The sequence below is a fragment of the Ignavibacteriota bacterium genome (assembly GCA_016212665.1).
Classification (GTDB): Bacteria; Bacteroidota; Ignavibacteria; order UBA10030; family SZUA-254; genus FW602-bin19.
This window is the reverse complement of record JACREZ010000023.1, coordinates 57,672-115,342: the sequence shown is the minus strand read 5'-3', so window position 1 is coordinate 115,342 and position 57,671 is coordinate 57,672. Positions and strand designations below refer to the sequence as shown.

Sequence of the window (57,671 nt, the reverse complement as noted above, 5' to 3'; positions counted from 1 at the left end):
GTTGGGGTGGAACTCTGGTGAAACCAAAACGATATGTTCCCGATGCAGGCGACATCGTTTGGCTGACATTCAATCCACAATCGGGACATGAACAAACCGGGAGAAGACCTGCTTTAGTAATTTCACCCTTGATCTACAACAACAAAACTGACTTGGCAATCTTTTGTCCAATAACAAGTCAGGAAAAAGGTTATCCGTTTGAGGTGCGGCTTTCTGATGATTTGGAAATCAGCGGTGTTATTTTATCCGACCAAATCAAAAGTCTTGATTGGAAGTCGAGAGAAGCCGAGTTTATTTGTAAACTGCCAAACCATCTTTTTCGAGAGACGTTAAATAAAATCAGTGCGTTGTTAAATTTCTGATAGACTTTCTTTTCGCTTACCATTCTTCTCTTGTAAATACCGGAAGTTTTCTCTATCCCTAAAGAGAACTATGAACATTCAACTCAGTAACTGCACCCTCCGCCCCTGGCAAGAAGGCGATGAACAATCGCTCTCCTATCACGCAAATAATCTCAACATCTGGAACAACATGCGTGATGTATTTCCGCATCCGTACACAATGGAAAAAGCAACGTGGTGGATTCAGGAGGGAAGTACAATACAAGGGACGTTCAATCTTGCAATCGAAGTGGAGGGGAAAGCGGTTGGTGGAATCGGGTTGATCTTCAAAGAAGATGTGTACCGACGTACAGCAGAAATTGGTTATTGGCTCGGCGAGGAATATCGCGGGAGAGGAATTATGACAGAAGCAGTAAAAGGATTGACCGAATATGCGTTCACCAACTTTGACCTTGCGAGAATTTATGCAAGCGTGTTCGAGACAAACATCGCTTCGATGCGTGTTCTTGAAAAAGCAGGGTATCGGTTTGAAGCCCGCCTCCGGAAGAACATCACTAAAAACGGACAGACATTCGACGACTTGATTTACGCTCTCGTCCGTGAATGAATTGCAAAGTTGATTTCTACCCGCTTTTTTCCGTTCTTTGATGTAAATCTATCATTCATTCTTGTTCTTCATTGCAGATACCTATGCGCGCACAAACACTTGGTCAATTAACAACATCCGGCTATACCGTTGTCTCCGTCAAAGATGAGATGCGGAACAATCTCATCAGGAAACTCCGGCAGAAAGAGAAACTTTTTCCGGGAATTATCGGATTCGATGAGACGGTAATTCCGTCGCTCGTCAACGCGATTCTTGCGAAGCATGATATTATGCTGTTGGGATTGCGAGGACAAGCAAAGTCGCGCCTCGTGCGTCAACTTCCTTCGTTGCTCGATGAGTACATTCCCGTCATCAAGGGATGTGAAATCAATGACAATCCGTTTCATCCTGTATGTAAGCGTTGTGTTGATTTGACAAACGACCATGGCGATGCTGTTGAGATTGACTGGCTTCACCGAGATGCACGACTGGGGGAAAAACTTGCCACGCCCGATGTCACCATCGCAGACCTCATCGGCGACATTGACCCCATTAAAGCCGCATCGCAACGACTTCATTACTCGCACGAGGGAGTGATTCATTTCGGAATTATTCCAAGAACGAACCGCGGTATTTTTGCCATCAACGAACTTCCCGATTTACAGCCGCGCATTCAGGTCGGTTTGTTCAACATCCTCGAAGAAAAAGATATTCAGATTCGCGGGTTCAGCATCCGCATTCCGCTCGACATCATTCTTGTCTTCACCGCAAACCCGGAAGATTACACCAATCGAGGAAACATCATCACGCCGTTGAAAGACAGAATTGATTCTCAAATTCTCACTCATTACCCGCGCACGATTGAAGAAGCAATCTCCATTACAGAACAAGAAGCCTCTGTTCAACGGGACGGACGAGAGATTCACATTCCGCATTTCTTCAAACAGATAATCGAACAGATTGCATTTGAAGCGCGTAAGAGCGAATATGTTGACCAGAAATCCGGCGTCAGCGCGCGGCTAACAATCTCCGCGATGGAAAATCTTATCAGCAATGCCGAGCGGCGCGCCATCATCAATCACGAAGAAGTTATCGTGCCGCGTATTTGCGATTTACAACACGTACTTCCGGCAATGACAGGAAAAGTCGAGTTGGTGTTCGAGGGTGAGCAGGAAGGTTCGGCAAAAGTCAGCAAGGCGTTAATAGGAAAAGCCGTCCGGGAGATATTCAAACAATATTTTCCCGACCCGCTTGCACGAAAACCGGTGCGCGGACAAACGCCCGAACAAAAGAATCGAATGGAAGATTCTGAGTACACTCCCATCATTCGCTGGTTTGAATCGGGCAACAATATTCAGATTGCCGATGATATGAAGTTTGATGTCTATGCAAACGAGTTGAGCAAAGTACGCGGGCTTCGCGAAACGACACTCAAATTTATGAAAGCAGTCGAGATGAACAAGCACCTCCTTGCATCATCCATGGAGTTCTTGTTAGATGGCTTGCATCAATTCTCCAAAATCGCGAAGGACGAAGTTGACAATCAAACATTGTACAAAGACATGGTGGGAAGTATCTTTCCTCCGCGTGGCGTGTTTGAGGAAGAAGATTAAAACCCTTTGAAGCAGGATTCCTGACCGTTTCTTCTACAATTTGTTGGAATTCTACATGGTGCATGTTGCACGTTCCTCTCCAAACTAACCGCCGTTTCCGTTTTCCAATCCGGTAAACGTGACGCGTCCTTCCGTTATCAAAAACGGGATTCGGATGTGGTCAATATTCAAGGCAATCCATTTATCTTTCACTTTCCAATCGGTAAACGTATCGTTAGAAATGATAAAACACTTATCTAATCGCGCATGTTCGATAAGAAAATCGTCTGCAGAAGTATGCGAGGGAACTTCATAATAATTCACAGACTGTTTTACGCTTTCCAATATCTCCTTATCGTGAAAGCGATAACGAAGCGAAGCATCGGCGATGATTGTTATATCCTTGAAGCCGCGCCCCTTCAAAGCATCAATAACTTTTCGGAGATTTTCTGCACGCGCCGATTCGCTCTTTTCCTCTTTGCCATGCATTGCCACATTACTTCCGTCAATATACACCTTGCTTTTGGAAAGCCGGAAGATTTCAAACATCTCCGTCTCTTTGTCATAGAAACCATTCTTCTTCGCTTCCGCGTGATTCAGAAAAAAATTTTGCAACTGTTCCTGTGTTTCCAACTGCCGCGAATACCAGAGCGGAAGTACTTTCATATCGTTGCCGATGAATGCGCGTTTATATTTTTCCTGCTCGTTACTAAGAAGTTCACGTATCTGCGCGAGACTGAGCCGGCTCCCGTTTTCCTGCGCTTTGAGCAATTCAATTACTTGAAAAACATCCATCGCGTATTGTCCGATATTGGCATTCTTCAATTTGCGGAAATCTTCATATTCTTTTTTTGTTGCAATGGCGAGTCGCTTCGCATCCTCATATTCTTTCACCTCGGAAAAGCCTGCTTTCAGAGCGGAATAAAAATCATGCGAGTGAGCAAATCCCTTGGTGTTCGCCTCGGTAAACATCATCACATCCGGGTAACCGGCATCGTACACTTTTGCAAATTCCTGATACGTTTTCAATCCTTTGCTCATCGCGTATTTCATCAGTTTCGTTGCATTATCAATACTATCGGGAATGATTGCTGTATTTTTATTGCTCTTGTACTGTTCAAACTTCTTCTTGAATTCATCGAACCCTTTTACAAAACCACCCTTCTGCGCCTGAAGAAAATCCTCCTTGCTTTCCACCCCGGTTTTCTTCAGTTCCTCGAACTCTGTAAATGATTCACAACCGCTTTTCTTTGCTTCGTAAAATAGCGCCGCGTTGGGAAAACCGTTTTTCATACTTTCACAGTAATCTTCAACCTCGCGGTAACCCTGCCCGTCAATTTTATACATCGCTCCGTCATGAGGGAAGACAAAAGAAGGATACTCATTTTCATGTACACGGAAAATGAACTTCACATTATGAAATTCGGCAAACCGGGTGAAACCGAAAATATCGCTCACCACGATAACCGGGAAATCGAGATACTCTTTAGTCTCGATATATTCGAACTTTATTTTTGATGCCATACGCGCCTTTCATGTTATGATTCGTACGATTGAAGATACAGAAACAAGCCGCAATTCTGCAAGTTTACGTGCTGTTCTGTTTCTTCCAGAATGTAGAGCGTTTCCTGTTCATTGATAATACCCAGCAACCGATATATTGAAAGGAGATTTCTGAACGAAGTAATTCCGAGATGCACACAATATTGTTTGACCTCTCCTTCCTTACTCTTTAATAAATGGATAAAAGGATGAGCATCGATGAGCGTCTGTATTGATTCACATACCTGCTGAAACTGGTGAAGTGTCTTGTTGAGATAAGGAATTTGTTCAGATGTAAATTCAACCGTAGAAAGCTCCTTAGCTTTTGCTAATACAAGATCATGCCACGTTATCATTTCCGCGAAGAAATCGTTTCGGAAGATAAGTATCTGGGATTCTTCCAGTTTTCCTACAAGCGGAAGAAAAAATAATGGCTCGCTGAGGAAAACTATCTCATCCTGATGTTGCAAAGGGAGTCCATCCTGATTACTCGCCGTAAATTTACATGCTACCGTTTCCATTACTGAGGGAAAGAATGGTAGTTCTTCCAGGTGATACAATGTAGTGGCAACACAATGAAGATAATAATCCGGATGGTCAGAATCAGGATTATATCCGTTCAGGGTCCACGTCTGTATTATGTTCGATTCGTCATCATTAGTAAACTTCACAATATTCATTAAATGAAAATGTGTAAGAAAGTTCTCAAACGTTTGTTGAACATGCTCTTCCATTGACTTAATAAATTTTTCAGAAGCTCGAATCAGTTTTATTTCCTCAATTATTTTTCCCCGTTGTTTCCTCAACGCTTTCAACCGGGTATAGACTTCATCAATTCTCTCCTCTGTTATAGAAGTATTCTTTCCAGGGACGATTGTTTTAATCAGACCGCGTTTAAGGTTTTCAGGTAACGTAGGAAAATCCCTGTATAACGATATGAAAGTAGCGCCAACTGCCGCGAAATGAACATGAGTCGCAAAACAAAATCCCGTCGTAAGTAATGCTGCGTCGTCTTCATCGGAAATCTTCGTATCTTTTCTATTGATAATTGTTAATTCCATGTCCCAAAAAAGAAAATATTTCTGATTTAATCAAATTGTTCAACTCAATTCTTCTCTATTCCGTTCCACCCACCACGCCCAGAGAACCAACAGCCACAGACTCAATCCCGCCCACGGAATTGCTTCAACATTTGGCGGAGGCGGTCCGAAAAGATTCATGCAATAAATGAGGAGAAGAAATGCGATGAGACTCCAGAATCCAATTATTCCTTTTTTGTTCTTTACCTTCGTTGCGATGGTGTAAAAATAAATTCCCAGAGCAAACAGACCTCCTTCAATGATGACTGTTGCCGCAACAGAGTTCCACAACCCGAAACCGAAGAATGAAGAACTGCCCGGTGTCAACGGCAAATCAGGACGGTGCGTGATGACATCCAATATCCAATGACTTAACACAGCGAACCATAACACCATTGCTTCTCTCTTTTCTTTTCGAACAAGAAAATATACGCCTGCAACAAGTGTTGCCCATAAGGCAGTCATCAACAAACTGTGAGAGTACGGATATGAAATAAAGTTGAGCGGAGTAACTGCGGTATTCCCCGGCTCAATCGCGACTCGTTCTACGCCGAGCAACAGGAGTGGGGGCCAGAGCAAATCAAGAAATTGTACGGCGATAAAATTAGTTGCAAGATTAGATTTTGGCGCAAGTTTCTTTACGGCAAAACCAACGGCGAAGTGTCCGATGAACATGGTTGGTGAGAGGTTAACTGGTTGACGATTTTTGGTTTAATAGTTTTCAAGCAAGATACGAAGAGTTTGGGAAATGGTTGGTGGTAATGATTGAGTATTCAAGATTTATGATGTGATGTTATGTAAGGAACACCATTGAATGAAAAATTCTGTAAGGATATCATAATTGTAGAAAAATTTCAAAACAAAATTATAAACCCCGATAGGGGTGAAATAGGAATTTCTATATCACTCCTACGGAGTTTTAGCTTGATTGTTATTCATTTCTATAATTATTTCACCCCGTTGGGGTTAGAAAGTATGCGTAACGTCAGTTATGATTTTCTTCTTTGGCTGATAATCAACCACCACATGGATGATTATCAGCCGCATTGACTTCATCCTGTTTTGATTTAATCGTAACATTAGAAAGGTATCCATAAGCGAACAACCCAGAACGACAAACGCGAAACTGAAAACCGGAAACTGTAAACTTGAAACTCTGCGCGCTTCTTATTATTTTCATCACCAAAATTAGCTATAGGAATTTTAACATGTTCAAACATTTTTCAGCAACCGTACTCCTTTTCTTATTTCTTTCGTTCCAACTCCTCGCCGATGAAGGAATGTACCCGCTCAGTGAAATCGGGAAACTCAATCTCAAAGCGAAGGGATTGAATCTCACCGCAAAAGACATTTATGAGTCGGGGGACGTCGGGTTGATTGACGCAATCGTTCAACTGAGCGGCTGTAGCGGTTCGTTTGTTTCGCCGGAGGGATTGATGATTACCAATCATCATTGCGCTTTCGGCGCTGTGCAGCAGGCAAGCACCGCCGAGCATGATTACATCACCGACGGATTTCTGGCAAAGACACGCGGCGAGGAACTTCCTGCAAAAGGAATTACTGTTCGCATTACCGATTCGTACAAAGATGTTTCAGGCGATGTTCTCAGCGCCATCAGCGATACGATGGACTTTGCTTCACGCTCAAAAGCAATTGACAAACGCATCAAAGAGATTGTCGCAGAAACGGAAAAACAAAATGCAGGCAAGCGTGCGGAGGTTTCAGAAATGTTCGCGGGCAAATCATACATCCTGTTCATCTATACATATTTGAAAGATGTTCGCATGGTGTATATTCCGCCAAGGGGCATCGGTGAATTTGGCGGCGAAGATGACAACTGGATGTGGCCCCGTCACACAGGTGATTTTTCGTTCCTGCGTGCGTATGTCGGGAAAGATGGTTCGCCTGCTGAGTATTCAACAGAGAATGTTCCTTATCATCCGAAAAAGTTTCTCAAAGTAAATCCCGACGGCGTAGAAGAAAATGATGCAGTGTTTATTCTTGGCTATCCGGGGCGAACGTTCCGGCATCGCACGTCGCATTATCTTTCGTTCGAGCAGGAACTACGGATGCCCTACATTGCCGATTTGTTTGAATGGCAAATCGAAACGATGCAAACGATGAGCGAAAACGATCGCGCTGTCGGAATCAAACTTGATGGCAGAATTAAAGGACTTGCCAACACGATGAAAAATTACCGCGGCAAACTTAAAGGAATGAAACGGATTGACCTTGTCTCGAAGAAAGAGGAAGAAGAGAAACGATTGCAATCATTTATAGATGAAGATACACAACGAAAGACACAATGCGGCACAATTCTTCAGGAAATCGGAACTGTCTTTCAGGAAATGCGTGCACGCTTCGACTACGAAATGACGCTGGATTATCTCCGGTCTGCATCAACATTGTTTTCTCTTGGCTACACGTTGTTTGAAGGGACACGGGAATTACAAAAGCCCGACCTCGAACGCGAGTCTGCATATATGGAACGGAACATTGTCCGAATGAAAGAATCACTGCAACTCAGCGTGAAGAATTACCACGAACCGGTGGACAAAATCTTTTTCAAAGAATTGCTCACACGCGCCGGCAAACTTCCTGTCGGGCAGAGGATATTCCAACTCGATAGTCTTCTCACAAATGATTATTCTGAGCAGTCAATTTCACGATTCATCGAACAAATATATTCATCATCAACATTAAAAGATGAAAATTTTGTGTTAACATCTTTGATGAAAAAGCCGGAAGAACTTGAACAGTCCAATGAACCGTTCGTTAATCTTGCGCGAGCGTTGTATCCCGCGTATCAACAACTCAAGCAAACCCGGCAAAAGCGGGATGGGGCGCTTTCAAAATTGTACGCGCTGCTTGTTGACATAAAACAGCAATTCATGAAGAAAGATTTTATTCCTGATGCAAACAGCACATTGCGACTGACGTTCGGGAAAATTCAGGGCTACTCTCCTGCCGATGCGTTGTATGCTTCTCCCTTTACAACCATACGCGGTGTGTTGGATAAAACAACGGGAGTCGAGCCGTACAACACTCCACTGAAACTCATCGAGCAGTACAAAGCGAAAAACCTCGGACGATTCAAGAACAAAAAATTGAATGACGTTCCGGTTGCGATGCTCTACAATCTCGATACAACAGGTGGTAACTCCGGAAGCGCAGTCTTGAATGCGGACGGAGAACTCATTGGCGTGAACTTCGACCGCGCGTTTGAAGCAACGATTAACGATTACGCATGGAGTCAGGATTACAGCCGCTCGATTGCTGTGGACATTCGGTACGTTCTGTGGGTAACGGAAATGGTCGGCGGCGCGGGATTTTTATTGGAAGAGATGGGAGTCGGAACTTCTGATTAACTTTGTGTCGGTTTTTCCCGAAACGTTGTTGAGTTCTGTGGACAACTGCCAATGAGGTTTCTTCTCATGTAATGAATTTGAATTGATTTCTTCGATTTCATTTCGATATAAAAAGAAGAAAATGGCACTGTAGTTGTCCATAGCCGAACGACTAAAATTCAGGAGAAATCAATGAAACACGTTTTACTTTCGTTTACGGTTTTACTTTCGGCTCTACTTGTCATCGCTTCGACAGTACAAAGCCAAACTTCATTTGAAGAACAACGCCTTCTGACACTCCTTCGCGGAGAGTGGGAATATCCGACGTTCGAGGAAGTGCATACGTTTCGCTTTCTTTCAGATACAAAGATTGAAGTGGATGGGCTCCCGCAATCATATTCACTTTCTCAAAACTCGATTCGTATTTCTGATGAAGGTGAGAATAACGATTTCCTTTGTTCCATAGAGAGAAACAGGTTACTTGTAACCTACCCGGATGGAGTTCAGAGAAAATTCAACAGAAAAAAGTTCGGAGAGGTTGAACAACTATGCGTTGGAGCGTTTTATCCGTCTGAAGATACATCTTGGTTTGCGTCGTGTCTTCAATTTTATGATGATATGAAATTTACATTGACCGAGCCGACGGAAAATTCGACGAGTAACTTTTCAAGAAGAGACGGCTACTTTCGGGCTGAAGACAAATCAGTCATTCTTGCATTTGATGATGGAGAGATTGAACAGGCATTCATTCGGTTCCATTCATCCGATGGATTAGTTGACGGATTACTTTTTAGAGAAAAATTATTTGACCGGGAATTAATTTTTACTCAAGAACCCAAGGATGATACAAGTGATGAACCGACGCCACTACCATCACCGGGACCACCACCACAACCCAGACCAGAACCACACCCGCCATGTCCCCCTCCTCTTCCTATCGCAATACCGGTTTATTATCCTGTTAATCCTGCACCGCCAATCGAAAACAAGAGAAGAGATTTCGGTACAACACGTCACGAATCAACTGAGAATGCTTCAAATTCAGGTCGTCGAGAACCACAGACTTCCCGGCACGGAAAACCATAAAATATACATTCGAAAATATTTTGTTTCACAGAGACGCAGAGAGCGCAGAGTTTACAGAACAAGAGTTTGCACTCCGTCACTCCACAACTCCATCACTCCATCATTCCATTTCTCTATTACTCACGTGCTCACCACTTAGGAGTAAATCCCATATTGTACCATGTAAACGCGAACATATCCGCGTTCTCTTCGATAATCTTGGATGTCGGTTTGCCGCCGCCGTGCCCGGCTTTTGTTTCGATGCGGATGAGAACGGGATTATTGCCTTTATATTTCTCCTGCAACGTCGCAATATATTTGAAGGAATGTGCCGGCACAACGCGGTCATCGTGGTCTGCGGTTGTGACGAGTGTAGCGGGATAATCAACCTTTGAACGAACATTATGGAGCGGAGAATATTTGTAGAGATATTTGAACTGTGCTTCATCATCGCTCGAACCGTAATCGTTTGTCCATGCCCAACCGATAGTGAATTTGTGGAATCGAAGCATATCCATCACGCCCACAGCCGGAAGTGCAACGCGAAATAAATCAGGACGCTGATTCATCACGGCGCCGATAAGCAAGCCGCCGTTCGAGCGACCGTAGATTCCCAACTTTTCCGATGATGTATATTTTTGTTTGATAAGATATTCCGCCGCGGCAATGAAATCATCGAACACATTTTGCTTGTTCAATTTCGTTCCGGCTTCGTGCCATTTTTCTCCGTATTCGCTTCCGCCGCGCAAATTGGCAATTGCATACACACCACCTTGTTCAAGCCACACTAATCGTGCGGGGTCAAACGACGGATTCATACTTGCATTGAAGCCGCCGTAGCCGTACAACATCGTCGGATTCTTTCCGTTCAACTTCACATTTTTCTTATGGATGATAAACATTGGAATGCGAGTGCCGTCTTTGCTATTGAAAAACACTTGCTTCGTTTCATACTCATCATCATTAAAATCTAATTCCGTTTTTCTGAACAGAGTTATTTGCCGCGTCGCTAAATCATACTTGTAAATTGCAGACGGAGTCGTGAACGAAGTCATCGTGAAGAACACAAAAGCATCTTCCTTTTTCCCACCGAAACCGCCGACCGAACCGACCATCGGAAGCGGTATTTCATTTTCCATCACTCCTGAAATATTGTACACGTACACGCGCGGCATAACATCTTTCATGTACGTTACAAAAATTTTCTCTCCGGCAGTTGTAACGCTGCTGAGTGGCTCTTTCGCTTCGGGAAGTAATTCCGCCCAATTCTGCTCGCGCGGGTCTCTTGTATCAACAAGGAGAAGTTTTCCATTCGGCGCGTTCTTGTTTGTACGAATGAGGATTTTGTCTCCGAAATTATTCACAGCGGAGAATTGGTCATCAAATGTTTGAGAAATAGGAACAAACATGTCACGACCGGATTTCAAATCACGATAGTACAGCGAGTTGCCGCGGGTTCCTCCCTGCGACGAACTAAGAAACAGAAATCGCTCATCCTCCGAAACGCCGCATCCGTGAAGTCGCTGCGGATTTGCTTTGTCTTCATAGACAAGAATATCACTGCTTTGTTTTGCTCCGAGAACATGATAATAAACCTTATGATTCTCATTCTTGTTCGACATTGCCGTTGCTTCGTCCGTCGGTGCATCGTAGCGGCTGTAATAAAATCCGTCCCGGTACCATGCGATGCCGGAAAACTTACTCCACTGCAATTCCTCATCCAATTTTCTTTTTGATTCTACTTCCATGACATAGAACGTTCTCCAATCGGAACCGCTCTTGGAAATTCCGTATGCACAATACTTTCCGTCTTTCGAAAATGCGAGTCCGCCGAGCGAAGCAGTTCCATCGCTCGAAAATCTGTTCGGGTCGAGAAACACTTCCGGCACTCCGTCTAATCCTTTTTGAATGTACAACACGCTTTGATTTTGCAACCCGTCGTTTTTGAAAAAGAAATAATTGCTCCCCGCGCGAAACGGCGTCGAGTATTTCGGATAGTCCCATAACTTTGTCATCCGTTCTTTCACTTGATTGCGAAACGGGATTTGTTCAAGATACGAGAACGTCACTTCGTTCTGTGCCCTCACCCATTCTCCGACATTTTTTGCTGTGTCAAATTCAAGCCAACGATACGGGTCGGCGACCTGCGTTCCAAAGTACGTATCAACTTGTTCGACTTTTGTTGTTGGAGGATAGTGTAACGATTGAGCGGTGAGTGTCGAAGCAATAACTCCGACGATGAGAAGAAGGCGTAGCATTGTTTTCATAAATTTTCCTTTGAGTTTTTGACTGTGAGACAGAGGTACAATTGAGCCGCCCCATGATACCAATCTCTCTTTGAATTTGCAATCCTCAAAAGAACCTGTTACTATGAGACGTTAAATTCTTTGCCCTATGTCACCGAAACGCACATCAAAACAGCATCAAACGGAAAGAAAAAAGCCACACCGGAAATCTATTTACATAATGGGTGGAACTTTCTCTGTTCTGTTCCTGCTCTTCTATTTCTTTTTTCTCAACCAAAAAGACCAATCACAATTCACTAATCACACAATCCCCCAAACTACAAACCCGAAACCGCAAACCGATATATGGCTTGAGCGTGCAAAGTTAGTGTCCGTTCGTTTCCATCAAGTCTATACTCCGTGTTGGGAAGGCGCGTACGGCGCTATCGGCGACGCGTACTTATTCAAAGCAACAAATGATTCTTCGCTCCTTCGATTTCATTTGTATGAGCATGACATGCGAAAGATGTGTGTCGGTACGTGGGTTGATGACCGCGCGTGGGTAGCTCTCGCGGAATTGATTTGGTGGAACTTCACGGGCAAACAATATGGATGGCTTGTCGCAGATGCAAAGCAGAGATACCTCGAAGCAAAAGCGGAAGGGCGACTCTCGAATCATGAAGGATTCTGGAGTTGGTACAACTGGGCACCGCAACATCGTGTGAACGAACGCATCTTCACCAACAGCAACATGAACCAGATGGCGACAGTTGCATGTTATTTATTTGAAGCAACCGGAGAAAAACAATTCCTTGACGATGCGCTTCTTGTCTGGAACGGCGATAAAAAATTTCCCGGCATCGAAAAGACATTGTACAAAGGAAATGGCAAATGGGAAGGTGCGCCGGGGCTTGCCGCGTTCGGAAAACAAATTCCGTGGAATGGAACGGAGTTTTGTTCGATTGCAGGCGCGCTCTACCGCGTAACAAATGATGAAAAGTACAAACATATTGTCATTGAAACAGCACGGAGAATTATGGACCCAACAACAGGTTGGGTAGATGGAGGCGATTTCTATCAAATCCACATGGACGGAAACGGAGCGTTTGTCAATTTCCTGCTTGATGGTTATTCCATCGCTCCGGATAGTTTACACGACCTCCTTCCGAAAATCGAAACGATGCTTGAACATGTTTGGACGAACAATCAGGGCAACGCATCGCTTACACTTCACCGAGAAGCCGACCATGCAATCCGCAACGGTTGGAACCCGCACGGCGGAGAAGACGGCTACAACGTTGGTGCTGTCGGAACCGTTCATGCACAAGGCGAAGCGGCGCGGGCGTTCGGAGTGTTCTCTTATTACAGAATGAAGGATGTAGGTCATCGGTGATAAGTGATTCCCCATTGCTGAATGTTGAATTCTGATTTCTGATTCAAGATTGAAGATTATTACTCACTACTCACAAATCACCAATAACAAATGACCAATGACTAAGACAGTTTGGTATTGAGGAAAGATATGTGTATGTTTGTGCGTCAAATAACAGTACACCGTTATGTCCAACTGACGTTTTGTTAAATTTTCAGCATTTAAACGCTTTTTGAACCCTGCTCAAGTTACCTCTAACACCTTTCACGGTACAAGTCGGTCACCAGCACTTTCAATCGTCAATGATTGATATTTACTACTAACACAGAACTGCGGCGTACACTTTTACAATACAATTAAGAAAGGTCGTTCCATGGAAACAGGAACAGTCAAATGGTTTAACACAGTTAAAGGCTTCGGCTTTATCGCACGTCCCAATGGCGAAGATGTCTTTGTTCATTACAAAGCTCTCTCCGGCGGACTTAAAACTCTCAACGAGGGTGATAAGGTAGAGTTCGATGTCGAGAAAGGTCCGAAAGGATTTCAGGCTGCGAACGTTTCAGTTCTCTAAACGAGATTCTGTACTATAACCAAAACCCCGCACACGTGCGGGGTTTTTTGTTTATAGATTTTAGAAAATTGTCAATTGTGAACGGTCAATTGATAACTATGAATGTGATAAAACGAGCATCCAGCATCAAGTATCGCACATCAAGTCTTACTCCACCCACCTTAGCATCTCCATCGCCGATGCATTGAACGCGTCGAGTTCCAATGCCTTCTTGTAATTTTCTTTTGCTAACGTTTTGTTCCCGTCCTTTTGATACGCGTAGCCCAAACGGAAATATTGCTGAGTATCATTCGGATATGCCTCAACACCTACCTTGCCGATTTCAATTGCATCTTTTGTTTTTCCCTTTTCGGCAAATCGCATGGTGAGAATTCCGAGTTGATTCGGACCTGAATCGTACGTCGTGTCCGCTTTCAATGTTTGATATTGTTCGATTGCCTCCTTCACACTTTTCGTATTCATTGTTTCGAGCATCGCCTGAGCGATGGATTTCTTTTTTCCGAATGACATTCTCGCGCTGTCAGGATTTTGTCGGACAGCAAGGATGTTGAGATTGACATTCACCTCGTCATCCACCGTCATGCTTGAACCGCTCACTCCGTATTCCGAACGTTTCAATTTCGATTTCGATTCAAAGCCGACGCGAACATTCCCGCGCGGGTCAACCATCGTTCCGAGATAGGTAAACGGCAATGCGATTTCTTTCGTTACGCCTCGCATGGTATAGGAACCGATAGCAACATACCCGTCCCCTTGTTTTTCAACTCTCTTGCTCTGAAATGTTATTGCCGGATGTTTTGCAACATCGAAGAAATCTTCGCCCCGTAAATCTTCATCCCGACCTTCGCTTGCCGTGTTGATGCTTTCTGTTTTGATAATTGCCGTAAACGATGTTTTCGTGATGTCACTTGTATCAACCATGAACGCGCCGCGAACAACATCAAAACGTCCATCAAAATTGACAAACTTCAAATACTTGAGTGAAAACGTAACGCTTGAGTGTGAGTCGTCCATACGGTAGAGAACAGGTTCTCCGCCGAAGACAGAAAAAGAAAGTGATAACATGAAAAGTGTGAATAATACAAAAGAACGCATGTGCATTTCCTTAATAATTGATGAAAAAGATAGAACTGTAAATTGATGGTGCAAAATGTAGGGATTCTTATCGTGAAATTCAATTTCACCGATAAACCTCATTTTTGTATATTGTTCACACATTTTTATTTCAGACTTAGAAACTAACCTTATTGAAAGAACAGTATGACTATCAATCAAATCGAACAACTCCTTGGCGCAGATGCCAAGAAACTTCTCAAACATAAATGTAAAACGATTCCGAAAGAGATGCTTCATCTCCCCGGACCGAACTATGTAGATGACGTATATGCACTATCTGACCGACCAACTCCGGTTCTGCAAAGTCTTGCATGGATGATTCATCACGGGCGACTTGCACACACCGGTTATGTTTCGATTCTTCCCGTCGACCAAGGGATTGAACATTCAGCCGGCGCATCGTTCGCACCGAACCCGATTTACTTCGACCCGGAGAACATTGTTAAGTTAGCAATCGAGGGCGGATGCAACGCGGTTGCTTCGACACTCGGAGTGCTTGGGGCTGTTGCCCGAAAATATTCACACAAAATCCCGTTTGTCCTCAAGTTCAACCACAACGAATTTCTCTCGTACCCGAACACATACGACCAAATTATTTTCGGGCGAATCAAACAAGCGTACGATATGGGTGCAGTTGCAGTCGGTGCGACAATTTATTTCGGCTCCGCAGAATCGAAGCGGCAAATTCAGGAAGTCAGTTTGATGTTCCAACAAGCGCACGAACTCGGCATGGCGACAATTCTCTGGTGCTACATTCGAAATAATGCGTTCAAAACAGCAGAAAAAGATTTTCACGTCTCTGCCGATTTAACCGGGCAGGCAAATCATCTCGGCGTCACCATCGAAGCGGACATCATCAAACAAAAACTACCGGAAAACAACGGCGGCTACGAAGCATTAAAGTATGGGAAATTCCACAAGAAAATGTACACAGAATTATCAAGCGAAAATCCAATTGACCTCTGTCGTTATCAAGTTGCCAATTGTTACATGGGTCGCGCAGGATTGATTAACTCCGGCGGCGAAAGTAAAGGTGCATCCGATATGGCAGAAGCAGTTCGCACAGCAGTCATCAACAAACGCGCAGGCGGCATGGGATTGATTTCCGGTCGCAAAGCGTTCCAAAAACCGATGGATGAAGGAGTGAAAATTCTGAATGCGATTCAGGATGTGTATCTGTGTAAAGAAGTAACGGTGGCTTAACCACTATTATATCTAGGAAAAGACGTCTCACCGATGAGACGTCTTTTCTTTTTGTCCCAATGAACAAACTCATCACTCTCAAAAAAAACGAACACCATCGCATCGCCGCGGGACATCTCTGGGCATTCAGCAATGAGATTGAAAAAATCGAAGGCGAACCTCTCATTGGCGAAGTGGTGGAAGTAAAAAATTCTTCTAATGAATTTCTCGGCATTGGGTTTTACAATCCACATTCACTTATTGCTGTCCGATTACTTTCGCGACAGCAGGAAGAAATTAATTCGGAATTTTTCAGAAAGCGAATTGAATCGGCTTTTCAACTCAGGAAAAAAATCTATCCCGAAGAAACAAGTTACCGTGTCGTTCATGGCGAAGCGGATTTTCTTCCCGGCTTAATTGTTGATAAGTACAACGATTTTCTTTCCGTTCAAACATTTTCTGCCGGAATGGACCAACGGCTGCCGATGATTTGCGATGTACTTGAATCACTTCTCCAACCAAAAGGAATTGTCGAACGAAACGAAGCAGTCATCCGAACATACGAAGGACTCGCTCAACGTGCGGGAGTACTTCGCGGCGCTGTCGAACCGACAATCATCTCGGAATACGGAATTCAATTCTCCGTTGATTTGCTTCAGGGACAAAAGACGGCTTTCTTCCTCGACCAACGGGAAAACAGGAAGGCGTTCCGACGATACGTTCGCGAAAGTTCCGTGCTGGATTGCTTTTGTAATGCCGGCGGCTTCGCGCTTCACGCCGCATCTGCGGGCGCAAAAGAAGTTGTCGGCGTTGATATTTCATCGGATGTCATCGAACATGCAAAAGCGAACGCGAAATTGAATCAACTTGAATCAACGACACAATTCATCGTTGCTGATGCGTTTAATTATCTCAACGCAATGATTGAGCAGAAAAAAACATTCGATGTCATTAATCTTGACCCGCCATCGTTTGCCAAAAGTAAAAAGACCGTCAACAAAGCAATAAAAGGATACCGGCAACTTCACTCGCTCGCATACGAGTTACTCTCTCCCGGCGGAATTCTTGCAACTGCTTCCTGCTCGCATCATGTCTATGAAGACAAATATTTAGAAATCATTCAGTCAACCGCAAAGAAAGCAGGAAGGCAAATCAGCCTGCTCGAGTGGCACGGCGCCTCGCCTGACCATCCCGTACTTCCTTCTCTGCCTGAAACAAAATATCTGAAGTTTGGAATTTTTCGGGTGATCTAAACGTGGATGTTCATGGTCCACCTGATAAACTCATTCTGTTATGAATAACAAACCAAATCGCCCCATGATGCCTCATATCTCACATCTCAAAACTCACATCATTCTCCTTCTTCTCACATCCCTTACACTCTTTGCCCAATCATCCGATGAAGCAAAACTCAGAGAAATCGAATCATACATTAAGCAAGCGCAGAAGGATTGGAACGTTCCCGGCTGTGCTGTTTCGATAGTGAAGAACGATTCAATCTGGTTAGAAAAAGGATACGGCGTTCGTGAGATGGGAAGAGAAACTCCCGTTGATGAACACACACTGTTTGCCATTGCTTCGCTCAGCAAAGCATTTACTTCCGCTTCGCTCGCCATGTTAGTTGATGAAGGAAAAATAAAATGGGACGATGCAGCCATCAAACATCTTCCTGATTTTCAAATGTATGACTCGTGGGTGACAAGAGAAATGCAGGTGCGTGATTTGCTCAGTCACCGGAGCGGACTTGCAACATTCGGCGGCGACCTTGTTTGGTACTGGACGAAGTATGACAGGAAAGAAGTGCTTCGTCGCGTGAAGTATTTGAAACCGACTTCGAGTTTCAGAACAACATACGGGTATCAAAACATCATGTTCGTGGCGGCGGGAGAAATTATTCCTTCGGTGACAGGAAAAAGTTGGGAAGCGTTTGTGCGTGAACGGATTTTTCAACCGCTGGGAATGTCACGAACCAATACTTCGCTTGCCGAACTGATGGCGGCAGAGAACATTGCAACGCCACACAATGAATATCAAAACGCATTACGAGTCGTCAAGCATTTTCCGAACGAAGAACTCGGACCCGCAGGCGCAATCAATTCATCAGCGCATGATATGGCTCAGTGGATGCGACTTCAACTTGGACGCGGCACATTCAACGGCAAGGAACTATTCAGCAAGCAAACATCCCGCACAATGTGGACTGTTCATACGCCGGTCGGCGTAAGCGAGCAATCCGAAAAATTGTTTCCTTCAATTCATTTTCAGGGCTACGGACTCGGCTGGGGCATGAGCGATTATGAAGGACGAAAACTTCTCAGTCACAGCGGCGCAATTGATGGGATGATTTCGCGTATTATTCTTTGTCCCGAAGAAAGTCTGGGCGTGGTCGTTCTGACGAACAGCGAGACGTCGCTTTCTTCAATCATCACACGGAAAGTTGTTGATGTGTTTCTCGGAGTTTCAAAGATTGATTGGAACGCGCGTAATCTCAAAGATAAACACGATAACGACTCACTCAAAATTGAAGAAGAGAAAAAGCTGGACTCTTCTCGTGTGAAAGGAACCAAGCCATCACTGGCATTGGAGAGATATGCAGGAACATATTCGGGTGAGTTGTACGGCGATGTTACCGTTTCGGTCGAGAATAAGAAACTCGTCGTAACGTTCAACCCGACGGAAAATCTCGTCGCCGACCTTGAACATTGGCACTTCGATACTTTTCGCGCAACTGTCCGCCCAATGAATTATCCTTTCGGCAAAGGATTCGCTCAGTTTCTCCTCGATGCAAAAGGAAACGTCACCGAGTTGAAGATTGACATTCCCAACTTCGATTTCGATTTCAAGGAGTTGGACTTGAAACGAGTCGAGAAAAAATAACCTCTGCGTCCTATGCGTCTCCTTTGTGAACTTTGCGGTAAAAAATATACCGCTGAGGACGCAAAGCAGACGCTAAGAAATCACATCAGATGTTTCCACCAAAACCAACATCAACCAAAGGAAACCAAACAAGACTAACCATCGAATTAGTGTTCTACAGTTTTCTTGTTTACGTCCTCATCCTTTCCATCATCTCCTTTCAGGATGTTGCGCACTTTACCAGACTGCCGACACTCATCTTCGTCATTCGCTCTGTCTTTCTTTTCATTCACGAAGGTGGACATTTTCTTTTCAGTTTTTTCGGGAGGACATTGCATTTGCTCGGCGGTTCGTTTTGGCAGATTATGTTCCCGCTTCTCTCGTTCATCATCGCGGTGAAAGAGAAGAGCAAACTCGCTCCGCTCCCGCTGTTTCTCACCGGCTTCAACATGATGGATGTCAGTGTGTATATGCGTGATGCGCCGTACCGGCATCTTCCGCTCATCACACGGGATATTTCTACGCATGATTGGTGGAATCTTTTCCGTTCATGGAACATGCTCGACTCGGCTGAAACATTTGCCGACATCACCTTCGTTCTTGGAATTGTTCTTGGCATCGGTGCAATCGGCGCGGGGCTCTTTATTGCCATCGAATCGTATCGGCATCCATCTCCCGCCACTCCATTCACACTGGAGGAATAACCTCTGCGAACTTTGCGTCTCTGCGGTTGAAATTAACCGCGAAGACGCAAAGCGCGCTGAGAACTGCTTTGCAAGTTGATTTTGCAAAAAAACCAAAGTATATTAACTCAACAATCAACCACGAATGAGTTTCTTTATGCAAACGAAAACTATCCTTCTCCTTTTTTCTTTCTTGATGGTTCTCAATCAACCATCTTTCACGCAAGATAAAAACGACAGTAACCTCGTTCCCACTCTACTCACTGGCGAGGAAGTTGAGCAACCAACTCTTCCATTCAATAATTCATGGGGAACCGACATTCTCGTTTCCACAAACGGTTTCGGTCTCGGATTTTTCTACCGACACGAATACACGCCCGAACTTGCCGGCTTTGTTGACTTCTCAATTTCCGAATCGAAAGATGAGCGGGAAGTTGAACGGTACGATTACTGGACAGGGCAATCGTACGTATTGGGAAAAGAAAATCGTTTTCTCGTGATGCCGTTGTTTGTCGGAGTGCAGTATCGTCTGTTCCGGGAAGATATTATGGATAATTTTCGTCCGTATGTAAACGCCGCCGCCGGACCGACGATGGTGTATGTGTTTCCGTACCGTGAAGAATATTTTACAGCGCTTGGCAAAGGACAGCCTCGCTATACCGTTGGCGGCTATCTCGGTTTCGGTGCGTTCTTCGGCTCGGAACGTTCTACGCTGTTCGGAATGAACGTTCGCTACTACTTTGTTCCTTACTCAGGCGGAATTGAAAGCATGAAACAAGGAAATAACGTCGAATACAAAAACGAGTTCGGCGGTTTGTTTATTTCGCTGAGTGTGGGAAGCGCGTGGTAGGTTGTCAACGTGCATTAGTTTATTTTTTTATGTTTGACATGTATGATAAAGATAAGACTAAAAAATATTGACGTTCTAAATCAATTAAGAATTCGCAAACAAAACAGAATTGATTTAGCCTTTTTATTGTTTAGCATTTTCATTGTGCTTCCATTGTTGTCGGTAAATTGTAACAGAAAGAATGGAAACTTTAATAAAGTGCAAGTCATAAATATTTGCCGTACGTATCTGCAAAGCATTTCTCCATTCAATGATGTTAATGAAATTATAAAATTAGAGCCGGAACACCCGATTACACTCGACTCTATAAAACAGAAAAAGGTAATTACTTCGTATAGAGAAACAGATTTAGAACTTATTGAAGCGAGCCATGGAAAGTTGTTAAATAAAAGTTTTTGGAGATGTACTGTTAGTTCTCGGGAACTTGTATTAGATTCAGATAAAGAGGTTTTTATTGACGCAGTTTCAGGAGAAATCCTTTATATTTTCCCGTTGGGAACACCGGAAGAAATTCAGAAACGTCAACAAAATAGATAACCATTGTTTGGGATGGCAATCGGCACTCGTTCCTTCAGACATTTTCCTCAAACAGAATTATCCCAATCCTTTCAACCCTTCAACAAAAATCAGTTTTACTTTACCATCACAATCATTCGTATCACTCAAAGTTTATGATTTACTTGGAAGGGAAATTGCAATATTGTTAAACAGCAAGATGGAAACGGGAGAACACATTGTCAATTGGGATGCTTCAAACAGAGAGAGCGGCGTTTATGTGTACAGAATCGTGACCGAGAACTATGTCGAGACGAGAAAAATGTTGTTAGCAAAATAACACGCGGGAAGAACGTGCGACTCACTTCTCCTTCAAAAGTAATATAAAAGGTCAAGATTTGTAAAATCTTTCAAGGGAAAGTGAGTCGCACATACTGCACATACACTATGCTCATTCACGATGTCACACTTCTATCGTTCTATTCTGTATTTCCTCCATTCCTCCTCCAACTTTTTAGGAGAAATATATTCAAGAACAAATTTTTTGTACTCTTCCGCCGTTCTAAAATTATCATTGACAAATTCTTTATCCCATAACATCCCTTTTCGTTTTCCAATCCATTCCAAATAATTTGTGTATTCCCAATCTTCGATGTTTGCAACTAATCCCGCCTCGAGAGGGTTACGATGAATATAACGACAGAGGTGTATCAAGTACTCCTGCTTGTCAACATGAATTGCTTTGAATGGACCCTCAAACAATGTTCCGGTTCGTTTATGCATTGCATTAAATGCCTTCGTGTATTTGTTGAAGAGAAACTGAATGAGTTTACCCGAGTTTTTCTCACCATCTTGTCTGAGCAGAAAGTGATAATGATTGGGCATGAGACAGTATGCTATTACACAAACATTATATTCTTCAACCAACGATTTAAGGTTTCTCAGAAGAAAACGGTAATTTTCATCCGACAGAAATATATTTTCCCGGTTGCAACCACGATTATAGATGTGGTAATATTCGTCTTGTGCGAAGATAACTTTACGAAGCATAGAAAGTACAACTCGTTATTTGAAGGATAGACAAATGTTGTTTATTTCAAAAAGTTTTGAAGTGAGACGGAAGGTGCGACTCACTTCTCTTTCAAATGCAAACAAAATGTCGGGATTTGTCAAACAATTCATGGGCAAGTGAGTCGCACATATGCTCATCATAAATACTTCCTCAAAAACACACCCGTAAACGACTTCTCACACTTCGCCACGGTCTCTGGCGTTCCGGCAACAACAACTTCTCCACCGCGGTCTCCTGCTTCGGGACCTAAATCAAGTATCCAATCCGCGCATTTAATCACTTCCATGTTATGCTCGATGATGAGAAGCGAGTTTCCTTTTTCGAGCAGTGCGTTGAAGCATCTCAACAGTTTTACAATGTCGTCGAAGTGCAAGCCGGTGGTCGGCTCATCAAAAATGTAGAGCGTGTGCTTTCCTTGTTGTTGCTCGGCAAGATGCGCGGCTAACTTTACGCGCTGTGCTTCGCCGCCCGAAAGAGTCGTCGCCGATTGACCGAGACGAATGTAACCCATGCCGACATCTTCAAGCACTTGCAATCTCTGCACAATTTTCCTTCCCGTCTGTTGCTGACGAAAAAACAGAATCGCATCGGAGACAGTCATGTTCAGCACGTCGTCAATGTTTTTGTCGTGATAGTGAACGGCGAGAATTTCTTTCTTGAATCGCTTGCCGTTGCAACTCTCGCACGTCAGTTCCAAATCGGCAAGGAACTGCATCTCGATTGTTTGTATGCCGCTTCCTTCGCACGTATCGCACCGCCCGCCGGGGACGTTGAACGAAAACGAGCCCGGCTTGAACCCGCGAATCTTCGAGGCTTGCGTGTTGGCGAACACTTCGCGAATCACATCGTACGCGCCGATGTAGGTTGCCGGATTCGAGCGGGGAGTTTTTCCAATCGGCGATTGGTCAACAAGTTCGACTGCATCCACATGATGCGCGCCTTCCACCGTTCCTTTTACTCCCGCAAGTTCGCTCCCCGATTCTTTCATCGCCTTTATTGAAGGGAATACAATCTCATGCACGAGCGTACTTTTACCCGAACCGCTCACACCTGTTACACAAACAAACTTCTTCAACGGGATTTCAATATCAATGGATTTGAGATTATGCGCCATTGCGTTTCGCACCTTGATTGACTCTGCCTTCTTCGTTCTCCGTTCAGTTGGAACGGAAATGTTCAGTTCGCCGCGAAGATACTTTGCCGTCAGCGTTTTGCTTGAAGATAACTTGTCGGGACTTCCTTCAAACACAATTTCGCCGCCCAACTCGCCCGCCGCCGGTCCCATATCAACAATGTAATCAGCGCTGTTCATGATATCCGAATCATGCTCAACGACCAGCACCGTGTTACCGACATCTCTCAGCGATTTCATAATATTGACAAGTCGTTGCGTATCGCGCGGATGCAGTCCGATGCTCGGCTCATCAAGAACATAGAGCGAACCGACAAGCGAAGAACCAAGCGCAGTGGATAAATTGATTCGCTGAGACTCGCCTCCGGAAAGCGTGTTGGAAAGCCGGTCGAGTGTCAAATATCCGATTCCGATTTCATCGAGATAGGTAAGCCGTCGTTTCAGTTCATCCAAAATTCGTTTTGCTACTTCCGTTTCATATTCCGAAAGTTGAATCTGCTCGAAGAACTTTCGTGCTTCTTCAATCGGCAAACGAACAATCTCACCGATGGATTTCTCACCAACAAATACATTCAGCGCGGCAGGGCGAAGCCGCGAACCACCGCACGTATCGCATGTCGTGTAACGACGGAAGCGACTGAGAAACACACGGTAATGCACTTTGTATAATTTCGACTCGATGAATTTGAAGAAGCGAAAAATTCCATCGAATCCTTTACAACCGTTAAACACAACATCCAATTCTTTTTTTGATAACTCCCTGAAGGGAACATCAGTTCGAACACCGACATCGCCTGCAATCTTCAGCAAGTCGTTGAGGTTCTCTTTCCACTTGGGCATCGTCCATGGATGGATGGCTCCTTCTTCAAGCGAGAGGTTTTTGTTGGGAATGACTAAATCCAAATCAAGACTGATGGAACGACCAAACCCTTCGCACTTGGGACACGCACCAAACGGATTGTTGAACGAAAACAATCGCGGATCGGGCTCTTCGTATTTAACTCCGCAGTCGGCACACGCGAATTGCTGATTGAACGGAATATTGTTTCCCGTCCCGACATCATGAATTATCAGTGAACCTTCTCCCGCCCGAAAAGCCGTTTCCACGGAATCGGCAAAACGCGAGTCGTTCGTTCCGGGTTTGAAGGTGAGCCGGTCAACAACGACAGTAACTTTTTCCTTCGATGTCGTTTCTGTGAAATCCGTTTCCGAGACGTCAATCAGTTCATTCTTGAAAAGTATTCTGACAAATCCTTGTTGCTTTAAGCGGGCAAGTTCATCCGTCATTTTCGTTTTGGGATGTTCAGCCACAGGAAACATCACATAAATTTTTGTTGATGGCTTCCCTGCGTACGTTTCATTCAATCGTTCAACAACAGTTCGCACGGAATCGCGCTGAACAACCTTCCCGCAGTTCGAGCAGAATACTTTCCCGATTCTTCCGTACAGCAAACGAAGATAATCATACACCTCCGTGCTTGTGCCAACGGTTGAACGTGGATTGCGCGTCGAAGTCTTTTGTTCAATCGCAATCGCCGGACTGATTCCCTGAATGAAATCCACTTCCGGTTTCTCCATCCGTTCAAGGAACTGCCGCGCATATGAGGAGAGACTTTCAACAAAGCGGCGTTGCCCTTCAGCATAGATCGTATCAAACGCGAGCGATGACTTCCCCGAGCCACTCACTCCTGTAAAGACAATCAGTTTGTTTCTCGGAAGTTCAAGCGAGATGTTTTTGAGGTTATGGACGCGCGCGCCGCGTATGACAATGTTCTTGCCGTCAGGTTGATTGTTTTTTGTTTTTCGTTTCTTGTCTTTGGTTTGTTTGATCTCAGATTTCATGTTCGGGTTTGAGTTTTGTGTTTTGTGTTTCAGACCAACATCACTAATTACTACTAACTATTCACTACTCACCAATCATGTGCGAGAGAAAATCTTCATTTCGGAACAAAAAACAAAATCCCGCCCTGAGTACTTTCAAGACGGGATTTCTTCAACCAACTAATCCAGTTGCTACATTACTTTCTTTTGACTTTCACGCTACCAAGTCCGGCTTCGATATGAATGTTCATTTTGCCTTCGGCAGATTTGTAGTTCGCCGTGTAATAGGTGTCATCTTCACGCTCTTTGAAGTCATCATCAATATTCAAATGCGAAATCCAATTCTTCTCGCAATAGACTTTCGCACCGGCATTCTTCGGGACAATGATTGTCACCGAACCCAAACCGATTTCCACTTCGACATCAACTTCGTGGTCTAACTTTCCGCTGAAATCAAGCGAGTAACTTCCGACTCCGCCTTCGAATTTGAAGTGATTGAAATTTGCATTGCCCAAACCTACTGCCGTGAATTTACTCAAGCCCGCTTCGATGGACATATCTTCAATGACTGAAGTATTCGGTTCATCAAACCGCAACCTCACAGAACTTGCGCCGGCGGAAAGATTCAAATCTTTCACTGCCAAACCGGTCAGATTCAAATCGGCTTTTCCCAATCCAAGTTCAAGGTCGAACGAAACCGGGATATCGTCGGTAATATCCAACCACCAATCGGACGATTCCAGATCGTTCATGTGGACATTGCTTTTCTTCTGTTTCTTTCGACCGCCTTCCTCGCAATCGGTAACAAAATTCAGGAAACCGATTTTGTCGCGAACTTCATACTCGATACAATCATCCAGATTCAGCGAACGATCTGTTTCGACAGTCGCCTTGAGAATGATATCTCCTTTCCCCTTCACAATATTGACATCACCAAGCGCCGCTTCCATTGTTACTTTCAACTCACGCTCGTTTGTGTGTTCAATCTGTTTTTGTTTTTTCCCGGAGGATGCAAAAACAAATGCTGTCAGCGCCAACATGAGCGCGGACAGCATCGTAAAGGAGCGGTAATATGAAACATGATTCTTGTTCATGGCTATTGTTACGTACGGATGCCTGAGAAATAATGTTTCAATATTGTGTCATCTGGTGACGAAGTTTTTTATAGAGAATTTCCCGCGCACGGAAAATATGCGCTTTTACCGTTCCTATGGGAAGTTTCAGCATTTTTGCTATTTCAGCGTAATCACGTTCTTCTTTATGACGCAGTAAAATAACTTTCCGGTATTTTTCTGGGAGCGATTGAATCGCCTCTTCGATAAACTGTGAGCGTTGTTTCCCGATGATGTCCTTGTCCGGCTCGTAGGTCGAATCGGGAAGTTCAAATGTGTAATCGCTATCTTCCGATTCGAGCGGTTTATCGATGGAGAATGCATCCAATTTTTTCTTCCGGAGATAATCAATCGCATTGTTGGTGGCGATTTTAAAAAGCCATGTCGAGAAAGCATACTCTTCATTGAAATTCTTTAACGAAGCAAACGCTTTGATAAACGCCTCCTGCGTCAGGTCTTCAATTTCTTCTTTATCGTGAACAAGTTTGTAAATCAGATGCGTAAGCGAGACATAATACTTTTTCATCAGTCGCTTGTACGCTTCCTGATTACCTTTGATGGCGGCATGAATGAGTTCCGAATCTTCCGCACGGGAACTCAGTTGTGCTTTCGTCAACGTGAGTTGTCTCTGAGGCGGTTGTTTCTTTTTCGCTCGTACGGGTTTCTTCTTGCTTGATGTTGCCATTCTTGATTTCATTTTCGCTGATGAAATTACGGAAAAAAGGCAGAATGAACAAGCATTGCAAGATTGTTAATCAGACCGCGGATGCATCGGAAAAGGGTCGTTATTTACACCACGACGCTTGCGGCAAATCTCCTCACGAGAAAGAATAATTTTCGGTTTCTTGTACCGGGAAAAAAATCGGAGCGACAGTTACCCATCGCTCCGACTTTTCCGATAGCACGAATTATCGTCATGCTGAATTTATTTCAGCATCTGTTAATACAGATTACAGATTACACACGATATTCTTCACTGCTGATGGCTTGCCAACCTCTTTATCGTCTAACATATATATGAGTTCATACTCACGCATTTCCGGCACACCGGCGACAAGATTTTTCCGTGTATCTTCATACGGTGAATAATTGTCTGTACCGAGCGTAGTAAAGGTTATTTCATTTCCACGCTTGCACCTGATTTTCACTCCATCAAAGATTCCCTTCTTCCAATCAACACGAATGTGGTCTGAGAGCAAGGTGAGCCAGAACTCCGGCATCGCATCGTTGATGGATTGCATGGATGTATCTTCCGCTCCGACGATGCCTAACGCTTCACCGATGGCGGGTGTATAACTATCGTGTGCTTTAATTTTGTTGGCAAGATTTCTGAAGAATTGTTTCGCCTCGGCGACTACCTGATTCTTCAACTTCGTCAATCCTTGCAACGTTTTTTTCTGACCGTCAACTTCACTTAGTCGTAGTTTCACCCCATCTAAGTGATTTTGAATCTGCGTCTTTACCTCGCCCGTAATCCCAAGTTGTCCTTCATACGGTTCAAGGTTTTTGTTGAATGTTTCACCCCACTGGAGAAATCCCAGATCGGGTTTTGGAACGTAATCCATAAGATTTCCTCTTAATGATTAATAAAATTATGTGAATTGTATTGTTACAACGAAGAACAATTTTCCAAAGTTCCCAATTTGTTTAGATGAAGAAAATATTTTTGATGTTGTTAGATGGAGTCCACTTTCTCTGATTAAAGAGATGAAGTTTTCACATAGTTCTTTTTCAACGAAATGAAGTGGACTCCATCTTCTGCATCCGCTTAGATGTTGTTTCAAACAATAAAAAATAATTTGTCATTCCGATCCCGATGAATATCGGGAGAACCTGCTACGTTTCCACCATACGGATGCCGAAATAAATTCGGCATGACGGTATATATGGCTTGTTGAAACATCCTCTTCCTCCATCTTTTATATCTCAACTCCGTAGCATTCTATCTCAAGCCTGAATCCCTCATACTAAATTCCACAACCCTCCGTCTCAAGATAACAGACTACAGGGAAAAGCCTGAACCGCGCAGGCTGAATCCCGGACACCTCAGGCTGAAGAGAAGAGGCATCTTCCCTTGGCTGTGTCGCTCAGGACTTGGACGGAACTGTGCAGGGATGAGACGGAACAACGCAGGACACGGAGCGAGCGATACAGCCCCGCCCTGAGAAGCCCGGTCTTTGGACTGCAAGTCAAAAACATTGGACTGAATGGTTGAGGCTTCGGACTACGCACGACGAACTTTGGACTGAGTAAATCGGACTTTGTCCTGCACCGTACAGGATTTTCCCTGCGCCGCTCAGGACTGAGAATATGCTGAAATTGCTTCGTTTTTGAGGGGGAGAAGAGAATTGCCTACGTTCGGCAGGGGATAAAAAAGAGCATCGGTGGTGTACCGATGCTCTTTCTTTAATAACAAATGGTGTATTTACCGGACGAGCAACCCCGCTTTACGGGATTACTTGTACCCTGACTATCCTCATCGGACAAGCAACATCTTTTTTGTATTAATAAATGAACCAGCCGTTAGTTTGTAGAAATATACCCCGCTCGGAATACTAGATGCATCCCACTCCACCGATTTGAAACCTGCCTCCTGAACATCATTCACAAGTGTTGCAACTTCCTGTCCGAGTGTGTTGTAAATTGACAATCGTGCATGAACTAATTCTGACAATGAATATTTAATCGTCGTCATTGGATTGAATGGGTTGGGATAATTATTCATCAACTCAAATCTTGTTGGCTGTTCACGAGAGGCGATGATTCGTTTTCCGAATGGGTCATAATCAACAAACGAACTTGAAATAAGATATGGTGTAGAAAAACTTTCAGTCCAAATTGGTAGCAAACGAATACCATTAGTTATTGTTCTGAATGTTAAACTCGGATAATTTGAAAGAGCCGATGTCGATGAAAGTCTATACGGTGTAGTACCTTGACCTATCTTGTACCATATATCGAAGTTTGATGGGTCCGAGTTATCTCGATTATCAGACCACATGATGGTAAAAAACGGAACTCCACCCCAAGGAGTAGCGCGAATAATTGGATAACGGGAATTGTTTGAATTATTACTTTCATTGGTTGGTGTTTGCCATGATACCAAATTCGTTCTGGTGGTATAATAAATCTCGTTATTTCCAGGAGTATTGTCTTGCCAAACAGCATGAAGAACATATGATGATTGGTCGCTTGTGCTTATTAAACAAGGATACACAGAAGAACCAGTGTTGTTACTGATATTTGTTGTGCTGGACCAACTGCTTCCTGTGCCTGTTTTGTAATAAATCTCATTGTTGACCGACCAGATGACGTGAAGCCCGCCTGATAACACTTGTGTAAGTGAAATACCGGTAATAATGCCAGTACCGGAACTCAATGTTTTTCTGATAATTAATGTATCTGTACTATCAGCTGTATTAAAGTTTCCATAATACAAATATGTGAAAGGCACTTCCATTGCCGTTTCGCTAGTGAATACAACATGTCCTGTTCCGTTTCCATCAACTGTGAAAGAAGGATATTTTGCTGTTGGCACAGTTCGAGTTTTTCTTGGTGTCGTCCAATTCCCAGATGTTGTCTTGCTGGTGTAATACAATCCTTTCCCTTCGGAGGCAAAAAGAACATGAAGAGTTCCGTTTCCTGTTTCAAAGAGAGTGGGGTTGCTGAAGTCTTTTACTCCTCCTACTGTGCCGCTTATGCGGGAATAATCGTTCCATGAATTTCCCTCATCAGTTGAATAAACATAATAGAGATTAGCATTACTTGTAAAAACAGAATGCCAGCGATTTGAAATGGTGCTATACAATGATTTAGGTGTACTCCCATAAGCGGTAGCTGTAGAAGTATTTGTTAAAGGTTTCATTGGACCACCGGATACTTCCGCGCTATAAATATCATCACTAGTGTTCCTATAGTCTGTCCATATTGGATAAGCAAAACCATTTTTTGCTGTCATTCCAATATAATGATTTGAACTATGCTCAGTAATATTTGTTGGATAAGAAGATACTGAGGAAACACGGGTAGGCATACTAAAAGAAACTCCACCGTCTGTGGATTCTACAATATACGAGTCCATATATTTATATACTGTATCGAGTGGGTTTGGTGAGTGCATGAAAGTGATCCATACTCTTCCAGACGGTTCAGATGTTACTACAGGAAGAAATTGCCATGTACCATATGCAAAATTTCCTATATTCAATGGAGATGTCCAAGATAAACCATTGTTAGTTGAACGTACGAATTTTATTCGTTTACTTGTGTCTATTTGACTCGCCCAATCAGTATAAACAAGATAAAGAATCCCAGTCATTTGATCTACTGCAAGTGAAGAAATAGGATTCACTGCTCTATCACTTCCGAAAGTAATTTTTCGCATTGTGACATTACTAATACTTGTAGCTGAACTGAATGTTAAACCACCATTTGTTGATTTTCTAATTTTGTATGTACCCCCATTAAAATCACAATTGGCTACATCCAACCAAACAACATATACTTCCCCATTTGGACCAACTGCAGGCATAGAAGCTGACACACCTGCACAACCTCCCCGTGTGCCAATAAACGTGGATATTGTGTATCTAATATCGAAATTAATACCTCCATCAGTTGAAGAAGCGAATTTAATCATAACACTATCTACTCCTCCTTCTGCTATTTTTGTATAGCTGACATAAATCCTCCCATTAAATTGACTGTTACCATTATCAACGGTCATTACTGGTTTATCATTATAAGTGAAGAAGTCTTCACTGACTTTTTTATGGAACCAATTTTGCCCAAAATCATATGTACGTGATACATAGACAGGACCAAATGAAACGGTGTGCGCATAGCAATAATAAGCTGTCCCGGCATTATCAAATGCGGCAGAAGGATCCCAACCCGATGGACTTCCGTCATGTGCAAGTATAATTGACGGAGTCCACGTAAAGCCTGCATCGGTAGAAAACGCATAACCAGGACTTCTATTAATATTTTCAGTCCATGTAGCTAACATGACATTATTATTTGATGGATTGATAGCAATAAATGGTTCGCTTTGATTATTAGGCAGTGTTACCACAGGCCTATTAACGGGTTGTGAATTTATTGTCACGAAGAAAAAAAACTCAACAAAAAGTAAATACAAACATCTATTTAACATGACTTATTCCTTTCAATTTTTCTTTTTATTTTTTTGTGAAATAAATATTATGACCCCGTCACTCGCACACTTGACCCAATAACCTTTGCCCGATTCTATCGAATCCGACGAAACGTATGAACCTTCATATTTGTAAAAACCGGATGCAATAATACTATCGGGAACCGATGAAATGGAATTGACTGAAATTGTTTCCGATAAACCTCCAATAATATTCCAACCTTTGTTTACTGCAATGGTATCACTCAATCGCAGTTTCCCCCTCATTGTAATAGATTGATTCTCTCCGAATTTTATCCAATATCCTGTTCCATACGGCAGAGTATCTGTTTGTATATAAGTATCATTATAAATAAATGCATTCGAAGTTGCGGTTGGGTAGAGAGTGTTTTTCCTTGGATCAAAAATTTCAAGGCTCAACGATAAGAGATTCCAGCCTGTAGCAACTAACTGCACATTGGTTGTTGTCGAATCCCGTCGGAGTATGGACATTCCATTATAAAAATTAGCTGTGAAAATGGTATCACCGGTTACATCAACACTTCTTACATACCCATCAAAATATGGTGGACTATAAAAAGCAGTTTGGACAGGATTTCTTACATCCGAAATATCTATCGCCCCTAAATATGTTTCTGCCCAATAGACAAAATTTCCTGAAAGAGCCACGTCTAATTCAGTTGATGGTGCATTAGCAATTGTAACTATGCCAAGAGTGTCAGGAGAAAAAGGATTTGAAACATTAAATACAGTAAATACAGGAGGAGAAAATGCAAACATAAGTGAATCTTTTGAGCCAACACCGATTGCAAAATTTAACACAGTCCCTATTTCTTGCAGATTTGAGGAGCTATGCCAATCAATTATTTTCAATCCTCGATTGCCAATGGCAAGATAGGCAAAACTATCTAAAACACTTACATGATATGTAATAGCAGAGTTATTGTTGTCATAGACCCCCGCTCTCAATGGATGTGTGGGTTGATTAATATTTATCAACTCTAAAGTACTATAATCATTTTGAGTCGTTGCTACTTGTGTCATGAAGAGCGTTGTTCCAGATATAGCCAATGAATTAGGACCACTATTACCAGAATAACGATTGATACCGATATAATGACTTACTATATTTGGCATTTGCGGGTTTTGAATATCTATTATCCAAACACCATCCGTTGTATCATTCTCATAAAAGGGGTAATTTACTGTGTAAGCATAGTTACCGGAAACAAGAACATCTGTCATAAATCCACCTGTATTTATATTGCCAAGAGCAACCGGTCGTAATACATCAGAAATATCAATAATCCATAAACCTGCATACCCGCAAGCGAGATATGCTTTATTCCCGGAAACAGTTACTTTTTCTGCATCTCCGCTCGTTGGAAAAAAGGATAATTGTTCTAGTGAGTCCGGCAGTAAAATATCAACTATCTGCAAACCGTTTGAACGTGTAACATAGAGTTCATTTCCTACAGCGATATCCAAAGGCGCTGTGCCAAAAATTTTTCCTCCCTGTAAACTTCCGCGAACAACTAATGAATCGGGAGTTGTTATATCAATTGCATACACACTCCCCGCATCTGTGACTGCGTAAACAATTGAATCTTTCGAGGTCATTCCCGTTATAGCGCCAGAGGGTGAATCAAGTGTGTTCACCAATACCGGTGCCGATGGATTTGATATACTGTAGGTATTTATATATCCATATCCTCCAATAAAAAGAAGTGTATCTATTACATACGCGGATAATCCCAGGTCATATCCGAATGTTACAAACACACTTTCCGGATGAACAACATTAATTGCTCTGGTTCCCCACCATTCCAAGTCACTTACATAAACGTAGTCCCCTTTTGCGGCAATACACCAAAAAAGATTTGAACTTGCTCCAATCGTTTTTTTAATCTGAGGTGAAGAAGGTTCCGAAGCATCTACAACGAATAGTGTTCCTCCCCATGTAGCAACATAAACGAGTGAGTCACCAAATGCAACATTGGTTGTAAAACCGTTGATATATATTTCCGATAGCTTCGAAGGATTACTTGGAATTGAAATATCAACCAATAACAAATTATTACCTATGCAAAGGTATGCGATATTATTTTTTATTTTAAGATCTATTATTATACCATCCGTAAGATATTCTCCAATAATAGTCGGAGTTGTAGGATTAGAAACATCAAGCGCATGGAACGTCGGTCCATTACCAATAAATGCATAATTATCTTTCACATCAACCGCTTCACAAGGACCCCAAGCCCATCGCCCAAGCAATGTAAATACACTGTCGTTCGCCAACGGCTGTGCCGTTTGTTTGTGTTGCCATCTATTGTACAATTCTGAATATCGTTGTTTTATTTTTTCAATGCTATTGTCTCCCGCACTACACAAAGTCGAGGTAAGCAACATAAAACACAAAACCCGCATCAGGGCGTATATGTCCCAGAGCGGGTTTTTTGTAAACTCGTTTAACTGCGTATCATTAGGAGGATTGTATTTTCTGCCTACATTCATCATAATGCCATAGTAAATTCGGTGGCATTATACGAAATGAGAGAGCAATAATCAAGCAATTTCATAAAATATTTTGTTGAATAATTTCCCATTTTTCCCTACTTTGATTCAAACACATTTCATTCAAGAATTTTATCCATGAGCCTACTCTAACCATCGTGGATAGTTTTTTTTGTTTTAACTCAACATATATTTTTGTCATAATAGTTTTTGGATTCGGCTCATACATGTTTATTTCATTTGAAGGTCTCGACCTGTGCGGTAAGACAACACAATCGCAGTTACTTGTCGAGCGGCTCACATCGCTCGGCAAACGGGTTGTCTATTTGCGCGAACCGGGCGGCACCGAAATCTCGGAAAAAATCAGAGATATTTTGTTGGACTTACGTCATTCCGAAATGTCTGCTAAAGCGGAACTCTTTCTTTTCTCCGCCGCACGAACGCAATTGGTTTCCCAAGTCATCAAGCCCGCAATTGCAGAAGGAACGTTTGTCATCTGCGACCGCTTCTACGATTCGACAACGGCATATCAGGGATTCGGGCGCGGTATTAACCTTGAAGAGATTCATGCAATCAACCGCATTGCCGTTGACGGAACAATTCCCGACCTGACCTTGTTCATCTCTGTACCGCTCGATGAAATTCTTCGACGGCAACAAATCAAAAAAGGAATTGACCGGATGGAATCATCAGGCATTCAGTTTTACGAACGCGTTCTTCATGGCTTTGAACAATTAGCAACAGCAGAACCTTCCCGTTTTGTCGTCATCAACGGAATGCAAACGAAGGAAGAAGTTCACAACACAATTTGGAATAGTATTCAACAACGATTGAGTAACAAGATATCATCATGAAACAGCTGTTCAGACATTTTTCAAGAACGTTCACCGTTCTTTCACTTACATTCATTCTGTTGCTTGCTGGAATATTTGTCGGCTTCAAAAAGTTTGAAGGAGATTTTTTCTTCAAGATTAACAAAAGCATCGAAGTATATGGACGGGTCTATAAAGAAATCACGATGAACTATGTTGATGAACTTGACCCGGAGAAGTTCATGCACTCCGGCATTGACGGCATGTTGGCAGGACTCGACCCATATACAAATTTCATCGCCGAAGAGGAAATCGGTGAAGTTGAACTGATAACTTCCGGAAAATACGGCGGCATCGGAATCACCATCGGCATCCGCGATGAAAAAGTCACTATCACAACATTGATGGAAGGATACTCCGCGCAACGTCAGGGCTTGCAACCCGGAGACAGAATTGTAGAAGTTGACGGGAAATCTGTTTCGGGAATGAAAGCCGACCAGATTCGTCCGCTGACCCGCGGCGAACCCGGAACTGAAGTAACATTGAAAATCGAACGGGACGGAGAAAAAGAACCACTCACCTTTATCCTGATGCGTGAAGAAATCCGGTTGAAGAATGTCACGTTTGCCGATTATGTTGATAGCGGTATCGGTTACATCAAACTCGAACGTTTCGCCCGCACCGCCGGAGATGAAGTGCGCCTCGCTCTCAAAGAATTAAAATTGAAGGGAACATTGAACGGATTAATTCTCGACCTGCGCGATAATCCGGGCGGTTTGCTTGAATCGGCAACGGATATTGTTGAAAAATTTGTTCCAAAAGGGAGTTTGATTGTCACAACCCGGGGACGAAAAAAAGAAACTGAGAAAAAATATTCTGCCGAAGAAGAACCGATGCTTCCCGATGTTCCCTTGGTCGTGCTTGTGAATAAAAACAGCGCGAGCGCAAGTGAAATTGTCGCCGGCGCGTTGCAGGATTTAGACCGTGCCGTTATTATCGGAACGCGGAGTTTCGGCAAGGGCTTGGTACAGACGGTTGTTCCGCTTGCATACGGCTCCCAGTTGAAAATGACGACAGCAAAATACTACACGCCAAGCGGTCGGTGCATCCAGGAAATTGATTACATGCACAAAGATAAAGCAGGCGTGTTTGCCGTAACGCCCGAAAGTTTGCGCCACGAATTCAAAACAAAAAACGGACGCTCGGTGTTTGAAGCAGGCGGCGTTACTCCCGATTCAACAATTGCTGAGACCGAACAAAGCGCAATGATGAAAGAACTCCTTCGTCGTTCTATCTTCTACCGGTTTACCAACAAGTACATCAGCAATCACCGGGATTCATTGCTTATCAGTGATGATAACTTGTTGAAAGAATTCGACTCGTTTCTCGACAGTTTGCAATTCACGTATCAGGATGAAGGGGAAAAGAAACTCTCCGAACTTTCAGAAATAGGGACAACGGCAAAATACAGCAAGTCTGTTATGGATGAAATCGAACAACTGAAAACAAAGGTAGCATCAGAAAAAGAAAACGGCGTTCAGCGAAACAGGAAAGAAATTCTCCGTTCCGCCCGCCGCGAAATCATGTCCCGCTTTAAAGGGGAACATGGAAGAATCTCCGCTACGCTTGTTGATGATATGCAAGTCGAGACGGCGAAATCGTTCCTCAAAAATCAACCGGCGTATAGAACAATTCTCTCAATGAAAGAAGAACATTGAGTTCATTCTTTCCAGTTTGTCCTTTAACAGGAAACTGTAAACCGGAAACAGGAACCTTACTCTTTCTTCGAGTATCCTAGCTCCATCAATTTGCTCTGAATGAGAAGAAGAACCCGGTTGAAATCTCCCCGCTCATGGACAAAATCAACCTCATCGGAAGGAATAATAAGAAGAGGACCACTCTTATAATTTGAAATCCATTCCTTGTAATGTTCATCCAACTGTTCAAGATAGGAGCGGGGAATGGATTGTTCGTACTCTCTTCCGCGCCGGGAAATTTGCGTGAGGAGCGTTTCAATTCTCGCTTCAAGATAGATTAACAAATCGGGCGGCTTAAGATATTGCATCATCACCTTGAACAACTCGACATAGTTCGTGTAATCACGCTTATCCATTTTCCCGATGAGGTGAAGATTGCGCGCAAAGATTTCCGCATCTTCATAAATCGAACGGTCTTGAATCGAACTTTCGGGAGATTCGACAATCTTCTTATGGTCATTGAATCGTTTGGAGAGAAAATAAACTTGCAAGTTGAACGACCAGCGATTCATATCTCCGTAAAAATCCGAGAGGTACGGATTATCATCCACCGATTCGAAGTACGTTTTCCAATTGTAGTAATTTCCCAGCATTCTGGTAAGAGAAGATTTTCCGGAACCGATATTTCCGGCAACAGCAACAAACATTTTTGAACTCATAGCGGGGAGAATATAGAGGAAACTTCCGTGAGAGACAAAAAGAAAAGCCAATTCTCACTTATGAACCGGCTTCACATCTTTCAATTTTTTACACGACCTTTACTTTATGAGAACCATCGGTTTTGTTTTCTCAACATCGGCAGTTTGAAGTTTGTAATAGTACATTCCGCTCGGTTGAGCAGAAGCATCCCACGTGACCGAATACATACCCGGATGAAGTTCTTCGTTGACAAGCGTTGCTACTTCTCTCCCCAAAACATCAAACACCTTCATCGTCACCAATCCGAAATTGGCAATTCGAAATCCAAAATTCGTTGTCGGGTTGAATGGATTCGGATAGTTTTGAAGCAGAGAAACAGTGGAGGGAATTATACTGTTTCTGTCTTCAGTTATTGCAGTAACATTTTCTGAACTCTTGAATAATCCATTATACGTTCCGGCAAACAGATGTCCGTTTGAAAGAGACAGAGTTAATATTCCCCGAGTTGGTAATCCCGTGTTGATGCTATCCCATGTCGCGCCATTGTCTGCCGATTTGAAAATACCGTTAGCATCGGTTGCAGCATAAATTTTTCCGTTTACAAAAATAGCTCCTGACGTGTTGATTGATTGTCCGGCTAAACCATAGTGCGTCCATGTTCCGCCGTTGTCTGTTGAGCGATAAAAACCATTAGGATTAGGAGCGTTCGGGTCATATCTGCTTCCGGCATAAATGTAACCATTGTTGTCAACTGAAAGAGAATAAATACGCACCGACGTCGTCAAACTGGTTTGCGTCCACGAGTCACCGTTATCTGTTGATGTAAAGACACCGTTGCTTCCTTTCACTCCGGTAAACAGAATTCCGGAAGAAGTGACAGCAAGCGAACCGATATTCAAATTTGTTAGGCCGGAATTAACTTGTGTCCAGCTATCTCCGTTATTTGTCGAACGAAAGATTCCGTTACTGACCGAGCCGATAAATAAAGTTCCGGAAGGACTCATTGTGGGCCACCGTGCTTCAGTGCCCGAAAATCCCGTGTTAATTGCAGACCACGTTGCTCCGTCGTCGGTCGAGCGAATCATTCCCGAACCATTTGTAGCAATAAAAATATTCCCTATGGTTGTTGCCAATCCACCGTTAAAATATGTACCGCTTGGTAGAGTGAGGAGAGAATCCCACGTAGTGGCATAATCGAGAGTTCGATAAAGCGATACACCATTGGTGAAGTACAAATATCCGTCTCTGCCTGCAAATGCACCGGCGCCGGTGGTAACGGAAGTTGCTTGCCAGAAATCCTGGGCATTCAGGGAAATAAAATTTATCAAAATAAAAATGAACAAGCGATGAACTAATTTTTCCATAATAACTTTGTGATGATAAAATTTGGTAAAAAATTTTACTCACAATATAGAACGGGGGACGCTTGCTATCAATAGCATATTAGTAGTAATTTTTCTCTTATGTGATAGGCAATAGGTTCCAGGGCGACACAACGTGTCTCGTAATAAAAAACTTACCTACCCCCTATGACCGAAAACCAATCACCTATTAAGGAACTTGAGAACTGCTTCTGTGCGCGAGCGGACTTGCAACTTTTCGTAGATGTTTCTGAGATGTGTTCGAACCGTTTCGATGCTGATGAAAAGCATTTCAGCTATCTCTTTGTAACGGTAGCCTTTGGCAAGCAGAGAAAGAATTTCGTGTTCACGCGATGTAAGGTTTTCAGTTTCCTTGGAGGAAGTCCCCAATTTTTGAAATGATTGAACAACTTTACGCGCAATCTGGCTCGACATCGGCGAACCGCCGTTGTGCAAATCCTGAATTGCCTCAAGAAATTTCGTTGGCGGAGTTTTTTTTAAGATGTAACCGCTTGCCCCCGCAAGAAGCGAGTCAAAAATGCGTTCGTCATCCTCGTAAATGGTTTGCATCATAATTTGCAGTTTAGGAAGCTTCGCTTTGAGTTGTCGAACGCACTCAATCCCTGACATCCCGGGAAGTTGAATATCCATCATAACAACATCAGGGTCATCGCTCTCAATTTTCCTCAATGCTTCTTCCGCTGTCGGATATGCCGCAACGCACTCAAATCCCTCCGAGCCATTGATAAGCACGGTTAATCCCTCCCGAATTTCTTTGTTATCTTCAACGAGAGCAACTGTTATCGGCATGATTTAAGATAGATGATTTTCCGATGGTAATCAATCACACGAAAGTAGTATTTCACCTGATTGCGGATTTCGAATTGTTAATTTCGGATCGTTGATGATAAACAAAAACGGGAAACTGAAAACCAGCAACACTAACTTTCATGCACATTCAACTTAAAGTGAACCTGCACAATCGTTCCAACATGTGGAATAGATTCAATGGTAAATGTCCCTCCGATGCTTTCCATTCTTCGTTTCATGTTACTCAATCCATTGCTGAAAACGGAAATTTCTTTTATACAAAATCCCTTGCCATTATCCTGAATGACGATGGAAAACGTGTCAACTGTTGAACTGAACCGAAGATGAACTTCACCCGCTTGCGCGTGTTTCATAATATTGTTGAGCGATTCTTTCACCACAAGAAATATATTTCTTCGATGTTCACCGGAGAGAGTTACAACCGGAATCGTATCAGGAATGGAAAACAGGCAACGGGTTTCCGTTCCTTCAAATAAACCAGCCGCGTATTCGCGAATAAATGAAATGAGATTATCAAGACTGTCATTCTTCGGGTTGATTGCCCAGACAATTTCACTGATGCTATCAACGACGCCGCGGGCGGTGTTGGATATTTTCTGGAGATGGCGTTCCGACGCAGAACGGTCATCTAACTCGCGGCGCGCAATTTCACTCAGGATTGCAATCTGTGTGAGACTTGCGCCAATTTCGTCGTGCATATCCTGAGAGATGCGCGCACGCTCGCGTTCCATCTCTCGCTCTCGCTCAAGGAATTCTACCCGACGGCGGACTTTTCTCATCTCGAAAAACCGAATTGTTCCGCCGACAGAAATCAATGCTACGATTCCTGTCAAACTCAAAAACCACCACGTTCTCCAAAACGGTGGGACAACCACCACGGTGATTGCAAATCCTTCTTCATTCCAAACACCATCGTTGTTGGAACCTTTCACCCGGAACACATACTCACCCGGGTCGAGATGCGTGTAGCGGACTTCACGCCGAGTTCCGCTGTACACCCAGTTCTGTTCAAATCCTTCGAGAATGTACGCATACTGATTTTTCTCCGGGTTTGAATATTCGAGTGCGGCAAACCGAAGAGAGAATATCCCCTCTTCATACTCAAGCACGATGGAATTCATCGTTGATATTTCTCCATTCATTTCAACCGGCAAATCAAGTTTCTTGTAGCCGGTCAAAACGATATTGGGCAACGAAGGATTATCTCTCACAGAATCGGGATGAAAAACATTCATGCCGTTGATTCCGCCGAAGTACATTTCGCCGCTTCTATTTTTGAAACACGCACCGGAATTAAATTCGTTCGATTGTAGTCCGTCTTCCACACCATAGTTTCTGAATTGTTTTGTGGTCGGATTGAATTTCGAAATGCCTTTGTTCGTACTAAGCCAGAGATTTCCACTTCCGTCTTCAAGAATTCCATAGATGTAGGCGCTCGGCAATCCATCTTCCTCAAAGTAGCGCGTGAATGTGCTCGTCCCCTGTTCGAACGTATTCAATCCGTGCCCGGTTCCAATCCACAACAATCCGTCTCGTGATTCATAAATCACTTTCACTCCATTATGACTCAACGAACTGAGATTATTTTTATCATGAACAAAAGTTGTGCATTGTTCACTTGTGGGGTCGTATCTGTTCAAACCACCATCGTATGTTCCAAACCAGAGAATGCCATGCGAATCTTCAAACAAGCAAACGATAGTCGCCCCCTTCATCGAAGGGTAACGCTCTTGCGTAAACACTACAGGCGTAAGTTCGTTAGTCTCTCTCCGGTATTTGTATAAATTCGATATCACGGTTGCCCAGAGCCAACCGTGGGTCGAAGGAAGCAGATGAATAGTTTTCTTGTTTGGCATACCTTCACCATAGGAGAAAAATATTACCTCTTCTGTTCGTTCGTCGAAACGTGCCAGTCCGCGTTCCGTTCCGAAGAAAATTGTTCCGGCTGCATCCTCGGTCACAGCATACACTGTTTCCCCTTTTCCGGTTGTTGTGTTCGTTGTGTTCAAATATTGTTTGAAAGTATCATCCCTTTTGTCCCACATCGTCAATCCATATTCGTATGTTCCAATCCAGACGCGTTGCCGCCTGTCTTCATAGATTGATTTCAGAAAGTTTCCGCTGAGAGAATTTCTATTACTCGCATCAGAAAACAGATGTTTGAATTTCCTCGGACGCGGGTCATACTTATACACTCCATCGCCGTCGGTTCCAATCCAGAGTAATCCTGAACGGTCTTCCATGATGTATCGGTTATCGTAGGTTGTAAGCAATTCGGAATATCCATCAGCATCGAGAAGCCGCGAGAATTTCTCAGTTTGAATATCGTACTTCAGTACTCCGCTCTTCTTCGTTCCTATCCATAATGTATTCTTCCCATCATACAATAAGGAAGAAACAAACAGTTCGTTCGAGGGAACATCAGAATAATTGTTGATGCTGATTTGTTGAACATCCTCCGTGTTCTGTTTCATGCGGAACAAACCCTTGCCCATCGTAGCGAACCAAATATCGCCTTCCCGGGTCTCTGCTATAGCGCTAACGTAAGACTGATTTCCAAGTAGTGAGTTCAGAGTTGAGGAAAGACATCGAAGTGAACCGGATTTTTCCAGAACATCAACGCCATCAAGTTTTCCCATCCAAATATTTCCCTTTTTATCCTCGAAGAGCGATTTCACAGACTGATGTTCAATCATCTGCCGATGAGTTGTTGGAAATACATAGGGTTCAAATAACTTCTTGTCCGTATTGAATTGTAATAACCTGAGATAACTGCTCGCCCAAATTGTTCCCCTCGAATCCTGAAACAATGATTCAACATTTTTCAAATCATAAAAGGAAAATTTTCCTGTGCGGGGTTCATACTTATTCAATCCATCGTTTGTTCCAATCCACAAATTCCCGTCGTTATCTTCCATAAGAGACCGAATGGTATTATCGGAGAGGGAGTTTTTGTCAGATTGATGATGACGATACACAGTTATTTCGTATCCGTCATATTTGTTCAATCCATCACCGGTGCCGAACCAGAGAAATCCTTGCCTGTCTTGAAGAATACAATAGACGGAACTTTGTGAAAGCCCCTCCTCGACAGTTATATGTTGAAGAAACGGTTCACGGAGTTGGGCTGTTGAAACATTCAAAAGAAGGAAAGCACAGAGCAATATGTTGAACAAATATCTATCTCTGTGCTGTTGTAGCAGGTTCATTGCCGAATTCAAATTATTTTGTGTCGCTTCAACTCGTTAATGTCGGAGTCAGAATATCCAAGCAACCCCAATACTTCATTCGTGTGCTGACTTAACAACGGCGGCGGTGAAAACTTCGTGCGCTTGATGTCCTTCGTGGTTGATAATTTGATGGGATTACCAACCATCTTCAAAGTTCCGATAGCCGGGTGTTTCACTGCTACAACCATCTCACGTTCGGCTACCGTTTCCATTTGCAACGCTTCCGAAAGTGAATTGATATTTCCCACCGGAACATCTGCCTTTAATAAAATCTTCAGCCACTCACTCCTCTTTTTTGATTTCATGATGGGAACAAGAATGTTCTCTAACGCTTCGCGGTTCTCAACCCGTTTCGAGTTGGTTGCAAATTGTTCATGTTGGATTAAATCATCTCGCTTGATCGCTGTACAAAAATTCTTCCAGTGAGATTCGCTTCCCACGGCTACGTTGATGAATCCGTCTTTCGTCTCAAACGTTTCGTACGGCGTAATAGTCGGATGGCGATTTCCTTTGCGTGTCACTTTTCTGTCTGATGAAAGTGCAATTTGCGATTGATACGCGAACAGCGAAAGCAAACCATCGAGCAAACTAATATCAACTTGCTGACCTTTCCCTGTTCGTTCTCGATGAAATAATGCAAGCAGAATTCCTTCGAACGCAAGTGTTCCCGCCGTAACATCGGCGAGAGAAATTCCTGCTTTTGTCGGCGCTCCGTTAGGAAATCCCGTTACATCCATCAATCCCGATTCGCCCTGCACAATCAAATCGTAGCTCGGTTGATGGCTGCGACTGCTCGTCTGTCCGTAGCCGGAAATCGAACAATACACAAGTCTCGGATTTAACTTTTTTGCTTTTGCGTAATCAAATCCCAAACTCTCCATCACTCCCGCACGGAAATTTTCCACCAACACATCACACGACTTGATGAGCTTTGTGAGAATTTCTTTTCCTTCCTTCGCTTTCAAATCAAGTGTAACGCTTTTCTTGTTCCGGTTGACACTGAGAAAATACGCGCTCTCACCTTTCACGAACGGCGGTCCCCACGAACGAGTGTCGTCCCCTTTCCCCGGTTGTTCAATCTTGATGACTTCCGCACCCATGTCACCCAACTTCATAGTGCAGAAAGGACCGGAAAGGATTCGCGTTAAATCGAGAACCTTAATTCCTTGTAAAGGTGAGTCGTGAGTGGTGAGTCGTGAGTGGTGAGTCTTTTGTTTATTCATGATTCATGACTTGAGATGTAAGATTTAGCAATATATTTTTGAAACAAAGAAATACATACAATATGAAAGGAATGATTGAAACTAAATGATTCACGAATCACTAATCACCAATCACAAATCACGGTAGTTTCGCTCCTCGTGCGCTCATCCACGGACGCACTTCCGCTTTCAGTCTTCCTGCTTTCACAGCCGGGTCGGTCTGACAAAGCGAGTCCGCTTCTTCCTTCGAACTGCAATCCATGATGAAGATTCCGCGAACGTCTCCTTCATCTAAGAACGGTCCGGCGATGGCAATCTTTCCTAACTCTGCAAGTCGTCCGATGTTCGCAAGGTGTCCTTCCTGAATCTTCGCCGCCGTCACTGAGTCCTGGTCACGATTCGGTCCCTTTTTCAGGAAAACCATGTAGTAAGTTTTCATGTCGTACTTCTTTTCGGGAGATTTATTTTTTGATGAATCATCGTGCTGGGCTATACAGACTTGACTTGAAAATGAAATCAAAATGAGAACAAACAAAGAGAGAAATATTTTAGTCATGGTTTAGAGATATTAATAATTTGTATACAACGATAGGACACGCATTCTTGCATGTCCTCGTGAATGTAAGAAATTTACTGAGAATAATTCTCGTCTTCAATCAATCCTAACTTGACCAAGCGGGAACGGATTCCACCTTCTCTTCTTTGCAACAGTATCGAAAGTTCGGCTATGGATTTCCCATTAGAATATTCCCGAACAAGTAACTGCTCGTCTTCTTCTGTCCACTTCGTCCCCATCTTTGCATACTCACTAGTATCAGCAGAGAAATAATCACGCTCATGTTTATCAACTGTAACATTGTCATACGGTTGAATATGATTCTGAATTTCTTCAAGAAAGATATTTCCGTAGCGCCGCAATTTCACCTGCCCCATTCCTGTAATAGTGCTGAGTTCAGCTACCTCGGTCGGCTTTTTGCTTGCGAGTTCTTTCAACGTTGCATCGGAAAAAATGAGATATGGCGGAACGTTTTCCCGCACGGCAAGTTCTTTCCGCAACCGACGGAGACTTTCGAACAACTCTCTGTCAATTATTCCTTCATCTTTTTTCTCATACACTATTTTCTCTGCGTGATGTTTCGTCAGAAGAACTTTCTCTCCTCTCAGAACTCTCATGCTCGTCTCGTTCAATTTGAGAATCGGATACGGTTCTTGCTGAACGGTAATCACTTCCAAACTTGTCAGTTCACGAATAAATCTCTGCCATTCAGTTTTTGAATATTCTTTCCCAACTCCGAATGTTTTAATTTCCCCATGACGGTTCTGTAATATTTTGTCCGTCGGATTTCCAAGCAGGACATCTACAATGTAATTCATCCCGAAGCGTTCACCCGTACGAGTAATGCACGAAAGAATTTTCTGCGCGATGATTGTTCCGTCAATCATATCGCGGGTGTTCAGGCAGTTATCACAATTGCCGCAGTTGGGAACGGAATACTTTTCGCCGAAATAATTCAGGAGAATTTTTCTCCGGCAGATACGGCTTTCGGCATAGCGAACGAGTTCCTTCAACTTTGCGCTTGCAATTTCCCGTTCGTGCGCATCGGGCTTTAATTCAAGAAAGTGTTCAATTTTCACGGTATCACCATACCCGAAAAACAAAATGCAATCGCTCGGCAAACCATCTCTTCCGGCGCGCCCCGTCTCCTGATAATATCCTTCGATGTTCTTCGGCAGGTCATGATGAATCACAAATCGTACATTCGATTTATTAATACCCATCCCGAACGCAATCGTCGCGACAATAATATTCACATCATCATTAATGAACATTTCCTGATGCTTTGTTCTCGTTGTCGCATCAAGTCCTGCATGATACGGCAACGCCTTGTATCCGTCTTCTTTCAATTTCTCTGCAAGCGATTCCGTCCCTTTCCTGCTAAAGCAATAAATAATTCCCGAATCGTTTTTATGATTGTTGAGATACGTGAGCAGTTGTTGATAGGTCTGCTGTTTCGGCTGAACCTGATAAAACAGATTTTGCCGGTTGAAACTTGCAACGTACGTTTTCGGTTGCCGCAAATGAAGATGCGTGAGAATATCTTCGCGCACGGCGGGAACGGCTGTCGCGGTGAGCGCAACGACAGGAACCGATGGAAATTCCTTCCTCAGCACCGCCAGTTGACGGTAATCAGGTCGGAAATCATGCCCCCATTCCGAAATACAATGCGCTTCATCAATTGCAAAAAGACGGACGTTGAGTTGTTTGAGAAACGGTAAAAACGTTCCGAGTTTGATTCTCTCCGGCGCAACATACAGTAACTGAATATTCTTCGCCAGCAATTCCCTCCGCACCGATTCAATTTCTCCATCGTTCATCGAACTGTTGATGAGCGATGCGCGCACGCCGTTCCTCCGCAATCCGTCCACTTGGTCTTTCATCAGAGCGATGAGCGGAGAAATTACAACCGTAACTCCTTCACGCATGATTGCAGGCAGTTGATAGCACAACGATTTTCCTCCGCCCGTCGGCATCAGCACGAACACATCTTTATCGTTCAGCAGGTCGGAGATGATTTCTTCCTGCAACGGATGGAAAGATGTGTAGCCGAAATATTGGTGGAGAGTGGTGTGGAGATTCACTTGGGGGGATTCGAAATGTTCATTTTCTCTTGATACGCATTTTCCAATTATCAATAACGATTAGACAACCAGAAATATCTTGTCGAGAAAGTATCTTCAACTGATGTTCGAGAATCGGATGTAAAATATCTTCGGTCTGCGGAATCACCTTTAATCGTATCACACCGGGATGCGTACCGAGCGGAACTTCCTTAATGTCAGCAAAGTCACCATTATATGTGATGATAATTCGATCAAGTTCTTTTGCACGATTGAGTATTAATGGATCTTCAGCAGTGGAGAGTCCAAGTTCTCTTGTATCTGTAACATCATACCCGAGAGTACGAAGAAAGGAAGTCGTTAAGGGCGAAAGGTTTTGGTCAAGAAGAAGTCGTAACATCGCGATACGGACTTTGAATGCTATACTTGTAATAGTTGTACATCTTCATTTTGAATTGATTCAATCGAATATTCAATCGCGGCACGCACGTCGTCTTCCTGAAGTTCGGGGTAATACGTCAACACTTTAGGAATATCATAACCACCGGCGAAAAGACTCAAAATATTCGTAACCATAATCCGCGTGTTTCGAATACATGGTTTTCCGTGGCAAATATTTTCATTGATGGTAATTCTCTGTTGTAGTTCGTATGTCATATAGTGTTCCTTTCAAAAGAAAAATACAATTTGTTTTCAATTCAAACAATTAAAACCACTCTTCAGATAGAGCAGCTAATTACTTCCTCATCACCACCACATACACCACAAACGCAACTCCAAACCCGACAAACCACGCGTAATCATACAAGAAGCGAAGCGGCTCAACAAATAAACCGATGAGCGCAACCACAACGCCAGCCAACAATGCAACGATTGCTTTCGAGTTGAACCCGCGGGAATATTCATACTCGCCGTTGCGGAGATATAAATCTTTCAGGTTCATCTCGCGCTTACGAATGATGAAATAATCAGCAATCATTACTCCTGCGATGGGACCGAGAAAACTTGAGTAGCCAATCAACCAACCGAAAATGTATGTTCCGAAATCGGAGAGGAGTTTCCACGGCATCATCACAATTCCGATAACGGCGGTAATCATTCCTCCGGTTTTGAAACTGATTTTCTTCGGGAAAAGATTGGCAAAATCGTTCGCGGGCGAAACGACATTTGCCGCAATGTTCGTTGTCAGCGTTGCGACGAGAAGCGACAGCATCGAAAGAAGAATGATGATGGGATTGTCAAACTTAGCAAGAAGAACGACTGGGTCCCAAATAGCTTCCCCGAAAATGACAATCGTTGCAGAAGTAACAGCGACACCGATGAACGAGTAGAGCGTCATTGTCGGCGGTAGTCCGAGTGCTTGACCAAGCATTTGCGCCCGCTGACTTTTCGCGTAGCGGGAAAAATCAGGAATGTTAAGCGAAAGTGTTGCCCAAAATCCGACCATGCCGGTGAGGGACGGAACAAAGAATTTCCAGAACTCCCCCGCAGTTTGGAATTTACTTTGTTGAGAAAGAATCGGTCCCCAGCCGCCACCATTGACATACGCCCAGCCAAGCAATGCAAGTCCTACGACAATCAAGAATGGAGCGGCAAGCGCTTCGAGCCATCGGATGGACTCCGTTCCTTTCACAATAAAATAGACATTCATCGCCCAAAAAATTGCAAAACTTACCCATGGACCAATCATCAACTCTTTCCAAAATGGAAGGAGAACAACGAGCATCGCGTTGATTGCCTGTCCGCCAATCCACGTTTGAATTCCGAACCACCCGCACGCGACGATGGCGCGAAGTAACGCGGGGATGTTCGAGCCAAGCACACCGAACGACGCGCGTGCAAGAACAGGAAACGGAATTCCGTATTTCGTTCCCGCATGCGCGTTCAACACCATCGGGATGACAACGATGATGTTGCCGAGAGCGATGGTGAGAATTGCCTGCCACCAATTCATGCCACCTGCAATTAAACCGCTTGCAAGCATGTACGTTGGAATACAGACTGACATGCCAATCCACAGCGCGGCGATGTTGTACGTCGTCCACGTACGTTGCGAGATTTTTGTCGGCGCTATGTCTTCATTGACGAGCGGACTGTGCCGGATTTCTTCAACATTGATTTCGACTAAATCGTGATGTGATTGTTTCATGATTTCTCCTAAATAAAGAACCTGTTTATTGACTATGTTGTAATGTTTGTTTTGCTAATGTATTCCCGAGTTGCGAAGCCATCTCATAACATTTTTTTGCTAATGAACTTTTCCGCACATCACTATACGCATTTCCAAGATTATAGTACGCATCGCCGTACGTTGAATCCAACTCAACCGCACGAAGGAAATTTTGTATTGCCAATCCGGTGCTTTCCTGAACTGCATAGACGCTTCCTAAATTATTGTACGCCCGTGCAAACTGCGGCGTAAGTTCCGTCGCACGAATGTAAAATCCTTTTGCTTGTTCAGTTTGTTCTTTTTCAAATAAATAATTTCCTGCCTCAATGCAAAGTTTTGAAAACTCTTCGGAGGTCTGCTGCCGCAGAGAATCCACCCAAAGCCACGTCTCATATACCTCTTTCATCGCCGTGTAATCATTCTTATCCACGACCTTAATGTTCTGAATGATATTCAAATATCCCCGGCGGTCGTACGGAAACTTTTTCGAGTATTCTTTCCACACATCAATTGCAGGCGGATGATTGTTCATTTGATGATAATACATAGCGAGGTGAAGCGACGTAGCATAATGTCCAAGTTGAGAAACAGTTCTTGTATCCAACAAAGTTTTCACACGGGTGATTGCCGGTTCGGTACTTGCGTTCATTGTAAACCATGCCGTTGAATGAAGCATGGTAATTCCGAGGAACATCAAAGCAACGTTCTTTTTATCGGACAAATCTGAATTGAAAAACATCAGACAAACAAGAATAATGAGAGTCGGGAAAAATGATGCGGCGACATCCCAATCTTTCGCAGCGCCCAAATCATATTTTGCAATAAACGTGAATAGTATAAGCGGGAGAACAATGGCAACCAGAAATACTACAACAGGAGATTTCCATTGGTTTGTTTGCCATCTGAACAGCAAGAGACCAAGCATGAACAATGATACAGGAGAAAGAAGAATGAACAGATTGAACCAATCAATGAAATGATATGGAGAAAACAATGTGTATGCCTGCGAGTACGATTCAAACACTTCCGTACTTTCTCCAACAGAGAGATAATGCTGATGCGGAACGTATGAAGAAAGATTTTCGATGTTGAAATCAGCAAGCCAGAGCGTGATGAAGACACCGATTGCTATCAACATCGTACCAACAGATATTTGTTTGAGACCGCGTTCTTTCCACTCCCGAATCATCAGAAACAAGAATGACGGGAGCAACAACACAGAAAGATAGTGCACAACACATGCAAAGAAGAGGCAAAGTGAAACCCAAACAAAATCTATCTTTTTCCTGAGAAACAATATTGCACAAAGTACATACAGCGAAACGACTGCAAGTACAACCGAGTACGTTTCAACATATCCGAAAAACAATTGCATGTACGATGCGGTAGAGACGAACAACAATGAAATCAGTTGAGTCGTGGAATCTTCAAACAGATTCCGGACAATAAAAAACGAACAGGTAAGAAAGACGAACCCGCTGACTACACATGCGAGCCAGAACGAAAAGAGAAAAGCATCAAACGAACTTGTGCCAAACAAAAGTGAAAAGCCGTAGTAATAATACGTTGCAAGCGGTTCGTTCCTCAGATACAGCGGAGATATTCCGCGCATCGCTTCTGAAAAATTTCGTACGAGAAAAAAACCATCGCCAAGCAACGGCGCTTTGATTTTGAAAATAGCCGAAACGAGTAGAAAGATTCCTAAAGAGATAAAGAGAAATCTCCATGGATGCTTCTTCATAAACAGCGCTACTTTTTCAAGAAAGTTCTCCGCTTTCCCTTTCACCGTGAATGTAATCAAAAGAAACGCTCCGAGGAGATACGCCGCAAAAATAAAATCAGGAAGGAAACCGAGCGAATGAAATCCCCAGTTCAGGCTTGCCGGAAATAAATATCCGGCAACAAAAAACAGAACAAGCAACATTGTTGCCAGCATACCTGCAAGCATTGGTTTCGTCATGTTACCAACTCTCTCCCGAAGCGCGCAAAACATATTGTGCGCTCATACTTCCCATTCTTGCCGCTTGCTTCAAGAATACAAGCGCTTGGATTTGGTTGCCCTTTTGATAGTACGCACGACTCATATTCTCGTATGCGTTTACATACTTGGAGTCAATGCTGATAACTCTTTGATAATACACAATGGCTGAATCGAACGCATTCTTTTGTGCAAATGCGTTCGCCATGTTTTGAAACGCGAGAACATAATCAGGTTTGATGTTCACCGCCTTTCGACAAAAAACAATTGTACTGTCAGGCAGTTGCATATCAAGATAGAGGATGCCGAGATTGTTGTACGCGGCAACGAGTTCACGGTTCAATGCAATCGCCTTCCGGAATTGCATTTCCGCAATCTCCTTTTTTCCGACACGATAGTTCAATAATCCCCGTTCGGAAAGGAAGTTCGCGTATTCAATTGTACCATCATTCTTCAACGAATCGGTTTTCACCCATTGTTCAAACGCGGCGGTCGTTAGCGAATCGTATGTGGGTCCGCCTTCATAATATGATTTGGCAAGATTTTTTAACCCTCGCCAATCGTTCGGAACATTCGTTGTGTATCGCGTCCACACATCAATTTGTTTATCGAGCATTTTGTGTTTGTGATAATACATCGAACGATGAAACTGCGATTGATACATTCCGCTCGGAGAAGTGATGCGTGAATCAATCAACGCTTCCGTCCGTTGCAACGTTGCTTCAGCGTTTGCATTGACAAGGAACCACGGCATCGAAGTCAGCAGCGAAACAATTGTGAACAACGCAACGATGGTAATTTTGTTTAAGTATTCTGTTTGAAAAAATATCAAAAGAGCAAAGAGGTTGAAGAGAAAAAAGTATGGCGCAGGCACATCCCAGTCTTTCGGAAATCCGAGGTCAAACTTCACTAAGGCAATAAATCCAAGAACAGGGATTATTGCTGACAAGAAAAAAATATTTATTTCACTTTTGAAGATGTTTAGACGTTCTTTCATCAAACCGACCGCGAAAAGAAATGTTGCCGAAGCGCCAAGCATGACAAAGAGATTGACCAAATCAAGTACATGAAACGGCGAAAATAATCCATATGCCTGAAACTCGTCTCCTTTGTCATGGGTGAGCGAAAGCCAGTGACTGTGTTCCGCCGCCGAAAAAAATCTTTGCACATCAAATCCGACAAGAGCAAAGACCACAACGATGAACACGCCGCAAAGGAGATAACCAACCGGAATCGTCCACTTTTTTCCATTCCGAAATTCCTGAACCGTTACAAAGAGAAGTGCAAAGGAAAGGATTACGTTTAAATAATTAGAAGTGAGAAGAAAGAGAAACGCCGGTGGTACAAAATAAAACGGCAATATTTTCTTCATTGATAAAACTGATACAAGTGTGAATAATGAAAGCGCAAACAACACGACCGAATACAATTCAACATAGCCGAAGAACAATTGCATATACGGCAGAGTCAGAAGAAAGCAGAAGATAACAAGTCGTGCCTTGGGTTCTTCAAATAAATGTTTAACAGTAAAAAAGGTATTCACGATGAATCCCCCGCCGAGCAACAGTTCACCGACAAGGAACGCATCCATTAACGCGGGGTAACTTGTCACATTCAACAACGATGCGATGATATAAAAATAGAAGAACGAAAGAGGGGAACGATGTAAATACAATTCATGGTCGCCGCTGAAGGTGAACTCATAATTATTGAGCAACACAAAGCTATCGCCGAGCAATGGAATGTTCACTCGAAGAAAAACTGCAAACAATACGAACAATCCAATTACAGCCGTAAGAAAGAGAAACGGTTTCCTCTCCATTAAACTTGAAACAATCTCTACCGGCTTGTCAAGATAATTTTTCCAGATGAGTAGAAGCACAAGGGGAGAGACAACAAGGAATGATATAAATATAAACGGCGGTAGAAATCCTAAGAAATGAAATCCCCAACTCAAGCTCACGGGATAGAAATATCCAGAGCAGTACATAGCCAACACCAAGAGGCTGAACACAAATGAATATTTGAACAAGTTACCGTTCATCGCCCCCCGAAGATAGAGAATAAATTGAATCAACTAAAACTTAGGTTCTATTTTATTATTTAAAATTGGGCCACTGTAATGGCTGTTGTGTAAGAAGTCCTCCAACTTTTACTCCTTCAGAATCATTATATTCAAAATTGGCGATGTTTGTGTCTGTTCCTATTATTGAATATCTGTCCCCATTATGAAACCAAATACAATTAACTGCTAATATGTATTTTTTAAAATTAGTTTGAAGTTGAATTTTTAAATTAGCTGACTCAATACATTTTAATAGCTCGTTGCGTTGACTCAATTCAATCTTATTAATATATCTTTCAAACCGTAAATAAGTAGTTTCTTCATATTTAAGGTGATTTATTAGGTCTTTATCATTAATTTTCTGAGGTACTCCCAGATCAAGAAATACTTTGTTTTCAGTATCATTAATAATATTAGCATTTTGGATAATTAACTCTTCTTCAGATAAGTTTTTTATGTGTAAAATAATTTGGTAAGTAGTTGCTCCTTCATATGGTACAACTATAGAATCTTTTCCTAAAGATGACTTAATAACAGAAAAATCATGTCCAAACATTGACCTTACCACTTTCATTTCCGGATCTGTTGCAAATTGAAGACGAGTCCACCCAAAGATCGAGTCAACGAATCCCCTCAACTCTGTTGAATACAACGATATCGTAATAGTAAAGAAAATGGAGATTATCCCAACCAAAACTTTATAAGCATGTTTGTTTTGATTCCTCTTTTCTAATTCTATTGGCACAGAGTTAGAATTATTAGGTTTTTTTACTTTTTTCTTTTTACTCACACTACCTCATCTTCATTTACCAGAAAATACTTATCTTCATGTAAATAGAAGCAGTAATTTTATTTCCACGCTCCTGCGAACACATCCCGTTTGATAAACTTTCCTCGACCGGCTTTACCAAACCATTTGCCTTTATCAGCAATAACTTCTCCGCGTGAAAGAATTGTTTCTGCGTTCCCTTTCACTTTAAATCCTTCAAACATAGAGTAATCAACACGCATGTGATGCGTTGACGCGGAAATTGTATGCTCGGTGTTTGGGTTCCAGATGACGAGGTCTGCGTCGCTTCCGATAGAAATCGTTCCTTTGCGCGGGTAGAGACCAAACATTTTGGCAGGTGCAGTCGAAACAATTTCCACCCAGCGATTCACCGAAATTCTTCCCAGATTGACACCGTGATGGAAAAGCAGTTGCAACCTGTTTTCCACTCCGGGCCCGCCGTTCGGAATTTTTGCAAAACTATCACGCCCTAATTCTTTCTGTTCTTTGAAACAGAACGGACAATGGTCAGTCGAAACAACTTGCAATGTATTTTTCTTGATTCCCGCCCAGAGTTTTTCCTGATGCCATTTTTCGCGTAGCGGCGGTGTGAAGACATACTTCGCACCTTCAAAATCCGGTCGCTCTAAATCTTCAATCGAAAGCAACAGATACTGCGGACATGTTTCCGCAAATGCGGGAATGCCGCGGTCACGCGCTTCGGCAACTTTTTCCAGCGCATCAGCAGAAGAAAGATGAACGATGTACACCGGCGCGCCTGCCATTTGTGCAAGAGCGATTGCCCGGTTCACCGCTTCTCCTTCCGCAGTTGTTGGTCGGGTGAGTGCGTGGTAAATCGGCGCTTTCTTTCCTTCAGCAATTGCTTTCTGCACGAACAAATCAATGACGCTTCCATTCTCGGCGTGCATACAGACAAGCGCACCGTTCTCCGCCGTCTTTTTCATCGCGCGGAAAATCGTTGCATCATCAACCATCAAGACACCGGGATACGCCATGAAGAGTTTGAAACTCGTCACTCCTTCCCGCACCATCTCGTTCATGTCTTCGAGATGCGCTTCGGGTAAATCAGTAACAATCATATGGAGACTGAAATCAATTGTCGAGATTTCTCCTTTCTTCCACCAAATGTCGAGCGCTTCGCGGATTTTTTGCCCTTTTGTTTGAATGGCAAAATCAATCAGGCATGTCGTTCCGCCAAATGCCGCGGCACGTGTGCCGGTTTCAAAATCATCGCTCGAAGTCGTTCCGCCGAACGGCATATCCATGTGCGTGTGAACATCAATCCCGCCGGGAATGACGTACTTCCCGCTTGCATCAATGACCGTGTCGGCTTTCATTTGGAGATTTGAGCCGATGGCAGTGATAGTTTCTTTTTCGATAAGAACATCCGCCGTGTAATCCTGCTCGGCAGTTATGATGCGTCCGTTACGAATGAGTGTTGACATACCTTGACCTTACTTAGTTTTGTTTGTTGTTTTTATTATTTGATAAAAAGGTTTTTCTGTTTCATGATTCCATTATCTGACCGAAGACTCTTCGAGCCGTAGGCAGGAAAACCGGAAACTGTTATTTAATCCACACAATGGTAATTCCCTTATTGGGTTCGCCCAAATCATTTGAGGCAGTGAGATGACATTCAGCGCAGAGTCGTTGTACGCTTGCATCAAATGGATGAATATTCATTCCGTCAATTGAAAGTTTCATTCGACCGCGGTTACCATGAATCCAGTTTTGCACAACTGTTTTCAATGTTCCGCCTCTTCCCCCGCTTCCGTATCCATGAATAATTTTCAGGACACGGAAGTGTGAGGAAGATTGAACTTTTCTCAGCGATGAAGAAAGTACATGTTCTGCTTCATCACTCGAAAGCGGAGGATGAGCAATATCAATTGTATAGATGATATTCAACCTGATGGAAATTGGTTTACTACATCCAGGGTTCGTCTGCGGTCGGTCCGTAAATCGAAGGAACTTTCGCTCCGACGAGACGGAGATAGACGGACATTTGCCCGCGATGATGAACATGGTCCATCACCATCATCCAGAGAAGGTCTCCTTTACGCATCTTTCCCATTTTTCCGGGAGCTGTAAAGAAGTCCATCATGGCATTGAATCCGTCATCGGACATATTCCTGACACGGTCATTGCTTGCTTTATAGGAAGATTCCAATCCGGAGATAATTTCGTCCATGGTTGCAGGAACCTTTGGCGCGCCTAAGTTCTCCATTTCAATCTTTCCATTGATAATCATATTTAGAAATCCCTCTTCGGAAGCAAACACCCACGCAAGTTCACCGACCGAACGTGATTTTTCATGCGGTCTATACTCAAGCCGATGCGTAGGTATAGCCCGCAGAACTTTTAATGTTGTTTGAAGCTCCATCTCTCTTGTCTGAAGCCACATTTCTCTTTCTGACATAAATTTTTCCTTTATTATTTGTTAAGAACAGTTAGTTAATTAATGATGATAAAACACTTTGTAATTTATCTTCGGTAGTGAACACGCCGGAAGGGATATTTAGTTTCACCCTGGCAACTTTTTTTGCGCCTCGCGTCATCTTCATGTTCCGATGCAACAACGAACCCAAGCGAACGGAGAAGTTGAACCTTTGCAGACAATTCTTCTTTATTCCAATGGATGAAAAACGCGCGCGGTTTACTCTTCGATGTGCGACCTGAACTATGCAATGTGGACGTTTATATTTTTTCCTTTTGTATTTTTTATTTTTGAATTGATTAGTGAATTTCAATCCCATGTTTCGCTTGAAATTGTCTTAATGCTTCCCACGTCATCGGCTGGGGAAGTTGTTGAACCAGCTCGTTCCAGGTGATTGCTTCCTTGCCATCATCTTTTCGAACCATCGAGATACATTTATCAACAGGGCAAACGAGGAAGCAGAGCGCGCACCCGACACAATCCTGCTGACGAATCTTCGGCTGTTGCTTGCCGTTGTGCGGAATCATGTCAATGCATTGGTGCGCCGTATCTTCACAGGCGATGTAACACAAGTTGCATTGAATACATTTCTTGTCGTCAATCTGTGCGACGGTTTTTGCAAGAAGATTGAGATTACCAAAATCAGTAATGCACGAAAGCGACTTGCCCCGGAAATCTTCAATCGTGCTGAAGCCTTTTTCTTCCATCCAGTTTGCAAGTCCTTCCGTTAAATCATTAATGATGCGGAAACCGTAGTGCATCGCCGCGGTGCAAATCTGAACACTCGTTGCACCGAGAAGAATAAACTCAGCCGCATCGCGCCATGTCGTAATTCCGCCGATGCCGGAAATCGGGAGATTCACTTCCGGGTCAATTGCTACTTGTGAAACCATGTTGAGCGCAATCGGTTTCACAGCAGGACCCGCCAGTCCGCCGTGCGTTCCCTTCCCATTTACCGATGGAGTAATTTCAAGCGTATCGAGATTCACTCCCATGATACTGTTAATAGTGTTGATGAGCGAAACTCCGTGCGCCTTTCCTTTCTTCGCCGCACGCGCGGGAAAACGAATGTCAGAAATATTCGGAGTCAGTTTTACTAACACCGGAATCGTCGAAACTTCAGTCACCCACTCTGTAATCATCGCGCAATATTCAGGTACCTGTCCGACTGCCGCACCCATTCCGCGCTCGCTCATTCCGTGCGGACAACCGTAATTCAGTTCAATGCCGTCTGCACCGGTATCAATCGTTCGTTTCACGATGTCGTGCCATGTCTCCCGCTTCGATTCAACCATGAGTGAAACTACGACGGCTCTGTCGGGCCAATTCCTTTTCGTCTCGGTAATTTCTTTCAGGTTTGTTTCGATATTTCTATCGCTAATGAGTTCAATATTATTGAGTGCGAAAATTTTCTGCCCGTTGTAATCAATCGCGCCGTAGCGATTGAACACGTTCATCACAGGCTCGCCGATTGTTTTCCAAACCGCGCCGCCCCATCCTGCTTCAAATGCTTTCTGCACCTGATAGCCGGAGTTCGTCGGCGGCGCAGAGGCAAGCCAGAACGGATTCGGTGATTTTATTCCTGCACAATTGATTGAGAGATTGACCATAAGTTTTTACTTGATACTTGTTTCAGGATTCAAGATGAAGGATTTATGATTCAAAGAAACACTGTTGCTACTTTTTTGGACCATTCATTCTTCGCCACTTCATATCTTCGCCGGTCGGTTGAAAATCAAACGAAGTATTGCACGTTCCACAGAGATAATGTACCTCTTGAAGATGTTTCCCCTTTGGTTTCCCGCGAAATGATAACTGAAGTTCCGCTTTATCGGTTGGGCAGAAAGGAGTCTTATTCTTTCGAAATGATTCCATCAATACACGTTGTTGGTCTTTTGTCCATTGTTTCACTTGTTCTTCCATACGTATTCCTTATCTGTTACTGAATGATTATGATTTTGGTTTCTTAACAATATACGAATCTATTCTACTTCTCATCTTTTCCATCTCAACTATTGTGGAAATCGAGTGATTCTTGTTTTCTATTCTCTTAATAGATTTACGCGGCT

At 43.3% G+C, this 57,671-nt stretch carries 48 protein-coding genes (2 of these 48 cut by a window edge); 17 read left to right on the top strand and 31 right to left on the bottom strand.

Features of this window, described 5'->3' with window-relative positions; translation table 11 throughout:
• The 4 genes from HY960_07465 to HY960_07450 form a co-directional block, all read left to right on the top strand.
• Positions 1-21, top strand: partial view of an AbrB/MazE/SpoVT family DNA-binding domain-containing protein gene (locus HY960_07465; GenBank protein ID MBI5215577.1) — the 3' end only. Its footprint begins 222 nt before the window's first position; 21 of the gene's 243 nt are visible here — the last part of the coding sequence; the start codon falls outside the window, past its left edge; its stop codon occupies positions 19-21.
• Entirely contained in the window at positions 15-362 is a 348-nt protein-coding gene (mazF, locus tag HY960_07460; GenBank protein ID MBI5215576.1) for an endoribonuclease MazF, read from the top strand. Before HY960_07465 ends, mazF begins: the two co-directional genes overlap by 7 nt.
• 70 nt (positions 363-432) lie before the next feature.
• On the top strand, positions 433-948 hold the full coding sequence (locus HY960_07455) for a GNAT family N-acetyltransferase (GenBank protein ID MBI5215575.1): 516 nt from the start codon (positions 433-435) through the stop codon (positions 946-948).
• Between the two features lie 83 nt (positions 949-1,031).
• Complete coding sequence (locus tag HY960_07450; protein ID MBI5215574.1) at positions 1,032-2,540, top strand: magnesium chelatase; 1,509 nt, start codon at positions 1,032-1,034, stop codon at positions 2,538-2,540.
• An 84-nt stretch (positions 2,541-2,624) separates the two neighbouring features.
• Here the strand turns inward: HY960_07450 and HY960_07445 are convergent, their stop codons facing one another.
• The 3 genes from HY960_07445 to HY960_07435 are packed head-to-tail and all read right to left on the bottom strand — an operon-like array spanning position 2,625 to position 5,815.
• Entirely contained in the window at positions 2,625-4,043 is a 1,419-nt protein-coding gene (locus HY960_07445) for a hypothetical protein (GenBank protein MBI5215573.1), read from the bottom strand.
• Between the two features lie 14 nt (positions 4,044-4,057).
• Entirely contained in the window at positions 4,058-5,122 is a 1,065-nt protein-coding gene (locus HY960_07440) for a hypothetical protein (GenBank protein MBI5215572.1), read from the bottom strand.
• A 39-nt stretch (positions 5,123-5,161) separates the two neighbouring features.
• Entirely contained in the window at positions 5,162-5,815 is a 654-nt protein-coding gene (locus HY960_07435; GenBank protein MBI5215571.1) for a hypothetical protein, read from the bottom strand.
• Positions 5,816-6,348: 533 nt separating this feature from the next.
• Between HY960_07435 and HY960_07430 the strand changes: the two genes are divergently transcribed.
• On the top strand, positions 6,349-8,508 hold the full coding sequence (locus tag HY960_07430; protein ID MBI5215570.1) for a S46 family peptidase: 2,160 nt from the start codon (positions 6,349-6,351) through the stop codon (positions 8,506-8,508).
• A gap of 171 nt (positions 8,509-8,679) precedes the next feature.
• Positions 8,680-9,573 (top strand): hypothetical protein, encoded by an 894-nt coding sequence (locus HY960_07425; protein ID MBI5215569.1) that lies wholly within the window; start codon positions 8,680-8,682, stop codon positions 9,571-9,573.
• 128 nt (positions 9,574-9,701) lie between these two features.
• Here the strand turns inward: HY960_07425 and HY960_07420 are convergent, their stop codons facing one another.
• A complete protein-coding gene (locus HY960_07420; GenBank protein MBI5215568.1) occupies positions 9,702-11,819 on the bottom strand; it encodes a S9 family peptidase in 2,118 nt (705 codons plus the stop codon).
• Positions 11,820-11,946: 127 nt separating this feature from the next.
• Here HY960_07420 and HY960_07415 point away from each other — a divergent pair, with 127 nt between their 5' ends.
• On the top strand, positions 11,947-13,170 hold the full coding sequence (locus tag HY960_07415) for a hypothetical protein (protein MBI5215567.1): 1,224 nt from the start codon (positions 11,947-11,949) through the stop codon (positions 13,168-13,170).
• A 352-nt stretch (positions 13,171-13,522) separates the two neighbouring features.
• A complete protein-coding gene (locus HY960_07410; protein MBI5215566.1) occupies positions 13,523-13,720 on the top strand; it encodes a cold-shock protein in 198 nt (65 codons plus the stop codon).
• A 147-nt stretch (positions 13,721-13,867) separates the two neighbouring features.
• On the opposite strand, the gene HY960_07405 is transcribed toward HY960_07410, so the two are convergent.
• A complete protein-coding gene (locus tag HY960_07405) occupies positions 13,868-14,815 on the bottom strand; it encodes a YceI family protein (protein MBI5215565.1) in 948 nt (315 codons plus the stop codon).
• 165 nt (positions 14,816-14,980) lie between these two features.
• Between HY960_07405 and HY960_07400 the strand changes: the two genes are divergently transcribed.
• The 7 genes from HY960_07400 to HY960_07370 all read left to right on the top strand — a co-directional run bounded on the left by HY960_07400 (position 14,981) and on the right by HY960_07370 (position 21,242).
• Positions 14,981-16,039 (top strand): class I fructose-bisphosphate aldolase, encoded by a 1,059-nt coding sequence (locus tag HY960_07400; GenBank protein ID MBI5215564.1) that lies wholly within the window; start codon positions 14,981-14,983, stop codon positions 16,037-16,039.
• Positions 16,040-16,098: 59 nt separating this feature from the next.
• Positions 16,099-17,271, top strand: a complete 1,173-nt coding sequence (locus tag HY960_07395) for a class I SAM-dependent rRNA methyltransferase (GenBank protein MBI5215563.1) — start codon at positions 16,099-16,101, stop codon at positions 17,269-17,271.
• Between the two features lie 40 nt (positions 17,272-17,311).
• Positions 17,312-18,895 (top strand): serine hydrolase, encoded by a 1,584-nt coding sequence (locus HY960_07390; protein MBI5215562.1) that lies wholly within the window; start codon positions 17,312-17,314, stop codon positions 18,893-18,895.
• Between the two features lie 89 nt (positions 18,896-18,984).
• On the top strand, positions 18,985-19,578 hold the full coding sequence (locus tag HY960_07385) for a hypothetical protein (GenBank protein MBI5215561.1): 594 nt from the start codon (positions 18,985-18,987) through the stop codon (positions 19,576-19,578).
• Between the two features lie 136 nt (positions 19,579-19,714).
• Complete coding sequence (locus HY960_07380) at positions 19,715-20,407, top strand: hypothetical protein (GenBank protein MBI5215560.1); 693 nt, start codon at positions 19,715-19,717, stop codon at positions 20,405-20,407.
• 42 nt (positions 20,408-20,449) lie between these two features.
• A complete protein-coding gene (locus HY960_07375) occupies positions 20,450-20,944 on the top strand; it encodes a hypothetical protein (GenBank protein MBI5215559.1) in 495 nt (164 codons plus the stop codon).
• A 7-nt stretch (positions 20,945-20,951) separates the two neighbouring features.
• Positions 20,952-21,242: a T9SS type A sorting domain-containing protein gene (locus HY960_07370; protein MBI5215558.1), complete on the top strand. Its 291-nt coding sequence runs from the start codon at positions 20,952-20,954 to the stop codon at positions 21,240-21,242.
• Between the two features lie 131 nt (positions 21,243-21,373).
• Here HY960_07370 and HY960_07365 read toward each other — a convergent pair whose 3' ends face one another.
• The 7 genes from HY960_07365 to HY960_07335 form a co-directional block, all read right to left on the bottom strand.
• Positions 21,374-21,952 (bottom strand): transposase, encoded by a 579-nt coding sequence (locus HY960_07365; GenBank protein ID MBI5215557.1) that lies wholly within the window; start codon positions 21,950-21,952, stop codon positions 21,374-21,376.
• Positions 21,953-22,110: 158 nt separating this feature from the next.
• Positions 22,111-24,948: an excinuclease ABC subunit UvrA gene (uvrA, locus tag HY960_07360; GenBank protein MBI5215556.1), complete on the bottom strand. Its 2,838-nt coding sequence runs from the start codon at positions 24,946-24,948 to the stop codon at positions 22,111-22,113.
• A gap of 176 nt (positions 24,949-25,124) precedes the next feature.
• Positions 25,125-26,021 carry a hypothetical protein gene (locus tag HY960_07355; GenBank protein MBI5215555.1) on the bottom strand — a complete coding sequence of 299 codons (897 nt, stop codon included), beginning with the start codon at positions 26,019-26,021 and terminating at the stop codon, positions 25,125-25,127.
• A 37-nt stretch (positions 26,022-26,058) separates the two neighbouring features.
• The gene (locus HY960_07350; protein MBI5215554.1) at positions 26,059-26,724 is read right to left on the bottom strand and encodes a sigma-70 family RNA polymerase sigma factor; all 666 of its coding nucleotides are present in this window, start codon (positions 26,722-26,724) and stop codon (positions 26,059-26,061) included.
• Positions 26,725-26,989: 265 nt separating this feature from the next.
• Positions 26,990-27,604 carry a hypothetical protein gene (locus HY960_07345; GenBank protein ID MBI5215553.1) on the bottom strand — a complete coding sequence of 205 codons (615 nt, stop codon included), beginning with the start codon at positions 27,602-27,604 and terminating at the stop codon, positions 26,990-26,992.
• Between the two features lie 911 nt (positions 27,605-28,515).
• Positions 28,516-31,194: a T9SS type A sorting domain-containing protein gene (locus tag HY960_07340; protein MBI5215552.1), complete on the bottom strand. Its 2,679-nt coding sequence runs from the start codon at positions 31,192-31,194 to the stop codon at positions 28,516-28,518.
• Positions 31,195-31,206: 12 nt separating this feature from the next.
• On the bottom strand, positions 31,207-33,429 hold the full coding sequence (locus HY960_07335; GenBank protein MBI5215551.1) for a hypothetical protein: 2,223 nt from the start codon (positions 33,427-33,429) through the stop codon (positions 31,207-31,209).
• Positions 33,430-33,938: 509 nt separating this feature from the next.
• Here HY960_07335 and HY960_07330 point away from each other — a divergent pair.
• Together HY960_07330 and HY960_07325 are read left to right on the top strand one after the other, a co-directional pair.
• The gene (locus tag HY960_07330; protein MBI5215550.1) at positions 33,939-34,565 is read left to right on the top strand and encodes a dTMP kinase; all 627 of its coding nucleotides are present in this window, start codon (positions 33,939-33,941) and stop codon (positions 34,563-34,565) included.
• Positions 34,562-36,241: a S41 family peptidase gene (locus HY960_07325; protein MBI5215549.1), complete on the top strand. Its 1,680-nt coding sequence runs from the start codon at positions 34,562-34,564 to the stop codon at positions 36,239-36,241. Before HY960_07330 ends, HY960_07325 begins: the two co-directional genes overlap by 4 nt.
• A gap of 56 nt (positions 36,242-36,297) precedes the next feature.
• Here the strand turns inward: HY960_07325 and HY960_07320 are convergent, their stop codons facing one another.
• From HY960_07320 to HY960_07230, 19 genes are all read right to left on the bottom strand, one after another.
• Complete coding sequence (locus HY960_07320) at positions 36,298-36,927, bottom strand: deoxynucleoside kinase (GenBank protein ID MBI5215548.1); 630 nt, start codon at positions 36,925-36,927, stop codon at positions 36,298-36,300.
• Between the two features lie 111 nt (positions 36,928-37,038).
• Positions 37,039-38,283: a T9SS type A sorting domain-containing protein gene (locus HY960_07315; protein ID MBI5215547.1), complete on the bottom strand. Its 1,245-nt coding sequence runs from the start codon at positions 38,281-38,283 to the stop codon at positions 37,039-37,041.
• A gap of 180 nt (positions 38,284-38,463) precedes the next feature.
• Positions 38,464-39,090 (bottom strand): response regulator transcription factor, encoded by a 627-nt coding sequence (locus tag HY960_07310; protein ID MBI5215546.1) that lies wholly within the window; start codon positions 39,088-39,090, stop codon positions 38,464-38,466.
• 131 nt (positions 39,091-39,221) lie between these two features.
• On the bottom strand, positions 39,222-42,320 hold the full coding sequence (locus tag HY960_07305; GenBank protein MBI5215545.1) for a hypothetical protein: 3,099 nt from the start codon (positions 42,318-42,320) through the stop codon (positions 39,222-39,224).
• Between the two features lie 8 nt (positions 42,321-42,328).
• On the bottom strand, positions 42,329-43,564 hold the full coding sequence (locus HY960_07300; protein ID MBI5215544.1) for a CoA transferase: 1,236 nt from the start codon (positions 43,562-43,564) through the stop codon (positions 42,329-42,331).
• Between the two features lie 118 nt (positions 43,565-43,682).
• Positions 43,683-44,099: a hypothetical protein gene (locus HY960_07295; GenBank protein ID MBI5215543.1), complete on the bottom strand. Its 417-nt coding sequence runs from the start codon at positions 44,097-44,099 to the stop codon at positions 43,683-43,685.
• Positions 44,100-44,173: 74 nt separating this feature from the next.
• On the bottom strand, positions 44,174-46,183 hold the full coding sequence (gene recQ, locus HY960_07290) for a DNA helicase RecQ (GenBank protein MBI5215542.1): 2,010 nt from the start codon (positions 46,181-46,183) through the stop codon (positions 44,174-44,176).
• Between the two features lie 19 nt (positions 46,184-46,202).
• Positions 46,203-46,562: a DUF5615 family PIN-like protein gene (locus HY960_07285; protein MBI5215541.1), complete on the bottom strand. Its 360-nt coding sequence runs from the start codon at positions 46,560-46,562 to the stop codon at positions 46,203-46,205.
• Positions 46,563-46,582: 20 nt separating this feature from the next.
• Positions 46,583-46,819: a DUF433 domain-containing protein gene (locus HY960_07280; protein ID MBI5215540.1), complete on the bottom strand. Its 237-nt coding sequence runs from the start codon at positions 46,817-46,819 to the stop codon at positions 46,583-46,585.
• A 79-nt stretch (positions 46,820-46,898) separates the two neighbouring features.
• The gene (locus tag HY960_07275; protein ID MBI5215539.1) at positions 46,899-48,311 is read right to left on the bottom strand and encodes an NCS1 family nucleobase:cation symporter-1; all 1,413 of its coding nucleotides are present in this window, start codon (positions 48,309-48,311) and stop codon (positions 46,899-46,901) included.
• A 25-nt stretch (positions 48,312-48,336) separates the two neighbouring features.
• Positions 48,337-50,292 (bottom strand): tetratricopeptide repeat protein, encoded by a 1,956-nt coding sequence (locus HY960_07270; GenBank protein ID MBI5215538.1) that lies wholly within the window; start codon positions 50,290-50,292, stop codon positions 48,337-48,339.
• 1 nt (position 50,293) lies between these two features.
• On the bottom strand, positions 50,294-52,192 hold the full coding sequence (locus HY960_07265; protein ID MBI5215537.1) for a tetratricopeptide repeat protein: 1,899 nt from the start codon (positions 52,190-52,192) through the stop codon (positions 50,294-50,296).
• Between the two features lie 217 nt (positions 52,193-52,409).
• Positions 52,410-53,165 carry a hypothetical protein gene (locus tag HY960_07260; GenBank protein ID MBI5215536.1) on the bottom strand — a complete coding sequence of 252 codons (756 nt, stop codon included), beginning with the start codon at positions 53,163-53,165 and terminating at the stop codon, positions 52,410-52,412.
• 59 nt (positions 53,166-53,224) lie between these two features.
• Positions 53,225-54,610, bottom strand: coding sequence for a dihydropyrimidinase (gene hydA, locus HY960_07255; GenBank protein ID MBI5215535.1), 1,386 nt, complete (start codon positions 54,608-54,610; stop codon positions 53,225-53,227).
• 121 nt (positions 54,611-54,731) lie between these two features.
• Positions 54,732-55,073 carry a Smr/MutS family protein gene (locus tag HY960_07250; protein MBI5215534.1) on the bottom strand — a complete coding sequence of 114 codons (342 nt, stop codon included), beginning with the start codon at positions 55,071-55,073 and terminating at the stop codon, positions 54,732-54,734.
• 19 nt (positions 55,074-55,092) lie between these two features.
• Positions 55,093-55,584, bottom strand: a complete 492-nt coding sequence (locus tag HY960_07245; protein ID MBI5215533.1) for a DinB family protein — start codon at positions 55,582-55,584, stop codon at positions 55,093-55,095.
• A gap of 317 nt (positions 55,585-55,901) precedes the next feature.
• Positions 55,902-57,212 (bottom strand): NAD-dependent dihydropyrimidine dehydrogenase subunit PreA, encoded by a 1,311-nt coding sequence (gene preA / locus HY960_07240; protein MBI5215532.1) that lies wholly within the window; start codon positions 57,210-57,212, stop codon positions 55,902-55,904.
• A gap of 67 nt (positions 57,213-57,279) precedes the next feature.
• Positions 57,280-57,525, bottom strand: a complete 246-nt coding sequence (locus HY960_07235; GenBank protein MBI5215531.1) for a hypothetical protein — start codon at positions 57,523-57,525, stop codon at positions 57,280-57,282.
• A gap of 136 nt (positions 57,526-57,661) precedes the next feature.
• Positions 57,662-57,671: the end of a DUF2283 domain-containing protein gene (locus HY960_07230; protein MBI5215530.1), read on the bottom strand. The gene runs 200 nt beyond the window's last position; only the last 10 of its 210 coding nucleotides appear in the window; the start codon falls outside the window, past its right edge — the gene reads right to left on this strand; the stop codon is at positions 57,662-57,664.

Bases quoted from the DNA above. Each gene is read 5' to 3' on its own strand.
- preA (MBI5215532.1), bottom strand. From the start codon at position 57,212: ATGGTCAATCTCTCAATCAATTGTGCAGGAATAAAATCACCGAATCCG.
- HY960_07245 (MBI5215533.1), bottom strand. From the start codon at position 55,584: ATGTCAGAAAGAGAAATGTGGCTTCAGACAAGAGAGATGGAGCTTCAA.
- HY960_07275 (MBI5215539.1), bottom strand. From the start codon at position 48,311: ATGAAACAATCACATCACGATTTAGTCGAAATCAATGTTGAAGAAATC.
- HY960_07375 (MBI5215559.1), top strand. From the start codon at position 20,450: ATGATAAAGATAAGACTAAAAAATATTGACGTTCTAAATCAATTAAGA.
- HY960_07320 (MBI5215548.1), bottom strand. From the start codon at position 36,927: ATGTTTGTTGCTGTTGCCGGAAATATCGGTTCCGGAAAATCTTCTCTT.
- HY960_07355 (MBI5215555.1), bottom strand. From the start codon at position 26,021: ATGAACAAGAATCATGTTTCATATTACCGCTCCTTTACGATGCTGTCC.
- HY960_07280 (MBI5215540.1), bottom strand. From the start codon at position 46,819: ATGACATACGAACTACAACAGAGAATTACCATCAATGAAAATATTTGC.
- HY960_07385 (MBI5215561.1), top strand. From the start codon at position 18,985: ATGTTTCCACCAAAACCAACATCAACCAAAGGAAACCAAACAAGACTA.
- HY960_07310 (MBI5215546.1), bottom strand. From the start codon at position 39,090: ATGCCGATAACAGTTGCTCTCGTTGAAGATAACAAAGAAATTCGGGAG.
- HY960_07330 (MBI5215550.1), top strand. From the start codon at position 33,939: ATGTTTATTTCATTTGAAGGTCTCGACCTGTGCGGTAAGACAACACAA.
- HY960_07270 (MBI5215538.1), bottom strand. From the start codon at position 50,292: ATGACGAAACCAATGCTTGCAGGTATGCTGGCAACAATGTTGCTTGTT.
- HY960_07430 (MBI5215570.1), top strand. From the start codon at position 6,349: ATGTTCAAACATTTTTCAGCAACCGTACTCCTTTTCTTATTTCTTTCG.
- HY960_07400 (MBI5215564.1), top strand. From the start codon at position 14,981: ATGACTATCAATCAAATCGAACAACTCCTTGGCGCAGATGCCAAGAAA.
- HY960_07350 (MBI5215554.1), bottom strand. From the start codon at position 26,724: ATGGCAACATCAAGCAAGAAGAAACCCGTACGAGCGAAAAAGAAACAA.
- HY960_07445 (MBI5215573.1), bottom strand. From the start codon at position 4,043: ATGGCATCAAAAATAAAGTTCGAATATATCGAGACTAAAGAGTATCTC.
- HY960_07435 (MBI5215571.1), bottom strand. From the start codon at position 5,815: ATGTTCATCGGACACTTCGCCGTTGGTTTTGCCGTAAAGAAACTTGCG.
- HY960_07305 (MBI5215545.1), bottom strand. From the start codon at position 42,320: ATGAACCTGCTACAACAGCACAGAGATAGATATTTGTTCAACATATTG.
- HY960_07455 (MBI5215575.1), top strand. From the start codon at position 433: ATGAACATTCAACTCAGTAACTGCACCCTCCGCCCCTGGCAAGAAGGC.
- HY960_07390 (MBI5215562.1), top strand. From the start codon at position 17,312: ATGAATAACAAACCAAATCGCCCCATGATGCCTCATATCTCACATCTC.
- HY960_07410 (MBI5215566.1), top strand. From the start codon at position 13,523: ATGGAAACAGGAACAGTCAAATGGTTTAACACAGTTAAAGGCTTCGGC.
- HY960_07440 (MBI5215572.1), bottom strand. From the start codon at position 5,122: ATGGAATTAACAATTATCAATAGAAAAGATACGAAGATTTCCGATGAA.
- HY960_07295 (MBI5215543.1), bottom strand. From the start codon at position 44,099: ATGACTAAAATATTTCTCTCTTTGTTTGTTCTCATTTTGATTTCATTT.
- HY960_07415 (MBI5215567.1), top strand. From the start codon at position 11,947: ATGTCACCGAAACGCACATCAAAACAGCATCAAACGGAAAGAAAAAAG.
- HY960_07420 (MBI5215568.1), bottom strand. From the start codon at position 11,819: ATGAAAACAATGCTACGCCTTCTTCTCATCGTCGGAGTTATTGCTTCG.
- HY960_07315 (MBI5215547.1), bottom strand. From the start codon at position 38,283: ATGGAAAAATTAGTTCATCGCTTGTTCATTTTTATTTTGATAAATTTT.
- HY960_07425 (MBI5215569.1), top strand. From the start codon at position 8,680: ATGAAACACGTTTTACTTTCGTTTACGGTTTTACTTTCGGCTCTACTT.
- HY960_07325 (MBI5215549.1), top strand. From the start codon at position 34,562: ATGAAACAGCTGTTCAGACATTTTTCAAGAACGTTCACCGTTCTTTCA.
- HY960_07300 (MBI5215544.1), bottom strand. From the start codon at position 43,564: ATGAATAAACAAAAGACTCACCACTCACGACTCACCACTCACGACTCA.
- HY960_07345 (MBI5215553.1), bottom strand. From the start codon at position 27,604: ATGGATTACGTTCCAAAACCCGATCTGGGATTTCTCCAGTGGGGTGAA.
- HY960_07395 (MBI5215563.1), top strand. From the start codon at position 16,099: ATGAACAAACTCATCACTCTCAAAAAAAACGAACACCATCGCATCGCC.
- HY960_07405 (MBI5215565.1), bottom strand. From the start codon at position 14,815: ATGCGTTCTTTTGTATTATTCACACTTTTCATGTTATCACTTTCTTTT.
- uvrA (MBI5215556.1), bottom strand. From the start codon at position 24,948: ATGAAATCTGAGATCAAACAAACCAAAGACAAGAAACGAAAAACAAAA.
- HY960_07365 (MBI5215557.1), bottom strand. From the start codon at position 21,952: ATGCTTCGTAAAGTTATCTTCGCACAAGACGAATATTACCACATCTAT.
- HY960_07340 (MBI5215552.1), bottom strand. From the start codon at position 31,194: ATGTTAAATAGATGTTTGTATTTACTTTTTGTTGAGTTTTTTTTCTTC.
- hydA (MBI5215535.1), bottom strand. From the start codon at position 54,610: ATGTCAACACTCATTCGTAACGGACGCATCATAACTGCCGAGCAGGAT.
- HY960_07235 (MBI5215531.1), bottom strand. From the start codon at position 57,525: ATGGAAGAACAAGTGAAACAATGGACAAAAGACCAACAACGTGTATTG.
- HY960_07380 (MBI5215560.1), top strand. From the start codon at position 19,715: ATGCAAACGAAAACTATCCTTCTCCTTTTTTCTTTCTTGATGGTTCTC.
- HY960_07450 (MBI5215574.1), top strand. From the start codon at position 1,032: ATGCGCGCACAAACACTTGGTCAATTAACAACATCCGGCTATACCGTT.
- HY960_07285 (MBI5215541.1), bottom strand. From the start codon at position 46,562: ATGTTACGACTTCTTCTTGACCAAAACCTTTCGCCCTTAACGACTTCC.